Origin of the sequence: Sulfitobacter sp. 1A10359 (assembly GCF_043558145.1) — a bacterium.
GTDB classification, from domain to species: domain Bacteria; phylum Pseudomonadota; class Alphaproteobacteria; order Rhodobacterales; family Rhodobacteraceae; genus Sulfitobacter; species Sulfitobacter faviae.
Window position 1 is genome coordinate 109168 of record NZ_JBIFGB010000002.1, and the last position, 54524, is coordinate 163691.

Sequence of the window (54524 nt, forward strand, 5' to 3'; positions counted from 1 at the left end):
GAAGCGCGCGGCCATGTGGTTGAGGTGATCGACACCACGCGCTGCTATATGGCGATCAACCAACTCGCCCCCGAGGTGCATTACGACGGCAAGCGTCTGCCGCGCTACGACGCGGTGATCCCGCGCATTGGCGCGTCGATCACCCCCTATGGCACCGCCGTGATCCGCCAGTTCGAGACGATCGGCACCTATTGCGTAAACGGCTCTGCCGGGATCACCGCGAGCCGCGACAAGCTGCACGCTCATCAGGTCTTGGCCGCTAAAAAGATCGGTATGCCGACCACGGCCTTTGCCGCATCGCCGAAAGACACCTCCAACCTGATGGCGCTGGTGGGCACCGCGCCGCTGATCGTGAAGCTGCTGGAGTCGACCCAAGGCAAGGGCGTCGTGCTGGCGGAGACCAAGAAGGCCGCCGAGTCGGTGATCGACGCCTTCCGTGGCCTGCGCGCCAACTTCCTCGTGCAGGACTTCGTCAAGGAGGCCGCCGGTGAAGACATCCGCTGCCTCGTGGTGGCGGGCAAGGTCGTGGCGTCCATGAAACGCACGGGCGCCGAGGGGGACTTCCGCTCAAACCTGCACCGGGGCGGCTCGGCCAAGGTCGTGCGCATCTCGAAAGAGGAACGCGATACCGCCGTGCGCGCCGCCCGTGCCTTTGGCCTAGGCATCGCCGGGGTCGATCTGCTGCGGTCGGAAAGCGGGCCAAAGGTGCTTGAGGTCAACTCCTCCCCCGGGTTCGAGGGGATCGAGAATGCCACCAAGAAAGACATCGTCGGCAAGGTCTATGATGAGATCGAGGCCCGCGTAAAGCCACAGCCCGCGCGGCGTCGCAAAGGCGGATAACGGGGGCGGCAGCAGCCCTGCCTGGCTCGGGGCCACTTTACGCCCCTGCCCGCAATCCCTATATAAAACGTCGAGAATGATGCGAGGCAAGAGATGACCGAACAGACCCAACCGCTCGAAGGGACACCGCTGATTGCGCCCTCCTCCACCGATCACCCGCTCTATGAGCAGGTCGTTGAGGCTTGTCGCACGGTCTATGACCCCGAAATCCCAGTGAATATCTATGAACTGGGGCTGATCTACACCATCGACATCAACGACGAGAATGAAGTCGACATCAAGATGTCGTTGACCGCGCCCGGCTGCCCCGTGGCCGGTGAGATGCCCGGCTGGGTTGCCGATGCGGTCGAGCCGATTGCCGGGGTCAAGCAGGTCAATGTGGCACTGGTTTGGGAGCCGCCTTGGGGCATGGACATGATGTCGGACGAAGCCCGTCTCGAACTGGGCTTCATGTAACCGACAGTCTCGCAGCGCGAACAACAGACGCCGCCGATGCAACTCATCGGCGGCGTTTTCTTTTGGCCGCTTCCCGCCGAGCGGGGTCACCGCGGATTGTTCATTTGACTGACATGATCCGGTCGTGAAACCGTTACATCGGGCACCCATAGAAGCCCCAGAACTTCATTCACGAACGGATAACATTATGCGAACACTTGTTTCTCTCGCCGCTCTGGCCCTCGCGCCCGGCATGGCGCTGGCCCAGGCCGATGCTGCCGCGACCCCGGTCGAATACGGCCCCCGTCCGGCCTATCTGGTGGACAGGCTGCCCGAGGGCGCATTGAAGGACAAGCTGGCCTCCTGCATGGGGCAAGACGCCACCAAAACCGATTTCTCCATCGGCCACCGTGGCGCGCCGCTGATGTTTCCTGAGCACACCGTGCAATCCAACGTCGCCGCCGCGCGCATGGGCGCAGGCATTCTGGAATGCGACGTGACCTTTACCGCCGATCATGAGCTGGTCTGCCGCCACGCGCAGAACGACCTGCACACCACGACGAACATCCTCGTCTCCGATCTGGCCGAGAAATGCACCACCAGCTTTACCGCAGCTTCGGGCGACACGCCCGCCAGCGCCGAATGCCGCACCTCCGACATCACCTTGGCCGAGTTCCGCACCCTGACGCCCAAGATGGACAGCGCCGACAAGACCGCCACCACCGCCGAAGACTATCAGGGCGGTGTCGCGAATTGGCGCACCGAGCTTTACAGCGACAAGGCCGATCTGATGACCCATGCGGAATCGATCGAACTGTTCAAATCTCTGGGCGCCAAGTTCACGCCTGAGCTGAAATCCCCCTCCGTCGAGATGCCGCACGAGGGTTTCTCTCAGGAAGACTACGCGCAGAAACTGGTGGATGAATATGTCGCCGCAGGTATCCCCGCCTCCGACGTTTGGCCGCAGTCCTTCAACCTCGAAGACGTGCTTTACTGGGTTGAGAACACACCGGAATTCGGCAAACAGGCTGTCTATCTGGTGCAATGGTCCGACGGTTTCGATGAGCAAAACCCCGAGACTTGGGCCGAGGATTTCGCCGATCTGAAAGCCAAGGGCGTGAACTACCTTGCCCCCTCGCTCAACATGATGCTGACCAATAAGGACGGCGCCATCGCCGCATCCGAATACGCCATGGCCGCGAAAGAAGCAGGGCTGACCCTGATCGCATGGACGCTGGAGCGCTCCGGCCCGCTCGCCTCGGGTGGCGGTTGGTACTTCCAGTCGGTCAATGACATCGTGAAAGACGACAGCGACTATCTGGTGGCGCTGGATGTGCTGGCCCAAGACGTAGGCGTGGCCGGTGTCTTCTCTGACTGGCCCGCGACCGTGACCTATTACGCGAACTGCATGGGCCTCTGATCGGTCCTAGCCGTTAGAACGCCGTAAGGGCCGCCCCCTTTCGGGCGGCCCTTTTCCGTGGCCGGGCTTGCATGGATTTCACCTTCCTGCGACATTGCGGGAAACAAGGGGCAAGCCATGGAAACTTGGGCAATTTTTACCGGCGATATCGTGAAATCCTCCGCGATGAGCCGGGCGGAGTTGGATGCCATTTTCGCGCGCCTTGACGACGCCGCCGAGGCGCTGACTGCTTGGCAAGGCCAGCCCGCCCGGATGACCCGTTTTCGTGGAGATGGCTGGCAGATGGCCGTGGCGTCCGCCTTCACCTTCCGCGCCGCCCTCGTCCTACGCGCCACCGTGCGCCGCTGCGGCAAGACCGCCGACACCCGCTTTGGCATCGGTATCGGCCCCGCGCATTTCGCAGGTAACGACCTATCCCGCGCGGACGGAGCGGCACTGGTCAGCTCCGGCCACGCGCTCGACAACATGCCCCGCGCGCGGCGCATGCACGCGCCCGACGCCCCCCTTGCCCTGCGCGTAGCCCTACCGCTCGCCGACCGGATCGCGGGCGGCTGGACCAAGCGCCAAGCCGAGGTCGCCTACTACATGCTGGCCCCCGAACCACCCCTGCAGGTGGAGCTTGCGCGGGAGTTCGACCTGACGCAGCAGAGCGTACAGGGCCATGTGGACGCGGCGGGGATAGATGAGTTGCGGGAGGTTTGCGAGGTTCTGGAAACGCACAAAACAGCCCTTTAAGCCTGTTTTATCAAATTACACCCAAATTAGGCTGTTAAACACCATAAGAAAACGCTTGCCCCGGCTCGCCATGGCTTTTCAAATGGACGCCATCACCAACTACCGGAATTTCTATGACCGAACAGGCCATCGCCACCGCTCTCGCCTGCCTGATCGCTCACTTGCTGGCCGATTTCGTTTTTCAAACCAATGCGATGGTCGCCGCCAAGCGCAAGCCGCAGATGCTGCTGCTCCACGGCGCTATCGTCTTTGCCCTGACCGCGCTGGCCCTCGGCGGCAGTTTGATGCCCGCCGCCCTCCTCGCGCTTGCCCATACCGCAATTGATGCGCTTAAGACCTACGCCGTGTCGGAGCACAAGCGCGACCGGCTTTGGCCCTACCTTACCGATCAACTCGCCCATCTCATCACCATCGTAGCCCTTGTCCACTATGCCCCCGACGCCTTTGCCCGCGGCATCTGGGCCGACCACAGCAGCATGCTCATCCCGCCCGCCCTGTTTATCGCGGGGCTGATCACCGCGACGCTCGCAGGCGGTCCCGCCGTGGGTGGTTTGATGCTGCCGCACAAGGCGCAGGCCCAACCGGATGGGCTGGAGAATGCGGGCCGGATGATCGGCCTGCTGGAACGCGCGTTGATCTTTCTAATGGTCGTGATCGGCGAGCCTGCGGGCATCGGTTTTCTCATCGCGGCAAAGTCGATTCTGCGCTTTGACACCGTGAAAAAGAACCAGAAGATAAGCGAATACGTGATTATCGGCACGCTGGCCTCTTTCGGCTGGGCGCTCATCGCCGCCTTCGCCACCAAGGCCGCAATGAATTCCTTCTGACGGCTTGAGATCGCCGCGCCGCACCCCTATCTTGGCGGCATAGGAGATTTGTGATGTTTGGCATTCCCGGCAAGCAAGCCGTTACCATGACCCCCAAAGCCGCTGGCCAGATTGCGAAGTTGATGCAATCGGCGGGCCACGCCGGGCTGCGCATTGGCGTCAAGAAAGGCGGCTGTGCTGGCATGGAGTACACCATGGAATACGTCGAAGCGACCGACCCCAATGATGAGGTGGTCGAACAAGACGGCGCGCGGGTGATGATCGCCCCCATGGCGCAGATGTTCCTCTTCGGCACCGAGATTGACTATGAAACCACGCTGCTCGAGTCCGGTTTCAAGTTCCGCAATCCCAATGTGACCGAAGCCTGCGGCTGCGGCGAATCGATTAAATTCGACGAAAGCCTCGGCGCGAAGTAGGCGCGCCGATCGGCCCCGGCCTTGACGAAAGGCCGCGGGCCTGCGAACTGATCTGGCAACATTAACAGATCAGGACGGAACCGATGCGCCCCAAAATCGCCGCCGGCAACTGGAAAATGAACGGCACCGCCGCCGCGCTGACAGAGCTTCACAGCCTTGCTACCGGCCTGCCCGAAAACCCGCCGCAGGTCGTGATCTGCCCGCCCAGCACCCTCCTCTTTCGCGCCACCGACGCCACCCATGGCAGCCCGATCCAGATCGGCGCACAGGATTGCCATGCCGAAGAAGCGGGCGCCTACACGGGCGATATCTCTGCCGCGATGGTTGCCGACAGCGGTGCCAGCCACGTGATCCTCGGCCATTCCGAGCGCCGCGATGCACACCGCGAGACCGATGCCGATGTGCAAGCCAAGGCGCGGGCCGCATGGGGTGCCGGTCTCACTGCCATCGTCTGCATCGGCGAAAGCGAGGCTGAGCGGGAGGCAGGCCAGACCCTCGACATTATCGGCGCGCAGCTCGACGGCTCCCTCCCCGATGCCGTGGAGGCCCAGAACACCGTTATCGCCTATGAGCCGATTTGGGCCATCGGCACCGGCAAGGTCCCCAGCATTGCGCAGATCAAAGAGGTGCATGATTTCATCCGCACCCGCCTGATCGGCCGTTTCGGCGCGGAGATCGGCAATGCGCTCCCCCTGCTCTACGGCGGGTCGGTAAAGGCTGCCAATGCGGTCGAAATCTTCGCCGTCGAAAACGTCGATGGCGCGTTGGTCGGCGGGGCCAGCCTCAAGGCCGAGGATTTCGCGCCCATCGTGACGGCCCTCGCCCAGTCCTAAGCCAATGCGGGGCGGCGAAGACACCCGCCCTCTTACAGCGGCAGCATCGTCGTCGATTTGATCTCTTCCATCGACAAAAGCGCCGTGACGTTATGCACCTTCACCTCTGAAATCAGCGCCTGATAAAAGACGTCATAGGCCCGCGCGTTCTTGACCCGCACCTTTAGGATATAGTCGATATCCCCCGCCAGACGGTGCGCCTCCTGCACCTCGGGCCGGTCTTTCAACGCCTGCAAAAACGCCGCCTGCCAAGCCGCCTCATGCTCTGACGTGCGGATCAGGACAAAGAAACAGGCCTCGAACCCGAGCGCTTCGGAATCCAGCACCACGGTCTGCTGGCCGATGACCCCGGCTTCGCGCAGCTTGCGTATCCGATTCCACACCGGCGTTTTCGAAGACCCCACTTCACGGGCAATATCGTCCAGCGATTGGCTCGCATCCCGTTGCAGCTGCGCCAAAATCTTCCGGTCGGTCTCATCAATTCGGACAGTCATTCTCTTCTCTCTCGTCCCGGCAGGACGTTCACACTCAACCTGCGGCCAAAGCGAACGCATGTTCTTATCTGCGCCAGCATATAGCCAATTATCGGGAATATTTCCTATATAAGAGGTCACGTCAAACAGAATACAGGGCGCATCATGGATCACTTTCCCATCTTCCTCGCCACCCGCGGGCAAAAGATCCTCCTCTCCGGCGGCGGCGAAGCCGCTCTGGCCAAGCTGCGTCTGCTGATGAAAACCGAAGCGGCGCTGCATGTCTTCGCCCCCGACCCGGCGGCAGAGATCGTCGACTGGCAAGCGGCGGGCAAGCTCACCCTGCACCGCCGCCCCCTCACCGCCGCCGATCTCCCCGGCGCGCGGCTGTTCTACGCGGCGGATGAAGATGACGCGCTGGATGCTGAAAACGCCGCGCTGGCCCATGCGGCGGGCGTGCTGGTCAATATCGTCGACAATCTGCACGACAGCGAATTCATCACCCCCGCCATCGTCGACCGCGATCCGGTGACCGTGGCCATCGGCACCGAAGGCGCCGCCCCGGTGCTGGCCCGCGCCATCAAGGCCGATTTGGAAGAGCGTCTGCCCGTCACCCTCGGCCCGCTGGCGCGCATCGGCAAAGGCTTTCGCAAGCTGGCCGATGCCCTGCCCATGGGCCGTGCGCGCCGTGATTTCTGGCGGGAGTATTATTTCGCCACCGGCCCCCGCGCCATGGCTGAGGGCAAGGATACCGTGCGCCCGGCGCTGAAAACCCTGCTGCACACCCACCTCACCCGCAAAGCCCGCGAGGGCCATGTGGCCTTCGTCGGAGGCGGCCCGGGCGACCCGGAACTGCTGACGCTCAAGGCCCGCCGCGCGCTGGATGAGGCCGATGTGGTGATCTACGACCGGCTGATCAGCCCCGAGATCCTCGAACTCGCCCGCCGCGAGGCGCTGATGATCGACGTGGGCAAAGAGGGCTTCGGCCCCTCCACGGCCCAAGAGCACATCAACGCCCTGCTGGTCGAACACGCGCAAAGCGGCGCGCAGGTGGTGCGGTTGAAATCCGGCGATGCCACGGTCTTTGGCCGGCTCGACGAAGAGATCGACGCGGTCGACGCCCATAGCATCGGCTGGCACATCGTGCCCGGCATCACCGCCGCCTCCGCCGCCGTGGCGGGCATCGGGCAGAGCCTGACCAAACGGGGCCGCAATGCCTCGGTCCGCTTCCTCACGGGGCATGACATGAAGGGTTTCGCCGATCACGACTGGGCCGCCCTCGCGCGCCCTAACGAAGTCGCCGCAATCTATATGGGCAAGAAATCCGCCCGTTTCGTCCAAGGCCGCCTGCTGATGCATGGCGCCGACCGCGCCACACCCGTCACCGTGATCGAAAACGCCTCGCGCGCCGATCAGCGGGTGCTGTCGACCACGCTGAACGATCTGCCGCGCGATCTGGCCGATGCCGAAATGACCGGCCCCGCGCTCACCTTCTACGGCCTCGCCCCGCGCGCCGCCGTCCAAGTTGCCACCGAAACCCCGCTAGAGGAGCTGGCCTGACATGCCCAAACCCTTCACCCCCAAGGTCATCACCGCCAATGCGCTGCTCGAAGGCGATGTCGTCTATCAAACCTCCACCGGCTGGACCCGCAAACTGAGTGAAGCCGAAGTCCTCACCGATGAGGCCGACGCCGACCTGCGCCTGATCGACGCACTAAGCCAGCAGGATTTGGTCGTCGGCGTCTACCTCGCGGATGTGGCCCCCGAAGCAGGCGGCCCCCGCCCCACCCATTTCCGCGAAGAGTTCCGCGCCACCGGCCCCTCGAACTACGCCCACGGCAAACAGGAGACCGTCTGATGTACAGCTACACCGAATTCGACGACAAATTCCTCGCCGAGCGCAACGCCCAGTTCCGCGCCCAAGTCGAGCGCCGCATCGACGGCTCGCTCACCGAGGATGAGTTCAAACCCCTGCGCCTGATGAACGGCCTCTACCTGCAACTGCACGCCTATATGCTGCGGGTGGCGATCCCCTATGGCACGCTGAACAGCGCCCAGATGGATCAACTCGCCTATATCGCCGAGCGGTGGGACAAGGGCTACGGCCATTTCACCACCCGCCAGAACATCCAGTACAACTGGCCCGAATTGCGCGATGTGCCCGATATGCTCGACGCGCTGGCCGAGGTGAAGCTGCATGCGATCCAGACCTCCGGCAACACGATCCGCAACGTGACGGCGGACCATTTCGCCGGGGCCGCCGCCGATGAGGTCGCCGATCCCCGCCCCGTGGCCGAGTTGATCCGTCAGTGGTCCACCGACCACCCGGAATTCCAGTTCCTGCCGCGCAAGTTCAAGGTCGCCGTCACCGGCGCCGCCGCCGACCGTGCGGTAATCAAGGCCCATGACATCGGCCTGCGCATCGTCGAACGCGATGGCGAGCAGGGTTTCGAGGTCATCGTCGGCGGCGGTCTTGGCCGCACCCCGATGATCGGCAAGGTGCTCTATGATTTCGTGAAGTATGAGGACCTGCTGCCCACGCTCGAAGCCATCGTCAGCGTCTACAACGTGCTCGGCCGCCGCGACAATAAGTACAAGGCGCGCATCAAGATCACCGTGCACGAGAACGGCATCGAAGACATCCGCGCCCGGGTCGATGCGCAATATGCGCTGATCCGCGACCAGTTCACCGGCATCGACCAGCAAATGCTGTCGCGCATCGAAGCTGACTTTGCAGCGCCTCAATTCAAAACCGCATCCCTCGCGACTTACGAATCTGCCTATACCAACGATCCCGTCTTCCGCGCCTGGGCCGACACCAACCTCGCCCAGCACCGCGCGCCGGGCTATGCCATCGTCTCGATCAGTCTCAAAGCGCATGGTGCCACACCCGGCGACGCGACGGCAGACCAAATGCGCGTGATGGCCGACCTCGCCCGTCGCTTTGGCCATGACGAGCTGCGCATCAGCCACGAGCAGAACGTGATCCTGCCCCATGTGCACCGCAGCGACCTGCCCGAACTGCACGCCGCGCTGAAAGAGGCGAAACTCGCCACCGCCAACATCGGCCTCATTTCGGACATCATCGCCTGCCCCGGGATGGATTACTGCGCGCTGGCCACCGCGCGTTCCATCCCCATCGCGCAGGAGATCGCGACCCGTTTCGACGAGCTGAAGCTCGAGCATGACGTCGGCCCGCTCAAGATCAAAATCTCCGGCTGCATCAACGCCTGCGGCCACCACCACGTGGGCCATATCGGCATCCTCGGCCTCGACCGCGCAGGCGTAGAGAACTACCAGATCACGCTCGGCGGCGATGGCACCGAGGACGCGAGCCTCGGCACCCGCACCGGCCCCGGCTTCTCGGCCGAGGAGATCATCCCCGCCATCGAACGCCTCGTGCGGGGCTATCTCGACCTGCGCAACGATCCCGGCGAGACCTTCCTGCAAGCCTACCGCCGCCTCGGCCTCGCGCCATTCAAAGCCGTGCTCTACCCCGAAGCGGCAGAGAAGGATCGGGCCAATGCCGCTTGATACCCCTGAACTTCATCCTTTCTCAAATACCGATGCGCCGCCCCCCGAGGGGCTGCGCGCGGTCGAGGAAAAGGTGGCACGGCTCAACGCCGAGTTGCGCCACCACGGGGCGACGGATGTGATCCGCCGCGCCGATGCGGAGATCGAAACCCTCACCCTCGTCTCCAGCTTCGGCGCGGAATCGGTGGCGCTGTTGCACCTCGCCTCCATGGTCTCGCGGGACATCCCGGTGCTCTTCATCGACACCGAAATGCTCTTTGCCGAAACCCTCGTCTACCAGCAGGAACTGAGCGAGCGCCTCGGTCTGCGCAATGTCACCACCCTGCGCAGCGCAGAGATCGCAGCACAGGATCCCGATGGCACGCTGCACCAATATGACACCGATGCCTGCTGCGCCCTGCGCAAGACCCGGCCCCTCCAGAGCGCGCTGGAGGGCTATGACGGCTGGATCACCGGGCGTAAACGTTTTCAATCGGGCAGCCGCGCGGCCTTGGAGTTTTTCGAGGCAGAAATCCCCGAAGACGGTGCAGCACCCCGGATCAAGGTGAACCCGCTGGCCTATTGGGCCAATTCCGATGTGGCCGACTACATCACCGAAAACCGCCTGCCCCGGCATCCGCTGGTGGCCAAAGGCTACCCCTCGATCGGCTGCGCGCCCTGCACCTCGCCCGTGGCCCCGGGCGAAGACCCGCGCGCCGGGCGCTGGCGCGATCAGAACAAAGAAGAATGCGGTATCCATTTTGTGAACGGCAAAGTGGTCCGAACAGGAGACAAATCATGAGCGTACTCGTCACCGACACAGGCTTCACCGCCGACGACTGGACCCAAGGCTATTGCGAGGATGGCGCCGCGAACGATTGCCGCGCCGTCGATCTAGCGTCTGACGCCGATGCCCATGCCCTCACGCTGCCCCCGGCGCTTGAGATGATCCGCGTCGATTTCCCCTCTTTCGCGGATGGGCGCGGCTTTACCATCGCCCGCGTTCTGCGTCTGCGCGGCTACCAGGGCCGCCTGCGCGCCCGCGGGCATGTGCTGGCCGATCAATATGCCATGGCCCGCCGCGCCGGGTTCGATGAGGTCGAGATCGACGATGATCTGGCCGCCCGCCAGCCTGAGGACCAATGGCTGGCCCGCGCCGATTGGCAGGCCCATGACTATCAGTCCCGCCTGCGCGGTGCCGCATCCGGACCGGCGACCGCGGCCAAATAGGCCGCTTCATTGCCCTCCCCCCTTCCTTGCCATAAGTAGAGGCCGCAACCCGATTTGCGGAAACCATGATGACCGAGCAGAGCACAGTGAACCAAACCGCCGCCAAGCCCGTCCCGACATTGCCCGACGCCCAGACCGTGACTTCGGTCACCCACTGGACCGATCAGCTTTTCTCGTTCCGGGTAACCCGGCCCGCTTCCCTGCGCTTTCGCTCGGGCGAGTTCGTGATGATCGGCCTGATGGGCGATCCGCATCCCGAAACCGGCAAGCAAAAACCGCTCTTGCGCGCCTATTCCATCGCCTCGCCCGCGTGGGACGATGAGTTGGAGTTCTACTCGATCAAGGTGCAAGACGGCCCGCTGACCTCCAAACTGCAACATATCCAGCCCGGCGATCAGATCATCCTGCGGCCCAAGCCCGTGGGCACGCTGGTGCATGACGCGCTGCTGCCCGGCGACCGGCTGTGGATGTTCGCCACCGGCACCGGCTTTGCCCCCTTCGCAAGCCTGCTGCGCGAGCCTGAGACCTATGAGAAATTCGACGAGGTCATCGTCACCCACACCTGCCGCGATGTGGCAGAGCTTGAGTATGGCCGGCAGTTGATCGAAGGGCTGAAGGCCGACGAGCTGATGCAGGAACTCATCGGCCCGGAAAACCTTGCCAAGATTCGCTATTACCCGACCACCACCCGCGAAGAGAGCCCCAAGATGGGCCGGATCACCAATCTTTTGCAGGATGGCACGGTGTTCGAAGATCTGGGCGTGCCCCAAATCAATGCCGCCCATGACCGTGCCATGGTCTGCGGCAGCCTTGGCTTCAACAAGGATATTATGGAGATTCTCGAAGGCTTTGGCCTAACCGAGGGTGCCAATTCCGACCCCCAGCATTTCGTCGTCGAAAAGGCTTTCGTCGGCTAAGCCGAATTAAGCCTTACGAAAGGTCGCAGCGTTACAACCAAGGTGTCGGCGCAGCTTTGCCGACGCTTTGGCAGAACCCTGCGCATCCCGAAAACGCCCCCTTCCGCTGCACTGCGGCAGGGCTTAGCTGACGCCTTGCGAGCGCGGGGGACTGCCGCGCGAAACGCAACCACAGGCGAAAGGCATATCAATGGCGAGCAATGGGACCCCGACCCCAAAGAAAGTCTCCGATCTGGCAACTCAGAAGGCCGACTTGTCCAGCACGGCGCTGATCGGCATCTTCGGCAGCGACAGCACGCCCGGCGCGCTGATCCGCGAAGGTGGCGGTAAAATCTCGCGCGTCGAAGTGGGCGATCAGGTCGCAGGCGGCGTCGTCTCCGCCATTGGGCAAGGGACGTTGGTGCTCTCCAGCCGCCGCGGCAATCAGGTGCTGCGCCTGCCGCAGGGCTGAAACCTTGGGGGAGGCGCGGCGCGCGCCTCTTGACCTGCCGCGCGGGGCAGTGCACATCCCGCGCATGAGCAAGACAGCATTGATCACCGGCGCATCGCGCGGCCTTGGGGCCGCATTGGCAGAAGCCTTGGCCCCCACCCATCACATCATCGCGGTCGGTCGCACGACCGGCGCGCTTGAAGAGTTGGACGACCGTATCCAAGCCAAGGGCGGCAGCGCCACCTTGGCGCCGATGGACATCACCAACGCCGATGCCATGGCCGTGCTCTGCCGGGGCATCCATGACCGCTGGGGCGGGCTTGACCTTTGGCTGCACTGCGCCGTCCATGCCGCCCCGTTGACGCCCACCGATCACATTGACGCCAAGGATATGGAGAAATCCATCGCCGGAAACGTCACCGCCACCGCGCGGCTGATCACCTTTGTCTCGCCGCTTTTGGGGGCGGATGGCACGGCGGTCTTCTTTGACGATCCGCGTGCGGGCACGAAATTCTTCGGCAGCTACGGGGCCACCAAGGCCGCGCAGATCGCGCTGGCGACCTCTTGGCAGGTCGAGACCGCGCAGATCGGCCCCCGTGTCCATATCCTCACGCCCGAGCCGATGCCCACCGCCACCCGCGCCCGCTTCTTCCCCGGCGAAGACCGCGCGGCGCTGAGCGACACCGCCACGCAGGCCGCTGCGGTATTGGCGCAACTGTCGGAAAACTCCGCCTCCTGAACCGCGCGGCACCGGCGCGCTGCGCTTGCCGCCGGTCCGCCCCTCGCCTATCAAGGCAAAAAGGGGCCATTCATGCGTATTTTGATTACAAACGATGACGGCATCAACGCGCCCGGTCTGGCCGTGCTGCGCACCATTGCCGAGGAACTGGCCGGGCCTGCGGGCGAGGTCTGGACCGTGGCACCGGCGTTCGAGCAATCCGGTGTGGGCCATTGCATCAGCTACACCAAGCCGATGATGATCACGCAATTGGACGAACGCGTCTTCGCTACCGAAGGCTCCCCCGCCGATTGCGTCCTTGCCGCCATCCACGACACGATGACCGCCGCCCCCCCCGATCTGGTGCTCTCCGGCGTGAACCGGGGCAACAATGCCGCTGAAAACGCGCTCTATTCCGGCACGCTTGGCGGCGCGATCGAGGCGGCTTTGCAAGGCTTGCCCGCCATCGCCCTGTCGCAATACTACGGCCCCGCCAACCGCGATCTGGCGGATCCTTTTGAGGCCGCTGCCCAGCACGGCGCCGAGACCTGCCGCCGCATTCTGGACCACAGCCCCAAAGAAGACGCGGCCTATGGGCTTTTCTACAACGTGAACTTCCCGCCAGTGGCGGGCGCTGATGTGCGCGGCATCCGGCTGGCCCCGCAGGGCCGCCGCCCCGGCACCGGGTTTTCGACCGAAGCACATCTGTCGCCCTCAGGCCGCCGCTTTTTGTGGATCAAGGGCGGCGATCAACGCGTGCAAACGGCACCGGGCAGCGATGCCTGCGTCAACCTTGACGGCTATGTCTCGGTCACCCCGATGCGCTGCGACCTGACGGATCACGCGGCCCTCGAAACGCTGGCGGGCATCAACGGATGAATGAGCCCCCCATCTCTGAAGCGGAACGCAAAATGCAGTTCCTCTACGCGCTACGCTCCAAAGGCGTGACCGATGCGCGCGTGCTCACAGCGATGGAAGCGATCGACCGCGGCCCCTTCATCCGCGGCCTCTTTGCCAGCCGCGCCTATGAGGATATGCCCCTGCCCATCGCCTGCGGCCAGACCATCAGCCAACCCTCTGTCGTGGGGCTCATGAGCCAAGCCTTGCAGGTGTCCTCGCGCGATAAGGTGCTCGAAATCGGGACCGGCTCTGGCTATCAGGCCGCGATCCTCAGCAAGCTCGCCCGGCGGGTCTATACGATCGACCGGCACCGCCGTCTGGTGCAAGAGGCGCGCGGTGTGTTCGAGGCGATGGATCTGACCAATATCACCGCAATCACCGCCGATGGCAGCTTTGGCCTTGCCGAACAGGCCCCCTTTGACCGGATCATCGTGACCGCCGCCGCCGAAGACCCGCCCGGCCCCCTGCTCGCGCAGCTAAAAGAGGGGGGCATCATGGTGCTGCCCGTCGGCCAATCCGACACGGTCCAACACCTCATCCGCGTGCGAAAGACCGCTGATGGGCTGGAATACGACGAATTGCGTGCCGTGCGCTTTGTCCCCCTGCTGGAAGGCTTGGGCAAGGACGGCTAATAGGTTACAGAGACACGGACAACGCCCCATACCCTCTGGGGGCGAAGATGAGGACTTGCAGATGCGCCAAACACGCTTGCGCCGCCCCATGCGGCTGACCCTAATGGCCGGGACCAGTGCGATACTGCTGGCAGGTTGCGAAAATCAGCCCTTGGATTACGACATGCGCAGCACCTTTGGCGATGGGTTCTCCACCGCTGAAGCGGCGCGCGGCCCTTTGGCAGACCGGCCCAAGCCCGACGCACGGGGCGTGATCTCTTATCCCAACTATCAAGTCGTCGTCGCCCGCCGGGGCGATACGCTGAAAGACGTGGCCGCGCGTGTGGGCGCCGACAGCGGCGAATTGGCCCGCTACAACGGAATCGATCAGGGCGTCCCGCTCCGCCAGGGTGAGATCATCGCCCTGCCCCGCCGTGTCTCTGAGCCTGCGCCGGGCACCAATGGCGCCGTGGACATTACCACCCTTGCCGGCAGCGCCATCGACCGCGCCCCGGCGACCCCCAGCGTCCAGACCCAAAGCCTGCCGCCCGCAGGCACCACCAGCACGCCTGCGCCGCAGCCCGCAGCACCGCAGGCGAAAGAGCCTGTGCGCCACCGGGTCGAGCGTGGGGAGACCGCCTATACCGTGGCGCGCCTTTACAACGTGCCGGTCAAGGCGCTGGCCGAGTGGAACGGCCTCGGCCCCGATTTCGCGATCCGCGAGGGCCAATTCCTGCTGATCCCGGTCGAGAAACAGGCGCCCCCGCGTCAGGCGACCAACACCGAGTCGAGCGCCGCCGCCTCGCGCCCCGTGCAGCCGGTCACCAGCGCACCCGGCGCAGGCACCCCCACGCCGACGCCGCCCTCTGCCGCGAAACCGCTGCCGCAGGATGAGACCGCACAGCCCCTGCCGCCCAAGGTCGAGCCGAAAGAGCCTGTGGCCGATGTGGGCAAGCCCACCGCCCCGGCAAAGGCCACCAAGATGACACCCCCGGTCCAAGGCTCCATCATCCGCGCCTATTCCAAGGGCAAGAATGAGGGCATCAACATCAAGGGCAGCCCCGGCGGGCCGGTGAAAGCCGCCGAGGCGGGCACCGTCGCCGCGATCACCAAGAGCGCCGAGGGCATCCCGATTGTCGTGGTGCGCCATGCCAACAACCTGCTCACGGTCTATGCGAATGTCGACGGTGTGAATGTGGCCAAGGGCGATAGCGTCAGCCGGGGTCAGCAGATCGCCAAACTGCGCGGCGGATCGGAATCGCATGTGCATTTCGAGGTGCGCAAAGGCTTTGAGAGCGTCGATCCGACGCCCTATATTCAGTAACCAAACGACAAAGGGCCCGCAGAATATGCGGGCCCTTTCGCTCATACCGTCCGGCGCTCAACCGCCCGAAACGGGAACGCCTTTCCGGCCGGCCAAATCCACGAAATACTGCCAAGCCACCCGGCCCGAGCGGGCGCCGCGTGTGGCCTGCCATTCGACAGCCTCGGCGCGCAATGTGTCGTCGTCGATCTCCACGCCGAAGGCATCGCAATAGCCGCGGATCATCGCCAGATATTGGTCCTGATCGCAGGGATGGAACCCCAGCCACAGCCCGAAGCGGTCAGAGAGAGAGACCTTTTCCTCGACCGCTTCCGAAGGGTTGATTGCACTGCCGCGCTCGTTCTCAATCATGTCGCGCGGCATCAGGTGGCGGCGGTTCGATGTGGCATAGAGTACGACATTCTCGGGCCGCCCTTCGATGCCCCCATCCAACACGGCCTTCAGCGATTTGTAATGCGCGTCGTCATGGCCAAAACTCAGGTCGTCGCAAAACAGGATGAACCGCTGCGAGGCCCCACGTAGGAGGGACAGAAGCCGCCCGACCGACGGCAGGTCTTCGCGCTGCAATTCAACGATGCGCAATACTTCATGTGATGCTTGAACATCCGCGTGTATCGCCTTGACAAGGCTGGATTTCCCCATGCCTCGAGCACCCCAAAGAAGCGCGTTGTTCGCAGGCAACCCCGCTGCAAATTGGCGGGTGTTGGCCAAGAGCGTATCCCGCGCCCGATCCACCCCCACCAGAAGCGGCAGGTCGATCCGCGCGACCTGCGGCACGGGCATCAGACGGTCGGGGTCGGTGTGCCAGACGAAGGCAGTGGCCGCATCGAAGTCTGGGGCGGCGAGCGGCGCGGGATACATACGCTCCAGCGCCGCCGCGATACGGTCCATCGGATCATTGATCACAGCAGGTCTTCCTCGTCTTCGTCGTCAAAGTAGCCCTCTTCGCGCAGCTTTTCGTTGCGCTTTGTCTCGACCCGGCGCACGAGGAAGATCGAGATTTCGTAGAGGCCATAGACCACCACGAAAAGGATCACCTGCGTGATCACATCAGGCGGGGTGACCAGCGCGGCCAGCACGAGGATCGCCACCACCGCATATTTGCGCACATTGGCCAGTCCTTCGGAACTGACCAGCCCCGCCTTGCCCATCAGTGTCAGCAGAACCGGGAGCTGGAAACAAAGGCCAAAGGCCACGATGAATTTGATCGTGAGCGACAGATACTCCTGCGCCGACCCTTGGAAGGCGATGGCGGCAATGCCGTTCTCACCATCCGGCCCACCGACCAGCGTGCCGGCCTGCTGGAAGCCAAGGAAGAAGTCGAAGGCCAGCGGCGTGACGACATAGAAGGCGAAAGCCGCGCCAAGGAAGAACATCACCGGCGAAGAGATCAGGAAGGGCAGAAAGGCCCCCTTCTCGTTCTTGTAAAGCCCCGGGGCCACGAAGCGCCACAGCTGGTAGCTGATGAAGGGGAAGCCCAGCACCAGACCGCCCAAGAGAGAGATCGAGATCGCGACGAAGAAACCCTCTTGCAGCTTGATCAGGATCAGCCCGCAATCCTCTTGCCCCCGTTCCGCCATGGCCGAGCAAAGCGGTTCGGTCAGGAAGTTGAAGATCGGGTTCCAGACGGTAAAGCAGATCACCATCCCGATGATGAAAGCGATGACCGAATGGATGAGCCGCGTGCGCAGCTCGGCCAGATGCTCGATCAACGGGGCGGAACTGTCGTCGATCTCGTCATAATCGTCGGTGGCGCTCATTCAACTCACTCTTTCTTGGCGGCAGCTTTGGGTGCCGTTGAGGTCTTGGCGGCGGCATCGTCCGATGCCGCTTGGGCCTGACCTGCGTCTTTTTCGATCACAGGCCGCGCCGGGGCTTCCTTGGCCGGGGCGGTGTCCGAAAGCTTCGCCTCTGCCGCTTCGGCCTCGGCCATGGCTTCCGCCGCTTCGCGTTGCTTGCGTTCGGCGGCGGCCCGCGCGGTGCTGGCTTGGATCTTCTTCACATCCTCGGCCTTTTGCGCCGCCAGTTTGCCAGTCTCGCTCTCAGGGTCGAAATTGGTCAGTGACCGGGTCGCGTCCTTGACCTCATCCATGGCGCTGCCCAGCGGGTTGCTGGCCGTTTTGAGCGATTTGTTCAGCGACGATGACATCTCGCGCATGCCGCTTTCATCGGCGGCATCGTTCATCGCTTGGCTGAATTCACGCGCCATGCCTTTGGCCTTGCCCACGAATTGCCCGACGCGCCGAAACAGCACGGGCAAGTCCTTGGGGCCGACCACGATCAGGGCCACCACGCCGATGACTAAAAGTTCCGTCCAACCCAGATCGAACATCGGGTTACACCCGGTCCTTGTCGGCCTTCAGGTCGGTCTTGGGATGGGTGCCTTGATCGGCATGTTCCGGCAGGTCAGCATGGTGCACGTCTTCGACATGTTTGATCTCGTCGCGCTTGTTCTCTTCTTCGCCTTCGCTGATGCCTTTTTTGAAGCTGGTGATGCCCTTGCCGACTTCGCCCATGAGCGAGGAAATCTTGCCCCGGCCAAAAAGCACCAGCACGACAACCGCGATCAGCAGCAGGCCCGGCAGTCCGATATTGTTCAACATGTCTGTTCTCCCATCATGTTTGGCGCAGTCTGGTCGCGCCAGTCTGCACCGTGATAGCGGGCGGCGCCGGGACCATGAAGGGGCAATGCAGCGGATGGGCGGTGCTGCGGGCGAAGGACTGCCGATTTTCAGGCGTGCAATTCCAGCTGAGACATGTTTTTGTCAGGAGCGTCAGGAGGCAACATGGTATCAGCGAAAACCGAAGATCGGCTTGTCCGGCTGATTGACAGGCTGCGGGATGGGCGGCTGCACCGAGCCGAGGATTTGGCCCGGCAGTTCGGCGTTTCCCCCCGCACGATCTACCGCGATATGGGCAAGCTCAGCGCGGCGGGCCTGTCCATCGCTGGGACGCGGGGCGAAGGCTATCGGATCATCCCTGCGATCACTCTGCCCCCGCTGACCCTGACGGCGGCGGAGTTGGAGGCGCTGAACCTCGGCCTCGCTGTCGCAGCAGAGGTGGGCGACCCCGCCCTGCAAGGCGCGGCGGAGACATTGGCCGCCAAGTTCGACGCGGTGCTGCCGACCGAGACCATTGCCGAGGGTGCCGCATGGGCGCAGGCGCTGAGGTCGCAGGGCAAAGCCACGCGGGTTTTCACCCATCTGCCGGTGCTGCGTGCCGCCGTGCAGGCCCGCCAAAAGCTACGGATCGCGGTGATCGGCGAAGCGCCGCAGGTGGTGCGCCCGCTTGAGGTGCGTAATTGGGGCCGGTTCTGGCTGCTGACGGCCTGGAGCGAGGGGGCGGCGGATTTCGTGACCCTGCCGCTTGATCAGATCGAGAGCGCTGAGCCGCTACCGGAGTTGTTCGTGGACGAGCCGGGCAGAACGCTCGCGGATCATCGCCCCTAACCCCAGATCAACGCCGCCTCAGCCCTTCAATCGCCAGCCGGTTTGCGGGGGCAAAAACGCCTCGACACTGGCCTGCGCGATCACGATGGTATCCTGTCCAGTGGCTACATTCAGCCCGCCCTTCACCGCGCGGACCTGGGCGCGACCGCGGGGGAGTTTGGCCACCAGCGCATCGACATCCACCTTTTCAGGCTCCTGCACCGCCACGGTAACCTGCACGCGCATCTGATCCGGCGTCACCTCTAGCGCGCCGAACAGCGGCAGGGAGGAATGGCGCAAGGCATCCTCGATCGCGCGCGCGGCGGCCTTGGTATAGTCCATCCCATGCAGATCGTTGCCCATGCCCATTTCGATGATGATCCGCTGCTCAGCCATCGGCACGCTCCATCTCGAAGCCGACGGAAAGCGCCACATTGGCCATGACCGTTGGGTTCCCTTCCCCTTCGGGGCGCGGCACGTCGAGCCCGCCGTGATGCAGCTTCACCGTCACCTCGCCATAGGGAAAGACCGCGCGCAGCGCTTCGGCATCCACCAGATCCGGGCGCTGCACGCCCACGTCGAGGGTGATGCGCATGGCCGACTTATCGAAACCGAAAAGCTCGGCCAGATTGATCGAATTGTGCCACAGCGCATCCTGCACCGCACGTTTCGCGGCCTGCGTATAATCACCGCGGCGCAGGGAGGAGCCCATGCCGAATTCCACCAACAGCGGCTTCATGAGGTCACCGGAAAGACAAAGCAACGGTCGCGGCGCACGGTCAGCCACATGACGGCACCGGGTTGCGGCAGAAAGACATTGGGCACCGTGGCCTTGAGCCGCGATCCATCCTCTTCCAGTACGAATTCCACGAGGCTTTCGTTGCCCATGAAGCGCGCGCGTTCCACCACCGCCCGGGCCGGTGTGCCATCGGTCGCCGTCGGGCGCGGCCCCTTGCCTGCCCTGTCAAAGTCGATGCGCAGGTGTTGCGGGCGAAAGACGATATTCACCGGCGTGCCATCGGCCACACCGGGGGCAAGGAATTGGCCAAAGACCGTATCGGCCAACGCCCCGGTCACCGTGGCCTCAAGCACATTGGCATCGCTGAAAAAGGCGACGGAGGCGCGGTCGACGGGCCGCGTATAGACGTTGTAGGGCGCGCCTTGCTGCACGATCTTACCGTCGCGCATCAGGGCGATCTCATCGGCCATGCGCATCGCCTCGTCCGGCTCATGGGTGACCAGCAAAACGGCGGTGTCCTCTTCCTTGAGAATGCTCAGCGTCTCGTCGCGGATGCCATCACGCAGGCGGTTATCGAGACCGGAAAAGGGCTCATCCATCAGCATGATGCGCGGCTGCGGGGCCAGCGCGCGGGCCAGCGCCACGCGCTGCTGCTCCCCGCCCGAAAGCTGGTGCGGGTATCCGTCGATATAGCGCAGCAGGTCCACCCGTTCGAGCAGTTCTTCGATCCGCGCGCGTTTCTCCTCACGCGTGCCTTTCTTGAGGCCAAAGCCCACGTTGTCGGCCACGCTCAGATGCGGGAACAGGGCGAAGTCTTGGAACATCAGGCCGATCTCGCGCCGCTCGGGCGGGACGCGGAACATGGTGTCGCAGATCAGTTTGCCGTCGACATGGATCGTGCCGCTGTCTTGCATTTCCACACCCGCGATCATGCGCAACGTGGTGGATTTGCCGCAGCCCGAAGGGCCAAGCAAGCAAGTCACCTGCCCCGGCAAGATCTGCAAAGATACGTCATCGACCACCTGCCGCCCGCCATAGGCGCGGCGCAGGTTGCGGATTTCCAGACGGGGGGTGGGGTCACTCATGGAGGCTGCGGTATCCGATCAAATCGCTCGGAAACCCAGCTATCAGCCCCGCCGCGCCCCCGCAAGCACCGCCGCGAACCCGGCCAGCAGCACGAAGATGCAGATCACCAGCAATTGCTCGTATTTATGCCCCTCGGGTAGAAGTGCCGCCACCGGCCCCCAGCCCCGCGCGAAATAGGCCGCAGCCCCCAGCATCGCGGCGGCGAAGGCGGCAAGGTAGCTCCAGACCGGAATCGCGCGCCCCGCCACCAGCCCGATGAGCAGCACCGGGGTGAGGAACATCGACGCGGTGCCGCTCACCGCCACGGCATCAAAAAGCGTGGCGTTGCCCCAAAGCGTCAGCAGCGCACCAAGCGCCATGAACCCCGCCATCACCAGCCGCCCGCCCGCCAGGCTGCGCGGCGCAATGCGCCATTCCTCAACCATCAGCCGCGCGGCAGAGGCGAGCGCCGAGTCGAGCGTCGACAGCGCCGAGACCAGCAGCGACAGCATCAGCGCCACGAAAATCCAGCCCGGGAACATTTGCCCCCATGTGCCGATCAACTCACCCTCATAGGCCGCGCCGGTCAGGCTGGCTTGGATGCCGAAAAAGCCAAAACCAATGATGCAAAGGGTCGAAATCCAGAAGGCATGGAGGAAAGACGCCCGGGTGGTCGCCTCATCCGCGAGAAAGCCGCGGTCCATCATCACCGGGTCATGCGCCGGGTAGGAAAAGACCTGCAACAGCGCCACGACCAAGAGCACCCAGCCGTTGTAGGAGCCAGAGGCTCCTGGCGCGCTCAGCACCGCGCCAAGCTCGAACCCCGGGCTCAGCAGCAGCGCCCCGAGCGCAAGGCCGAAGACGATGAGAAAGACCAGCATTTGTACCACATCCGTACGCAGCGCGGCGGAAAGCCCGCCCCACGCCGAATAGCCAAAACCAAGGGCGGCGACGATCAGCACAGCCAGCGTACCCGACCCGGGCCAGACGGCTTCGAAAATCAGCGCGACGACCAAGAGATTGGCAAAAACCTCGGACAGCAGCCGCAGCCCGATCACGAGGTTATAGGCCGCCGTGCCCGCGCTCCCGAAATGCCCCGCCAGCCAGTCCTGCACCGACCGCGCGCCGCCGCGGCGCAGGTGACCCACGATGAAGCCGCCCGTCAGGAAAGACCCATAATAGGCCGCATAGGCCAGTGTGCCCGCGATGCCGTAGAAATAGCCCAAGATCGCCGCGTTCATCAGGCTGCGGGCGAAAATCCACGTGGTGACTTGGCTCAGCACCAGCACCGAAAGCCCCGGCGCGCGGCCTGCCGCATTGGCCCCGCCAAAGAAGCCTTCGACCGTCGCGCGGCGCGGTGCCACCAAGAGGCTGGCAAGGATCACGGCTGCGAAAAGAAGGACAAGAACAGTGGTTTGCATGGGCGGTGGACCTTTTGCGAGAAGCTGATCCACAAGGGTTAGCCGCCGCCTGCAATCCGGGCCAGCACTGAAACCGCTGCTGTCAGGAATGTGATCCGCCGCGACGTGTCATGGCCGGGACGCGCGCCCCGGCCATGGAGGGTTTACATGGTCAGATTGGTGCCGCCGCCATCCAGCAGCAGGTTCTGCCCCACGATGAAGCCCGCGTGCTGCGAACAAAGGAAGGCACAGGTCGCGCCGAACTCGTCACGTGTGCCATAACGCCCCGCGGGGATGCCCGCCTGCCGCTCGGCGCGGGCTTCGTCCAGCGTGATGCCCTTTTGCTTGACCACATTGGCGTCGAGCGAATCCGCCCGGTCGGTCGCATGGATGCCCGGCAGAAGGTTGTTGATCGTGACCCCCTTGCCCGCCACCTGCCGCGCGGTGCCCGCGACATAGCCGGTAAGCCCGGTGCGGGCGGAGTTGCTCAGCCCCAGAACGGGGATCGGCGCGCGCACCGACTGGCTGGTGATGTTCACGACCCGGCCCCAGCCGCGCTCCATCATGGCGGGCACCAGCGCTTTGATCAGCGCGATGGGGGCCAGCATATTGGCGTCGAGCGCTTTGATAAAATCCTCGCGGTCCCAATCCTGCCACATGCCGGGAGGGGGACCGCCCGCGTTGTTGACCAGAATGTCACAGCCCTCTGCCGCCTTGATGACCAGCGCCTGCCCCTCTTCCGTGGCCACATCCGCCGCGATGGTGGTGACTTCGACGCCGTGTTCCTGACGGATGCGCTCCGCCGAGGCCTCAAGCGCCTCTGCGCCGCGGGCGTTCATCACAAGGTTCACCCCTGCCGCCGCCAGCGCCTCGGCGCAGCCAAGGCCGAGCCCCTTGGACGAAGCACAGACCAGCGCCTTCTTCCCTTTGATTCCCAAATCCATTTTGATTCCTCCTATGCATTTGCATATGCCTACCACGCCGCGCCGCCAATGCCAGCAAATCACCCGAGCCTTGACCCATCCGGGCCACAATTCTAGCCTATCTTACTGGCGAAAGCCCCAGAACCAAAGGCCCGTCATGTCCCCCAGCCGCAGCGCCCCCGCACAGAACCTCGCCGTCTACCGCGCCGGGCAATTCCGCGCGAGCGATGGGGCCAATATGGGCGATGCGCTGTCCTTTGCCGCCGAATTGGTCCTCGATGATGTCTATGAGTTGGACCGCGCGGCAGAGCCGCAGCGCCTGTCTCTGTTGACCCTGCCCGGCGATCACTTCCGCCTTACTGAGAATACCGGCGTGGGCCGCCCCGGGGGCGATCTGCATCTCGACAGCCTGCTCACGCTGATGTCGCCCGACGGGCAGACCCAAGAGGCGCTGCTGCTGGTGGAGGTCGATCAACACGGTCACGCGGCAGAGGTTTACCTTTTGCCGCTTGGCCCGCTGACACCGCAGACGGGCTACCGGATCGTGGGGATCGACACCCAGACCGCGCGGCAAAAGTTCGGTCAGCTCGCCTGCGTCTCTTTCACGCGCGGCACCCATATCTCGCTCAGCACCGGAGAGCTACGGCCTATCGAAGACCTGCGCGTTGGGGACCGTATCCTGACCCGCGATGATGGCGTGCAAACCCTGCGCTGGATCGGGCAAAGCACCCTGCGTGCGGTCGGCGAGTTTGCCCCGATCCGCATCCGCGCAGGCACGCTCAACAACGAACACGACCTGATCGTCAGCCCCGACCACCGGCTGTTCATCTATCAACGCAGCGATGAGATGGGTGCGGGCCGGTCCGAATTGCTGGTCAAGGCGCGGCATCTGGTCAACGGCGACAGCGTGACGGTGCAGGACGGCGGATTCGTCGACTACTTCCAACTGCTCTTTGACGGGCATCAGATCATCTATGCCGAGGGGATCGCCGCCGAATCCATGTTGGTCGACAGCCGCACCCGGTCGGTCCTGCCGCCGGAAATGTCCGAAGCCTTGGGCGAGGTGATCCCCGGCCATTCCGATCTGCCCCATGCCGGGCTCGATCTGGCAGAGGCACTGCTTGACCGCCCCGACGCGGCGGCGCTGCTGCGCAAAGCCTCAACCCGTTAAGGCGCCTCGACGGCGTAGTGGAACTCCTCCCGGACGATCTTGCCGTCTTTGACGTGGTAAACGCCGATCTCTTCCATCTGGAACCGCTCACCGCTTTGCTTGTCGGTGGCATCGACCTTGAACATCGCGCTGAACTGGCTGTCGCCAAAGTAGAACGGGCCGATCACCTCGGTGCTATGTTCCTCCATCGCATTTTCCCACCAGTCGTGCTTGCCGTGGATCGCCTTGACCCCATGGGTCTCTCGCCCCTGCCCGCCCATATCAGCGGCCTCGACCGAGACGGCATCGTCGGCATAGAGCCGATCAAGGTTCGCACGCACCGCAGCATTTCCCGCACGGCAGCCCGCGACCAATTCGCGGGCAATCTCTTTCAGTTCCATCGCATCCCCTCCGTGTACCCCTTATGTTCTCACCCTACGCCACCCAGCGATTCGCAGCAATGGCCAGATTGCGCCCGGTCGCGGCGCGGCCTATATGGGTCGGATGTTGGACACGCCGCAAAACCGCCCCGCCCTACCGCCCGAGATCGCGCGCCGTCGCACCTTTGCGATCATCAGCCACCCTGACGCGGGCAAAACCACGCTGACTGAAAAGTTCCTGCTGTTCGGCGGGGCCATTCAGATGGCCGGACAGGTACGCGCCAAGGGCGAGGCGCGGCGCACCCGCTCGGACTTCATGGCGATGGAAAAGGACCGGGGTATCTCGGTCTCGGCCTCGGCCATGTCCTTTGACTTTCATAGCGGTGACACCAACTACCGGTTCAACCTCGTTGACACGCCCGGCCACTCGGACTTTTCCGAAGACACCTACCGCACCCTGACGGCGGTGGACGCCGCCGTGATGGTGATCGACGGCGCGAAAGGCGTGGAAAGCCAGACGCAAAAGCTCTTCGAGGTCTGCCGGATGCGCGACCTGCCGATCCTCACCTTCTGTAACAAGATGGACCGGGAAAGCCGCGATACCTTTGAAATCATTGACGAGATTCAGGAAAACCTCGCCATCGACGTGGCGCCCGCAAGCTGGCCCATCGGCGTGGGCCGCGATTTCGTGGGCTGCTATGACATGCTGCGCGATCGGCTGGAACTGATGGACCGCGCCGACCGGAACCGCGTCGCCGATAGCATCAAGATCGAAGGGTTGGACGACCCAAAGCTGGCCGAACACGTCCCCGCCGCGCTGCTGGAGAAACTGCGCGAAGACCTTGAAATGGCGCGCGAACTGCTGCCACCGCTGGACCTCAAGGCGATGCACGAAGGCACGTTGACCCCGATCTGGTTCGGCTCGGCGATCAACTCCTTCGGGGTGCGCGAATTGATGGAAGGCATCGCCAAATACGGGCCAGAGCCGCAGATCCAAGCCGCCACCCCACGCCAGATCCTGCCCGAAGAGAAAAAGGTCGCGGGCTTTGTCTTTAAGGTGCAGGCGAATATGGACCCCAAGCACCGCGACCGCGTGGCCTTTGTCCGCCTCGCCTCGGGGCATTTTGAGCGTGGCATGAAAATGACCCATGTGCGCACGAAAAAGCCGATGACGGTGTCCAACCCGGTGATGTTCCTCGCCTCTGACCGCGAGTTGGCCGAGGAGGCTTGGGCCGGTGACATCATCGGCATTCCCAACCACGGGCAGTTGCGTATCGGCGACACGCTGACCCAAGGCGAAGCGCTGCGCGTCATCGGCATCCCCTCCTTCGCACCCGAACTGCTGCAAGCGGTCCGTGCGGGCGATCCGCTGAAGGCGAAACACCTTGAAAAAGCGCTGATGCAATTCGCCGAAGAAGGTGCTGCAAAAGTGTTCAAACCCTCGATCGGTTCGGGGTTTGTCGTGGGCGTTGTCGGCCAGTTGCAATTCGAAGTGCTCGCCAGCCGGATCGAGTTGGAATATGGCCTGCCGGTTCGGTTTGAGCCGTCTCAGTTCACCTCGGCCCGTTGGGTGAACGGCACGAAGCAAGCCGTTGATAAGTTTATCGATAGCAACAAACAGCACATCGCGCATGACCATGATGGCGACATCGTTTACCTGACCCGTCTGCAATGGGACATCGACCGCGTCGAACGCGATTACCCGGATGTGAAGCTGACCGCGACCAAGGAAATGATGGTGTAAAACGGCCCGCCTCCGGGGGGCAGAAAACCTTGATTTCGGGGCCGATCATGGCATTCTAACCCCAACTGGGGAGACGCGATGACGACGACGACGAAATGGGGGCTGGTGGCCACGATCCTGGCCCCCGCAGAGGAGATACGACGCTTTGCCGCCTACCATTTGGAGGCGGGCGCGCACCGCCTCTACCTATACCTCGATGCCGAGAACCCAGAGGCTTTCGAAAGCCTGAAGGCCCATCCGAAAATCCGTGTCACCACCTGCGACGAGGCCTATTGGCAAAGGCTTTGCGGCAAACGTCCGCAGAAGCATCAAGTCCGTCAAAGCCAGAACGCGACCCGCGCCTATAACCGAGCAGATGATGTGGATTGGCTAATCCATATGGATGTGGACGAATTCCTCGTCTCTGACCGGCCCGTGGGCGAGGTACTTACCACCCTGCCCCCGGCACAAAAAATCGCCCGCATCCGCCCGATGGAGGCTTTGGCTGGGGATGGGACGGCTTTCAAAGTCTTCATTCCGAACGGCCCCGAGCGCGCCCAGATCGTCTCGGCGCTTTATCCGACCTATGGCGACTACGTCAAAGGTGGCTTTCTGAGCCATCTGGCCGGGAAAGTTTTCGTTCGCATCGGGATGGCAGAGGTACGGCTCCAGATCCACAACGCTTTTCAGAACGATACGATGATCGACGGGCCAGAGCAGCAGCCCGGCATTGATCTGGCGCATCTTCACGCGAAAAGCTGGCCGGAGTGGCTCGCCGCCTATCGCTACCGGCTGGAGAAAGGCTCCTACCGCGCCGATCTGGCCCCCAACCGCCCCCGCGATCGCGGCGGATTGTCGATGCATGAACTCTTTTCCATGATCGAATCCGAAGGAGGTGAGCCGGGATTGCGCGCCTTTTTTGATGAGGTCTGTGCCGATACGCCTGAGCTGCGCGAAACGTTGAAAGACCACGGTCTGCTGCGTCTCGCCGATCTCGACCTTGATGCAAAGGTGTCGCGCCATTTCCCAAGTTAAGCGCCTGAGGGGCAAGTGTTTGACGGCTGGGCCGCAACTTGCTATGCGCTTTCGCAACATGCCGCGGCAAATGCCGCCCCTTGGGCCATTCGGGCCGGCTTGTATTGCTGCCGCGGGCCAAGTCAGTGTCCGCTCAACTCGGACGCACATGACAAAATTTACCGATCTGAACCTGAATGCCAAGGTCCTCAAAGCTATTGATGAGGCTGGCTACGAATCGCCCACACCTATTCAGGCGGGCGCCATTCCCCCCGCTCTTGAAGGTCGTGACGTTCTGGGCATCGCCCAGACCGGCACCGGCAAGACAGCCAGCTTCACGCTGCCAATGCTATCACTTCTCGCCCGTGGCCGGGCGCGCGCCCGGATGCCGCGGAGCCTCGTGCTCTGCCCCACGCGGGAGTTGGCCGCACAGGTGGCCGAGAACTTCGACACCTATTCCAAGCATCTGAAACTGACCAAAGCGCTGCTCATCGGCGGCGTCTCCTTCAAAGAGCAGGACAAGCTGATCGACAAGGGCGTCGACGTGCTGATCGCCACACCGGGCCGCTTGCTTGATCATTTCGAGCGTGGCAAGCTGATCCTGTCGGACGTCAAGGTCATGGTCGTGGACGAAGCTGACCGGATGCTCGACATGGGCTTTATCCCTGACATTGAGCGGATCTTTGGCCTCACGCCCTTCACCCGGCAAACGCTGTTCTTCTCGGCCACCATGGCGCCTGAGATCGAGCGGATCACCAACACCTTCCTCAGCAACCCTGAGCGGATCGAAGTGGCGCGTCAGGCGACCACGAGCGAGAATATCGAACAGGGCGTCGTCATGTTCAAAGGCTCGCGCAAGGACCGCGAGGCGAGCGAGAAGCGCAAACTGCTCCGCCTGCTGATCGATGCCGAAGGCGAGAAATGCACCAATGCGATCATCTTCTGCAACCGCAAGATGGACGTGGATATCGTCGCGAAATCGCTGAAGAAATACGGATATGACGCGGCCCCGATCCACGGCGATCTGGACCAGAGCCAGCGAACCAAAACGCTCGAAGGGTTCCGGGGTGGCGAGCTGCGCTTCCTTGTGGCTTCCGACGTTGCCGCGCGTGGCCTTGATGTGCCAAGCGTGAGCCATGTCTTCAACTTCGACGTGCCCAGCCATGCCGAAGACTACGTTCACCGCATTGGCCGCACCGGCCGCGCGGGCCGCGATGGCAAGGCGATCATGATCTGCCAGCCGCGTGACGAGAAGAACTTCGAGGATGTCGAGCGTCTGGTGCAAAAGGAAATCCCGCGCATCGAAAACCCGCTTGGCAAAGCCAAACCCGCCGAGGAGACCTCCGACGCGCCGGCCAAGTCCGATGACAAGCCCAAGCGGACGCGCTCGCGCAGCCGCAAGGCCGACAAACCTGTCGAGGCACCCGCCGAGGACAAGCTACCGCAGGCCGAGAAGGCTGAGGCCAAGGTCGACGCCAAAACCGACGACAAAGCGCAGTCCGAAAAGGCAGAGGCCGCGCAGGACGAGCGCAAGTCGGGCCGCGGCAACAAGGACGAGAAGAAGTCGCGCGGCGGACGTGGCCGGGGCGACAAACGGGGCGGTAACGACAACCGTGTCGTCGGTCTGGGCGATCACACGCCAGACTTCATCGGTCTAAGCTTCCGCGAACGCATCTAACCCCCGCCACCGCGGGCATGAATTCGCCGCCGATCCCCGCCGGGATTGGCGGCTTTTTCGTCTGTGCTATGTGAGGGGAAACCCCTCAGATAGGACCATCATGCTGCGCCCCGCCCTCTTCGCCCTTGCCTTTACCCTGACCGCCCTCACCGCCGCCCCCGCCAGCGCGGAACGCTGCCGGGCCGAGGTCAATGGCGCCGAAGTTGTGGTGGAAGCCGAGAATTTTGCCAATTTCGCCGAAGAGGTCGGCACCCGCGAGCGTCTGTTGAATTGGCCCGCGCGGAAGTGGAGCAAGCTTTGGGGCACGCCGCCCGCCTGCGACAGCGGGGTGCTGTTCGACTACCTCGCCACCACTGTGCCGCTGGATCAGATCGACGGCTATTGCCTGACCGCCACGCCCGAAGACGGGCATTTCCTGATCCCCGGCGCGCGGAACTATCGCGGCTATTGCAAGAAGACCTTCTGCGAGCGGGTGAACACCACCAAGGAAGAGACCGTCGAGATCAGCAAGAACATCGCGCGCTCCGTCGTGGACAGGCTCAGCCAGCCGGAAAACCTCCGCGCCGTGGCGCATAAATCGGGGGCGTTCATTTTGACGGGAGGGGCCTCTGCCCTCAGCGCCAATTTGGCGACGACAGGCAGCACGCTGGCCACCGCACTGGCGACCCCCGCCGCCCTTGCGGCCACGGGCGTAAGCGTGGTCGCGGTGGGCGGCGCGGTCTATATGTGCAGCGGTGAGGCGGAGGTCAGCTCAGACGGCTGACCACCACGGTGACTTCGGGCTTCTTGCCGATTTCGTCATAGGACGACTGGCGCGCGACCTTTTTCAAACCGTCATTCAGCTTGTCGTCATCCCGCAGGGTGGCGGCTTTCTGACGGTTCAGCCATTGGCTGAGATCTTGCTCCAGCACGTCCACAAGCGGTGCGTTGGAGCGGCCCGTTTCCGGCAGGCCCATCAGATCGACCCAAGGCTCGCCCAAAGGCTCGTCATCGGTATCGAGGATCAACGTCACTGTGGCATGGCCGTTCAGCGCCATGCGGATACGGTCGCGGATCACACCATCCAGCGCGCCGACCTGAACCGAGCCGTCCAGATACATGCGGCCCGTGTCCACATGTTCGACCACCTTGGGCTGGTTGCCCGACAGGTCCACCATCATCCCGTTCACCGCCAGAACGCCGGTGATGCCCTTGGCATCGGCGATCTTGACGTGTTCGCGCAGGTGGCGGTGCTCCCCGTGCATGGGGATCAGAACCTGAGGTTTCACGATGGCATGCAGCGTTTCCAGATCGGGACGGTTGGCATGGCCCGAAACGTGGTAGAGGCCCGAGGAGTCGTCGACAACATCGACGCCCTTTTCCGAGAACTGGTTGATGATGCCGATCACGCCACGCTCATTGCCCGGAATGGTTTTCGACGAAAAGAGGAAGAGATCGCCCTCTTTCAACTCGATCCCCTGATACTTGCCCCGTGCCAGTTGCGCCGAAGCCGCGCGGCGCTCCCCCTGGCTGCCGGTGACCAGCAACATCAGGTTCTCGCGCGGGATGGCGCGGGCGTTCTCGGGCGAGATGACGGGCGGGAAGTCTTTCATCACACCGGTCTGGATCGAGGCTTCGACCATGCGGTTCATCGCACGGCCCAAGAGCACGATAGACCGCCCTGCCCGCGCACCGGCTTCGGCCAGCGTTTTGACCCGCGCCACGTTGGAAGCGAAGGTGGTGGCAACGACCATGCCCTCGGCGCTGCTCACCAGCTTTTCGATCTCCGGGCCCACAGTGGCTTCGGAGCGACCGGGATGGGCAGAGAAAACATTCGTGCTGTCGCAGATCAGCGCCTTCACGCCATCCTTGCAAACCTCGGCCCAAAGCGCGTCGTCAAAGGCTTCGCCGACGCCCGGCGTGCGGTCGATCTTGAAATCGCCCGAATGGATCGTACGCCCCTCGGGGGTGTCGATAACCATGGCGGAGGATTCCGGGATCGAATGCGAGATCGGCAGGAAGCCCACTTTGAACGGGCCTGCGGTGATCTGCTCGGGCCATGCGCTGACGGTGGTGACCGCATCCTCGGGATGGCCGTGTTCGGACATCTTCCGGCGCGCGATATTGGCGGTAAAGGCGCGCGCATAGATCGGCGCCTTCAGCACCTCATAGGAATGCGCGATGGCGCCGATGTGGTCTTCGTGGGCATGGGTGATAAAGATCGCCTCGATCTGGTCGCGGCGTTCCTTCAGCCAAGTGATGTCGGGCAGGATCAGGTCCACGCCCGGCGTGCTGTCCATATCCGGGAAGGCCACACCGATGTCGACGACGATCAGCCGCTCTTTCCCGGGCTTGCCGTAGCCATAGACATAGGCGTTCATGCCAATTTCACCCGCCCCACCGAGGGGCAGATAGATAAATCGTTCGCTGCTCATATTATTCAGCTTTGTCCTTATTATAATCGTGGATCACGGTCAGCCCGTGCATCGTGAGTTCATCTTGATAATCATCGAACAGGTCGACTGCCTGCTGAAACAGCGGTGCCAGACCCCCCGTGGCGATAACGCGCATGGGTCTTGCACGTTCCGCCCTTATCCGCTCACATATCTCACGAACCAGCCCGACATAACCCCAAAAGACACCGGACTGCATGCAGGCCACCGTATTGGTGCCAATGACGGAGGGCGGTTTCGAGATATCGACATGCGGCAGGGCAGCGGCGGCGTTGTGCAGCGCCTCTAGGCTGAGGTTCACCCCCGGCGCGATCACCCCCCCGATATAGGCCCCATCATCGGCCACCACATCAAAGGTTGTGGCGGTGCCAAAGTCGACCACGATCAGGTCACCACCATAGAGGTCATAGCCTGCCACGGTGTTGACCAACCGGTCCGGGCCGACCTGCGTCCCCTCATCCACACGCACGTCGATAGGCAGCGCACAGCCCGGTTTCCCGACAACGAAGGGCCGCGTGTTAAAGTAGCGATCCGCCAGAACGCGCAGGTTGAACACCACCCGCGGCACTGTCGAGCTGATGATCATATCAGTGATGTCGGCGTCGATATTTTGGAGCCGCATCAGAGTGTTGAGCCAAACGTAATATTGGTCCGCGGTGCGTTTCCATTCGGTCGACGTGCGCCATGTGGCGATAAACGCATCCCCGTCCCAGATAGAGAACACGGTGTTGGTATTGCCGCAGTCGATTGCCAGAAGCATGGTGCCTCCCCTCCCCCCGATTTTAGAAAAACACGTCCGCCGCGGTGATGGGCACCGCGCCGTCGCGGGTGCGCAGGATCAGATTGCCTGCGCTGTCTACATCTTCGAAAACGCCGGTCATCTCGTCGCGCATGGTGCGCGCGGTGATGACCTCTCCGAGCCGCGCGGCATGGGCCAGCCATGCGCTGCGGATCGTGCTGAACCCATAGGTCGTGAACTGCTCTTCCAGACCGGCGTATTCCCGCGCAAGCACGTCAAGGAACTCTTCCGCGCTCACGTTCGCCCCCGCTTCGCGCAGGGTCACCGCAGGTAAGGCGCGCGCCTCAAGGCTGCCCGCCGCCGGTCCATGGGCAAGGTTCACGCCGACGCCAATGGCCAAATGCTCGCCCACGCTCTCCAGCAGGATGCCAGCGACCTTGCCCCCGCGCAGCAGAACGTCATTCGGCCACTTGAGTGCAAAAGCGTCCTCCCGCCCCGTCACAGCCACGAATGCACGGTAAAGCGCGAGCGACGCCACGAAAGAGCGTAGCGCGGCGACTCCCGGCGGCTCTTTGCGCGGCATCATCAGGGTGGCTGCGAAATTGCCGCGGGGGGTGGCCCAGCTCCGGCCCCGACGCCCGCGCGCAGCCGTCTGCTCCAGCGCCAAGATCCAAGTCGGCGCGGTCAGCTCTTGCTGTAACCGCGCCGCCTCCGAGAGGGTGGAATCGAGCGTGTCATAGACGCGCCGGCCATAGCCTTCCGGCCAAGGGGTCATGCGCGGGTCTGGCCGATCTCGTGCCGCACCGCTCAGTTCACCAGCGATGCCGCTGCCGATGCGGCCAAGCCTTCGACGCCGAACATATTGGCAATACCGACGATCATGATGACGGCAGAGGCCATCAACACCACGGTCAGCACGCCGCCGTTCTGGTGGTCGAGCGTGTCCGAACGCTCTTCGCCGAAGTACATGTAAAAGACGATGCGCAGGTAGTAATAGGCACCGATCACACTGGCGATCACGCCCGCGATGGCCAGCCATGTCATATTGGCGTCATAGGCCGCGCGCAGCACATAGAACTTGCCGAAGAAACCCAGCATCGGCGGCACGCCCGCAAGGCTGAACAGCAGCACCAGCATCGCCAGCGCCCGGCCCGGGTTGGTTTTGGCATACATGTTGAGCAGGGTGATATCGGTCACCGGCGCGCCGTCTTTCTGCATCAACAGAATAAAGGCGAAGGTGCCGAGGTTCATGGTTACATAGATCGCCATATAGACCAGCATCGCCTGCACGCCAAAGGCGGTGCCCGCGGCCAGACCCATCAGCGCATAGCCAATATGCGCGATGGAGGAGAAGGCCATCAGACGTTTGATATTGGTCTGACCGATCGCGGCGACCGAGCCAAAGAACATCGACAGAACCGACAGCAGCGCGACGATCTGGGTCCAATCGCTGACGATCTGGCCAAAGGCGTCATGCATCACCCGCGCGAAGAGACCCATCGCCGCAACCTTGGGGGCCGTGGCAAAGAAGGCCGCGATCGGCGTGGGCGCGCCTTCGTAAACGTCCGGTGTCCACATGTGGAAGGGCACGGCGGAGACTTTGAAGGCAAGGCCCGAGATCAGGAAAACCAGACCAAAGAGCAGGCCAAGCGATGTGCCGCCCGTTTGCGCCGTGGTGATGATGCCTGCAAACAGCGTGGTCCCGGCGTAGCCATAGACCAGCGATGCGCCATAGAGAAGCAAGCCCGAGCTGAGTGCGCCGAGCACGAAATACTTCAAACCGGCTTCCGTGGACTTAACCGAGTCGCGGCGCAGGGAGGCCACGACGTAAAGCGCCAGCGATTGCAGCTCGAGGCCCATGTAGAGCGCCATCAGGTCGCCTGCGCTGACCATCATCATCATGCCGACGACAGCCAAGGCCACAAGCATCGGATACTCGAACCGCAGCAAGCCGCGCAGTTTCATATAGTTTTCCGACATGACCAAGACGGCAGCGGCCGAAAGCAGGATCGTCACCTTGGCGAAACGGGCGAAAGTGTCGTCGATGAACATGCCGTGGAAGGCGATATTGGTGGTGCCGTCGCCAGACATGGCCACCCAACCGGCCAGCAGCACCATCACCACCGCGGTCACCCAGACGAGCACCCCGGCGGCCTTGTCTTTCGACGTATAGACCGCGCCGAGAAGGCCGAGCAGGGCAAACCCCGCAAGGACGATCTCAGGCAGAATGATGTTCAGATCAGCGGATATCATGCGCCAAGTCCTTCTTAATGCGAGGCATCGGCGGTCTGCACAGCGGTATCAGCCGCCTCCAGCGCCATGTCGTAATTTTCAATCAGGGCCGCCACAGAGGGCCCGATCATGTCCAGCACCAGCGCCGGGTAGACGCCGAGGATCAGGGTCATCGCCACCAGCGGGGCAATGATCCACTTCTCACGCGCGGTCATGTCGGTGATCGCCTTGAGGCTTTCCTTGATCAGGTCACCCATCACCACGCGGCGGTAGAGCCACAGCGCATAGGCCGCGGAGAAGATCACCCCCGTGGTCGCCACAGCCGCCACCCAAGTGTTCACTTGGAAGGTCGCCATCAGCGTCAGGAATTCACCCACGAAGCCCGATGTCCCCGGTAGGCCCACGTTCGCCATGGTGAAGAACATGAAGACCAGCGCATAGGCGGGCATCCGGTTCACCAGACCGCCATAGGCGTCGATCTCACGGGTGTGCATCCGGTCATAGATCACGCCGACGCTGAGGAAGAGTGCGCCGGATATGAAGCCGTGGCTGATCATCTGGAAAATCGCCCCATCGACACCCTGCTGGTTGGCGGCAAAGATGCCCATGGTCACAAAACCCATGTGGGCCACCGAGGAATAGGCGATCAGCTTTTTCATGTCCTGCTGCACCAACGCCACCAGCGAGGTGTAGACGATGGCGATGGCCGACATCCACAGGATCAGCGGCGTCATCACCTCGGCACCCACTGGGAACATCGGCAAAGAGAAGCGCAGGAAGCCGTAACCGCCCATCTTGAGCAGGATTGCCGCCAGCACCACGGAGCCTGCCGTCGGCGCCTGAACGTGGGCATCGGGCAGCCAAGTGTGAACCGGCCACATCGGCATTTTCACCGCGAAGCTGGCGAAGAAGGCGAGGAACATCAGCGTCTGCATGCCGCCGACGATCTGGATGCCCAGAACCTCAAAGCTTTCGGAGCCGAAGTTATGCGTGAGCAGGCTGATTTCGCAGCCACCGATGCAGGTTGTGCCCGCTTCGGTAAACATCGCCACCATGGCCACCAGCATCAACACCGAGCCGAGGAAGGTATAGAGGAAGAATTTGAAGCTCGCGTAGATCCGCTCTTTCCCGCCCCAGATGCCGATGATCAGGAACATCGGGATCAGGCCCGCTTCGAAGAAGAGGTAGAAGAGCACCAGATCCAGCGCCATGAAGACGCCCAGCATCAGGGTCTCCAACAGCAGAAAGGCGATCATGTATTCCTTGACGCGATGCTCGACGTTCCAGCTTGCCGCGATGACCAGCGGCATCATGAAGGTGGTCAGCATCACGAAAAGGATCGAAATCCCGTCAACGCCAAGGCGGTACTTCAGGCCCAAAAGCCAGTCGGCCTCATCCACGAATTGGAAATCGGTGTTCGACGGGTCGAACTCGAACAGTACGAAAAGCGAGATCAGGAAGGTGACCGTCGTGGTGATGAAGGCCAACCATTTCGCATTGCGCCCGGCGGCAGCATCATCGCCCCGCAAGAAGACCGCAAGGATCAGCGCTGCGAATGCCGGAATGAATGTGATGATTGAAAGCAGATGCGTATCCATCAGTTCGCTCCTCCGCTCATCGTCATCCATGTCACCAGAACGGCGATGCCGATCACCATGGCGAAGGCATAGGTGAAGATATAGCCCGTCTGAGCCTTACCCGCGAGGCGGGTGAAGAAGGGGATGATCCCCATGGCGATGCCATTAAGCGTGCCGTCGATCACAGTGCCATCGCCGCGTTTCCACAGGAACCGGCCGATCGTTTTGGCTGGACGCACGAAAATCACGTCGTAAACCTCATCAAAGTACCATTTGTTTTTCAGGAACAGGTAAAGCGGGCGTTGGTTTGCCGCCAGCCGTCCCGGGACGGTCGGGCTCCAGATATAGAACCACAGGGCCATGACCAGACCGGCCAGCATCGCGATGAAGGGCGAGACCTTGACCCATTTCGGCGCGGCATGGGCATCTTCCAGCACATGGTTGTCGGGTGCGAAGTAAAGCGCCCCCTCGCCCGGCGCACCGCCGAAGGCTTCGTGATGGGTGCCTGCGTCTTGGTGGCCTTCGACCAGCGCATCCGCGCCATGGTCGCCATCGACCGGACCAGTTGCGCCGTGGTCATCCTCGGCCCCTTCGACATGATCGTCGCCGTGGCCTGCCATCTCGGCCATCGGGATGCCGTAGAACTTGCCGACCTGATCCGCGTGACCAAAGAAGCTGCCGTACCAGATCATCCCGGCAAAGACCGAGCCGAGTGCCAGAACACCAAGCGGGATCAGCATGACCATCGGGCTTTCATGCGCATGCTCATGCGTGTGCTTGTTGCCGCGCGGCTTGCCAAAGAAGGTCAGGAAGATCAGGCGCCAACTGTAGAAGCTCGTCATCGCCGCGGCGATCACAAGAAGCCAGAAGCCATACATCGACCCACCGCCCCAAGCGCTCTCGATAATCGCGTCCTTCGACAGGAAGCCCGCGAAACCAATATGCGTGAGCGGAATGCCGACGCCGGTGATGGCCAGCGTGCCGATCATCATCGCCCAGAAGGTATAGGGGATCCTTTTGCGCAGACCGCCGTAGTTGGTCATGTCCTGCTCATGGTGCATCGCATGGATGACCGAGCCCGCGCCCAAGAAGAGCATCGCCTTGAAGAAGGCGTGCGTGAAAAGGTGGAACATCGCCGCCGAATACATGCCCACGCCCGCGGCCACGAACATATAGCCAAGCTGCGACATGGTCGAATAGGCGATGACGCGTTTGATATCGGTCTGCACAAGGCCGATGGTCGCGGCAACAAAGGCAGTGGTGGCGCCGATCACGGTGACAAAGGCCATCGCCTCGGGCGCGAATTCCATCACAGGCGACATGCGGCAGACAAGGAAAACACCCGCGGTCACCATGGTCGCGGCGTGGATCAGCGCCGACACAGGCGTCGGGCCTTCCATCGCGTCAGGCAGCCATGTGTGCAGGAAAAGCTGCGCCGATTTACCCATCGCGCCGAGGAACAGGAGGAAGGCGATCAGGTTCGCTGCGTTCCAGTCGTTCCACAGGAAGGTAACGGACTGTTCGGCCAGATCGGGTGCGGCGGCAAAGATATCGTCAAAGCGGATCGAGTCCGTCAGCATGTAAAGGCCAAAGATGCCGAGCAGGAAGGCAAAGTCCCCCACCCGGTTGACGACAAAGGCTTTCATCGCTGCGGCATTGGCCGACGGCTTGCGGAAGTAGAAACCGATCAGCAGGTAGGAGGCCACGCCGACGCCCTCCCAGCCAAAGAACATCTGCACGAGGTTGTCGGCGGTCACCAGCATCAACATCGCGAAGGTGAAGAAAGACAGATAGGCGAAGAACCGAGGGCGATAGCTTTCGTTATCGCGGAAGTTCTCGTCATGGGCCATGTAGCCGAAGGAATAGAGGTGTACGAGGCTCGACACCGTGGTGATGACGATCAACATGATCGCGGTCAAACGGTCGAGCCGGATCGCCCAATCTGTGCTCAGCGTGCCGCTTTCGATAAAGCGCAGGATCTGAATTTGCTCGGCTGGGCCGTCCAGCGTCAGGAAGACCACCCAAGACAGGAAGGCGGCAAGGAACAGCAGCCCGGTGGCGACCCACTGGGCGGCCTTCTCACCGATGATCTTCCAGCCGAAACCGCAGAGGATGGCACCCACCAGCGGTGCGAATAGGATCGTGGTTTCCATTGCCTCAGCCCTTCATCACGTTGACATCTTCCACCGCGATCGAGCCACGGTTGCGGAAGAAACAGACCAAAATGGCGAGGCCGATGGCAGCCTCGGCAGCAGCGACGGTGAGCACGAAAAGCGTGAAGACCTGCCCCGTCAGATCACCAAGGAAGCTGGAAAAGGCGACGAGGTTGATGTTCACCGCGAGCAGCATCAATTCGATGCTCATCAGCAGAATGATCACGTTCTTGCGGTTCAGGAATAGCCCGAAGATGCCGATGACAAACAGCGTCGCCGCCACTGTCAGGTAATGCTCAAGTCCGATCATGTCGTCCCTTACGTTCCCGCCCCTTGATGGGCTTTGGTCGCGCCCCGTTCGATGGGGCTTTTAGTATCACTTTGCCCCGGCTGCCACCGGGATTGCCGAAGCTTTAGCCGATAAAGCTGTAGCCGCCGAAAAACACGACGATCAACACCACGACCAGTACCACGATTGTTGTTCTCGACATTTCGACGTCCCTTCTCTCTCTTGGTTCAGCCGTTCTCTTTCAAAGAGAACGGCCCCGGAATTTTCAAAAAATTCTGTCTGTTACAGGCCCTGCCCTGACTTCACGTCGCGCAGCTCCATCGCCTTGGCCGGGTCGCGCATCATCTGGGCCACCACGTCTTGGCGCTTCACGTCCTTGCGGTGACGCAGCGTCAGTACGATCGCCCCGATCATCGCCACCAGCAGGATCAGACCCGCCAGTTGGAACAGCAGGAAGTAACGATCATACAGCAGCAGGCCGAGGGCTTCGGTGTTGAACCGCGCGGGATCAATCGCATTGGCCCGCAGGCTTTCCGCCGCCGCGCTCTGCTCCCATGCGCCGAAGGCCATGACGAATTGCATCAAGATCACCAGCCCGATCAGCAGCGCCAGCGGCATGTAGCGCGCCATCTCGGCCTTGAGTTCGGCAAAGTCCACGTCAAGCATCATGACGACGAAGAGGAAGAGCACCGCCACTGCGCCCACATAGACGATGACCAGCAGCATCGCCACGAACTCCGCGCCGAGCAGAACAAAGAGCCCCGCCGCCGAGAGGAAGGACAGGATCAGCCAAAGCACCGAATGCACCGGGTTGCGGCTGATCACCGTGAACAGCCCGCCGGTGATGACGCTGATCGCGAAAAGGTAAAATGAAAAGACCGTCATGCGCCGTCTTCCTTCTTGGTATCTTTTTCTTCGTCTAGGACCGATTGCGCCAGTTCCAGGGCCCGGGTCATCGCGGGAAGCCCGGCAAAGACCGACATCTGGCTGATCGTCTCGACGATATGTTGTTTCGTGGCCCCCGCCTCGCGCGCGTGGCGCACGGTTTGGCGAAGGGCCATGTCATTCTGCGCGCCCTGCATGGTCAGCCCGGCAAGGGTCAGAAGCAGCCGTGTCCGCGCGTCCAGCCCGCCTTTGTTGACCGTGTCGCCGAACCAGAAATCCATCATTTCCTTCGGCATGGTGCCCATCATCGCCTCGAACCCTTTTGGCGAAAAAGCATCCATCGCTGGAAAGGCTTTCGCCATTTCCTGCGCTTGCTTCATCATCGCATCAAAAGGGTTCTTGGGGTCGCTCATCTGTAGGGCGCGTCCATTTCGAGGTTGCGGGCAATTTCGGCTTCCCAGCGTTCGCCGTTGTCCAAAAGCTTGGCCTTGTCGTAGTAAAGTTCTTCGCGGGTCTCAGTCGAGAACTCGAAGTTCGGGCCTTCGACAATGGCATCCACCGGGCAAGCCTCTTGGCAGAAACCGCAGTAGATGCATTTGGTCATGTCGATGTCATAGCGCGTGGTGCGGCGGCTGCCGTCTTCGCGCGCTTCGGCGTCGATGGTGATCGCCTGCGCGGGGCAGATCGCTTCGCAAAGCTTACAGGCAATGCAGCGTTCCTCCCCATTGGGATAACGGCGCAGGGCATGCTCCCCGCGGAAGCGGGGCGACAGCGGCCCCTTCTCATGCGGGTAGTTCAGCGTGGTTTTTGGCGCAAAGAAATAGCGCATCCCCAGCATGAACGCCTTGGCGTAATCTGCCAGCAGGAAATATTTCGCGGCGCGGGTGTAGTCAGTCGCAGCCATATCAGCCCCCTACGGTCCAGCGGGCGTAGATGCCCCAGAACCAATCGAATTTTGCAGCGAATGCCACGAAGACCACCCAGAAGAGCGAGAAGGGAAGGAATACTTTCCACCCCAGCCGCATCAGCTGGTCATAGCGGTAGCGCGGCGTGATTGCCTTCACCATGGCGAACATGAAGAAGACCATCAGCATCTTGATGAACATCCAGAAGAAGCCATCGGGCAGGAACGGCACCGGCGACAGCCAGCCACCGAAGAACATCAGCGACACCAGCGCGCACATCAGCACCACCGCCACCAGCTCGCCAATCATGAAGAGCAGGAAGGGCGTCGAGGAATATTCCACCTGATAGCCCGCGACGAGTTCCGATTCCGCTTCCGGCAGGTCGAAGGGCGGGCGGTTGGTTTCCGCCAGCGCCGAGATGAAGAACAGGATCAGCATCGGGAAATGCGGCAGGAAGTACCAGTTCAGCAGACCCCAGTCGCCATCCTGCGCCGCCACGATGGACGAGAAGTTCATCGACCCGGTCGAGAGGATCACGCCGATGATGATCAGACCAATCGACACTTCATAAGAGATCATCTGCGCGGCGGAGCGCAGAGAGCCCAAGAAGGGATATTTCGAGTTCGACGCCCAACCGCCCATGATCACGCCGTAAACCTCGAGCGAGGAGACGGCAAAGACATAGAGGATCGCCACGTTGATGTCCGACAGGATCCAACCGTCGTTAAACGGGATCACCGCCCAGGCGATCATCGCCATGACAAAGGAAATCATCGGCGCAAGGAAGAAGACCCCCTTGTCTGCGCCCGCCGGAACCACCACTTCCTTAACGATATATTTGAGGAAGTCGGCAAAACTCTGTAGCAGGCCGAAGACGCCCACAACGTTGGGGCCGCGGCGCATCATCACGGCGGCCCAGATCTTGCGGTCGGCATACATGAGGAAGGCCAGCGCCAGCAGCAACGGCACCACCAGCAGCAACACCTGCCCAACCGTCAGCAGGGCAATGCCAAGCCCGGTCGTGTAAAAGAAATCAGCCATAAGTCCTCACACCGTCGGAATGCCGCGTTCCGCGCATTGAAACGCGGTCACTTCGGCATCAATTGTCTTCAAGCCTTTGGGCAGGCTCGGCGAGATTGTGTAAACAGCATCTGCCCGCCATATGCCACCCTCTTCGCTCACATTTGTCCGCACATGACGCGCAAAACCGTAGCCCCGGATCAGCGTGTATTGCGCGGCGGCGCATTCGGCGTAGTCCGACACGTCCTGCGCCGAAAGCGCCTTGGTCATCGCCACGTTGAATTGCACCAAATCACCGTCCAAAAGCTGGGTTTCGACCCCCTTGTAATCGGGGATAAAATCCTCGGCCACCGGCACCTGCGGTTCGCAGGCGGCCAGTAGCATCAAGGGGGCCAGCGCCATTGTTCTCACTCCGCCGCCATCGGCTCGGCCCGGCGCGCGGTGGCCAGCGCCGACAGTTCCGCCATCAACTGGCTGGCCCGCGCGATCGGGTTGGAGAGATAGAAGTCACGCACCGCAGGCGCGAAAGACGCATCGCCCAGCTTGCCCGCAGGCAGCGCATTCCATTCGTTTTCCGGCACCTCATCGACATTCGCCAGATGCGGCACGGCCTCGGTCAGTTTGCGGCGCAGCTCAGCGATGGAATCATAGCCCAGTTGCGCGCCCATCTCAGCCGAAAGCGCCCGGAGAATCGCCCAGTTCTCTTTCGCCTGCCCCGGTGCAAAGCCTGCGCGCAGCGCCAGTTGCGGACGGCCCTCGGTGTTGACGAAAAGCCCCGGCTCTTCGGTATAGGCAGCACCCGGCAGAATGATGTCGGCACGGTGCGCGCCGCGGTCGCCGTGGCTGCCTTGGTAGATCACGAAGGGGCCTTCGCCGATCTCGATCTCATCGGCGCCGAGGTTGTAGATCACCTCAGCCGCGTTCACGTCGTCCATGCCGTTCTCGGCCACGGCACCGATGTCCATCGCGCCGACGCGCGATGCGGCGGTGTGCAGAACCATCAGCTTGCTCTTGGTCTTCTCGGCCAGCTCCATCGCTTTCGCCAGAACCGCCGAACCATCGGCTTCGCGCAGCGCGCCTTGGCCGACGACGATCACCGAAGGCTGCTCCAGCACTTCGTCGAAGTCGCTGCCCATCAGCTTGTCGAGCGTGGCGCGGTCGTTGCCAAGATGGTGATGCGGATAGGTCAGGTCAGCCGCTTCGCCGATCAGGCCGATCTCGGCGCCATTGCTCCATGCCTTGCGGATACGCGCGTTCAGCACCGGCGCCTCGACGGCGGGGTTCGTGCCAATGAGCTGGATCATCTTGGCGTTGTCCAGATCCTCGATCCGCGCGTTGCCAACATAGCCGAAACGGTTGCCCGCGGGCAGTTTCGCGCCATCGGTGCGGCATTCGACAACACCGCCCTGCCCTTCGATCAGCTGTTTCAGGGCAAAGGCCGCTTCCACCGGGGCCAGATCGCCAATGAGACCGGCAAGCTTCTTGCCCTTCATCGCGGCGGCGGCGGCATTGAGTACCTCGGGCCAGCTGGCTTTGCGCAGCTTGCCGTTTTCGCGGATATACGGCGTGTCGAGACGCTGGCGGCGCAAGCCGTCCCAGACAAAACGGGTCTTGTCGGAAATCCACTCCTCGTTCACGCCGTCATGGTTGCGCGGCAGGAAGCGCATGACTTCGCGGCCCTTGGTGTCGACGCGGATGTTGGAGCCGAGCGCATCCATCACGTCGATGCTCTCGGTCTTGCTCAGTTCCCACGGACGCGCGGTGAAAGCATAGGGTTTGGACACCAGCGCGCCCACCGGGCAAAGGTCGATGATATTGCCCGACAGGTTGCTGTCGATCAGCGCGCCGAGATAGGTGGTGATCTCCGCATCCTCGCCGCGGCCGGTCTGGCCCATGACGTGTTGGCCCGCGACTTCGGTGGTGAAGCGCACGCAGCGGGTGCAGGAGATGCAGCGGGTCATGTGAGTTTCGACCAGCGGGCCAAGATCGAGATCTTCGGTCGCGCGCTTGGGCTCGCGGTAGCGCGAGAAGTCGACGCCGTAGGCCATCGCCTGGTCCTGCAGGTCGCACTCACCGCCTTGGTCGCAGATCGGGCAATCGAGCGGGTGGTTGATGAGCAGGAATTCCATCACGCCTTCGCGGGCCTTCTTGACCATGGGAGAATTGGTTTTCACGACCGGCGGCTGGCCCTCGGGACCGGGGCGCAGGTCGCGCACCTGCATGGCGCAGGAGGCGGCGGGCTTGGGCGGCCCGCCGACGACTTCCACAAGACACATGCGGCAGTTGCCCGCGATCGACAGACGCTCGTGGTAACAGAAGCGCGGCACTTCGATGCCCACTTGCTCACAGGCCTGAATGAGCGTCATCGCCCCTTCGACTTCGACTTCCTTACCGTCGATGATGATCTTGCGGATATCGCTCATAAGCTCACTTTGCCTTCAGTAACGAACCGATCCGGCTCGATTTTTGAATCTCTTCGCGTCCGAGCGCACAATAGCTTTGCGGGTCCGAAGTATCGACCCCCTTCGCCTTGAAAAACGCGGCGCCCCGCGCTCTCATGCGCGCTTTTTCAGCGTCACTATCAATATAGGCGTCGATCTCGGCGTCGGAGTAGCCCAGATCGGTTGCCTTGCCTTTCAAGTCCCAAGCCATCTTGACCGCGCGCAGCATCCGCGCGCTGATGTCGGGGCAGTTTTTGCGGATGATGTCGGCGACGCCCATGTCCAAGAGCGCATCGTCGATGGCGGCCACCTCGCGCAATGGCGGTTTGGCGGCGACCGGTGTCACGGTGGCGGCGGTCAGGCTTAGGCCCATCACGGCGATCATCAGGGTGCGCATATCAATTCTCCTTCATGCAGCGGGCCGGAACGGCCCGTCTGACAGATGGAGATCGCAGGCCGTGATATTCAATATCACCGCCCCCGAGACCCGCAGGCCTGCGATATGTCGCCGATGCGATCACTGGGGGCAGCGCCCCCGAAAGGTCAGCGCCCCGCCATCGAACCGCAGCGCGCTTGCCGGGGCATCGGGGCCAAAGGTCCAGTCGATTTTCGAGTTGCCGTAGTTGCCGACACAGTATTTCACCGCCTCATAGCGCGCCGCCGCACGGGCGCCGTCGATGGATTTGCCGGCGTCCTTGACCGTCACCTGAAAGACATCCCGCTGGCCGTCAACCTTGCGCAGTTTGGTGTTGAAATACTGCCCGTCAAAGGCAATCCGCTCGCCATCATTGGCGCAGCCCGCCAGCAGGGCGCTGAGCGTCAGAACCGTCAAAGCATATTTCATAGACCTACTCCGCTGCGCCATGGCCCGGCCTTGCCGATCGCCCCGCGCCTGTTGTGGACGGACGCGCCTGACGCGCGCCCGCTATCGCCGCTCCTGCGCCAAGCGTCAAGCCGGTGAGGCCCGCCGCCGCGCAGGGTTTCACTCCGCCGCGACCGCGCTGACGCGGCCCGTGCGCTTGTGTTTGATCCGATCTTCGATCTCATCACGGAAGTGGCGGATCAGACCTTGGATCGGCCAAGCCGCCGCATCGCCAAGCGCGCAGATCGTGTGGCCCTCGACCTGTTTGGTCACGTCGAGCAGCATGTCGATCTCTTCCGGCTCGGCATCGCCCGAGACCAGACGGTCCATCACGCGCATCATCCAACCGGTGCCTTCGCGGCAGGGCGTGCACTGGCCGCAGCTTTCGTGTTTGTAGAACTTCGACAGCCGCCAGATCGCTTTGATCACGTCCGTCGAGTTGTCCATCACGATCACCGCCGCGGTGCCGAGGCCCGAACGCTGCTCACGCAGGTAGTCGAAATCCATAATCGCGTCGCGCATATCCTTGCCGGGGATCAGCGGCACCGACGACCCGCCGGGGATCACCGCCTTGAGGTTGTCCCAGCCGCCGCGGATGCCGCCGCAATGGGTCTCGATCAGCTCTTCAAAGGAGATCGACATCGCCTCTTCAACGACACAGGGGTTGTTGACGTGACCCGAGATCGCAAAGAGCTTGGTGCCCGCGTTATTGGCGCGGCCAAAGCCCGCGAACCACTCAGGGCCACGGCGCAGAATGGTCGGCACCACGGCGATGGATTCGACGTTGTTCACCGTGGTCGGGCAACCGTAGAGGCCCGCGCCCGCCGGGAACGGCGGTTTCATCCGGGGCATGCCTTTCTTGCCTTCGAGGCTTTCCAGCAGCGCGGTTTCTTCGCCACAGATATAGGCCCCTGCCCCGTGGTGCAAGTAAATGTCGAAATCCCAGCCCGATTTGCTGGCGTTCTTGCCCACCAGACCGGCCTCATAGGCTTCATCAATCGCGGCCTGCAGGGCTTCGCGCTCACGGATGTATTCGCCGCGGAGGTAGATATAGCAGGTATGCGCGTTCATCGCGAAAGAGGCGATCAGGCAGCCTTCGATCAGCGTATGCGGATCATGGCGCATGATCTCGCGGTCCTTGCAGGTGCCCGGCTCGGATTCGTCGGCGTTGACCACAAGATAGGCCGGGCGGCCATCGCTTTCCTTCGGCATGAAGGACCACTTGAGACCCGTGGGGAAGCCCGCCCCGCCCCGGCCCCGCAGGCCAGAGGCTTTCATCTGGTCGACGATCCAATCGCGGCCCTTTTGAATGATCCCGGCGGTGCCATCCCAATGGCCGCGCGCCTGCGCGCCTTTCAGGGTGCGGTCATGCATGCCGTAGATGTTGGTAAAAATGCGGTCTTTGTCCTGAAGCATGATGCCTACCTTTGGTTCTCACGGCTGGCCCGGCGGGCCTGCCACATTTGATATATCACGACCATCGCCCAGAAAAGCGCGGCCAGTGCAGCAAAGTCGAAGAGCAGCGCATAACGCCCCGGCAGGCCAAGCGCCGGGCCGGCCCATTGCATGGCCAGCCACAAGCACATGGTCACGGCAATGACCAGCCCTGCGGTGCGGCCCTTGCGGGCAAGCGCTCTGTCTTCGGCTTCGCTCATGTCTCTCTCTTACCCCGATCAGCCCTCGGCCTTGCCGTCACTGGCAAGTGCCTTGGCCTGACCGATCCAATCGTCGCGCCGGATACGGCCCTTGAAACGCAGACGGGAATCGACCCAGTCGATCTCTTCTCCCTCAAGTGCCGCGACCTGATCGAAATGGAAGATGCCCAATTCATTCAGCGTCTGTTCCAGCTTCGGCCCGATGCCGCCAATGCGCTTGAGGTCATCCGCCCCACCCGCACGGGGTGCATCCAGCAGCGCGGGTTTGCCATCGGTCGATGCGCTGCCTGTCGCCCCCTTGGGCGCGGTTTCGACGGTCTCTTCCGGGGTAGTCACCACGGCGGGCGCCTCTTCGGCTTCGACAACCTGTTCCGGGGCGGCTTCTACGGCGGCTGTGTCGGCCACGGGCGGCGTCGGCGTTGTTTCCTCGGAGGTTTCGGCGGGTTCTTCCTCGCCCGCCACATCGACCTCGGCAACATCATCCGGCGCGGCCTCAACGGCAGCCGTATCGGCCACCGGCGCATTCGGCGATGTCTCTGCCACAGGCTCAACCGGCGCGCTGGCCTTTCGCGCGGCCCCGATGCCTGCGTCACCGGCAGGGACCGTGCCCACCGCTGGCGAGACGCTGTCCGATGCTGTCGGCGCCGCCGCAACCGATGCTGCTGCCGCGCTGCGCGTGTTATCTTGCGGTGCGGCGGCTGGCACGTCTTTGCACAGCAGGGTCATCGCCAGATAGCCCACAATCACCGCCACCAGCACACCGGCCAAAATAGACATCAACAGACCCCAGATGCCGAAAGCCAGCAACAGGAATGCCACCAGCAAACCGACACCGGCACCCAGCCACCAGCAGCGCTTGGTGCAGGCTTCTCGTTCCGAAATATCCGTCATGACTGTCCTTCTCTCCCTTGATGCGGGCGATGCGGCTTATGGCTCTGCGGGGTGGTGTGGGTGCCGTCCTTGGCCCGTTGTTAATCTCCGTCTTATTCTTCTGCGAGGCGCGCGGCCTGCTCTACCCAATTGTCGCGGCTGACGCGGCCTTTGAACCCTTCGAGGTTCTGGTCGACCCAAGCGACCTCCTCAGGGCCCCATTGGGCGATCTGATCAAAGTGGTAGAAACCCATGCCGTTAAGCATCTGCTCCAGCTTCGGACCGACGCCTTTGATCTTTTTCAGATCATCCGCCTCGCCCTCACGCGGGCCGTCCAACTGTGCCGGCTTTTGGCCGGGCGTCGCGGGGGTGTCAGTCTCGGCCTCGGCGGCATCGACGGTTTCACCCGCGGGGTCGCGCTTGGAACGCGGCTTGCTTTTCGAGGCGGCCTCGGCCTCCTGCTCGGTGATACCGGTCTTGTCGGCGCTTTCGCCCTCGGCGGGACGCGGCTCTTCGGCTTCGACCTCTTCCACGGTTTCAGGCTGCGGCGCGTCGGGCTTGCGCTGCCATGGGGTCAGCAGCGGCACCTCGGTGCCGTCGATGCGCTTAACCGTATCGCCGATATCGACCGCCGCTTGCGCGCTGGCGTTATACTGCGTGCGCCCGCTTTCGTGATCCGTGAGGCTGGTCAACCCGCCCAGAGGCTCGGAGGCATAGCGCCCGTTCTGAGGGCCGGGCACGGGCACGTGCCCCTCGCTCAACTCATCAAGGATTTCGTTCAGCCGCGCGGTGGTCAGGTCTTCGTAATAGTCCTTGCCGATCTGCGCCATGGGGGCGTTGGAACAGGCGCCGAGGCATTCGACCTCTTCCCAAGAAAAACGTCCGTCCGCCGACAACTCATGCGGCTTGGCGGCGATACGCTCTTTGCAGACGGCGACCAGATCCTCGGCCCCGCAAATCATGCAGGAGGTGGTCCCGCAAACTTGGATATGTGCCACGGAACCAACGGGTTGCAGTTGGAACATGAAGTAGAAGGTCGCTACTTCGAGGCCCCGGATATAGGCCATGCCCAGCATCTCCGAGACATGTTCGATCGCCGGGCGGGTCAACCAGCCCTCTTGCTCCTGCGCGCGCCACAAAAGCGGGATGATCGCGCTGGCCTGACGGCCTTCGGGGTATTTGGTGATCTGCGCTTCGGCCCATTCTTGGTTGGCGGGCGTGAAGGCAAAACTGTCGGGCTGGTCAGGGTGTAGACGGCGGAGCATTAGTTCGAACCTATGGTCAGGCGGAGGCAAATGATGCCCCCGGCGTAAATTTCTTCAAAACGGGGTGACGCCAGCGGCATCACCGGTCAATCTCTCCAAAGACGACGTCCATGGTGCCGATGATCGCGGCCACATCGGCAAGCTGGTGACCGCTGGCCACATGGTCCATCGCTTGCAAGTGCAAGAAGCCCGGCGCGCGGATTTTGGAGCGATAGGGTTTGTTGGAGCCATCGGCCACAAGGTAGACGCCAAACTCGCCCTTGGGCGCTTCGACGGCGCAGTAAACCTCGCCCTTGGGGACGTGGAACCCTTCGGTGTAAAGCTTGAAGTGGTGGATCAGGCTTTCCATGTCGGTCTTCATCGCGGTGCGCGACGGCGGGGTGATCTTGCCCCGGGCCAGCACATCGCCCCGCCCTTCGGGGGCGCGCAGCTTCTCGATCGCTTGCTGGATGATGTAGGTCGACTGGCGCATCTCTTCCATCCGGCAGAGGTAGCGGTCAAAGCAGTCGCCGTTCTTGCCCACGGGGATCTGGAAGTCGAATTCGTCGTAGCATTCATAGGGCTGCGCGCGGCGCAGGTCCCAAGCAAAGCCAGACCCGCGCACCATCACACCGCTGAAGCCGTAGTTGAGAATGTCCTCTTCGGTCACGATGCCGATGTCGACGTTGCGCTGCTTGAAGATGCGGTTCTCGGTCAGCAGCTCATCGATGTCGACCATGAACTTCTTGAGGAACTGTTCGCACCAGGCCTCGATATCGTCCAGCAGCGCGGGCGGCAGGTCTTGGTGGACGCCGCCGGGGCGGAAGTACGCCGCGTGCAGACGCGCGCCGCAGGCCCGCTCGTAAAAAATCATCAGGCTCTCACGCTCTTCAAAGCCCCAGAGCGGCGGCGTCAGCGCGCCCACGTCCAGCGCCTGCGTGGTGATGTTGAGAAGGTGGTTCAGAATGCGCCCGATTTCCGAGAACAGCACCCGGATCAGCGAGGCACGGCGCGGCACCACCGTGTCGGTCAGCTTTTCGATGGCCAGACACCAAGCGTGCTCTTGGTTCATCGGGGCCACGTAATCCAGCCGGTCGAAATACGGCAGGTTTTGCAGGTAAGTGCGGCTTTCCATCAGCTTTTCGGTGCCACGGTGCAGCAGGCCGATATGGGGGTCGCAACGCTCTACCACCTCACCGTCAAGCTCAAGCACCAGACGCAAAACCCCGTGTGCGGCAGGGTGTTGCGGGCCGAAGTTGATGTTGAAGTTGCGAATCTTCTGCTCGCCGGACTCAAAGTCGGTCGACCCGTCGTCAAAGGCTTTTGTGCGAATGTCGCCGTCCATTACCGTTTCTCCAGTTCTTGCAGCTTCATGCCCATCCACCACAGCAAGGCAATCGTGCCCAGCGGGATCAGACAGGCCACCGCCCAGTATTTGTTGATGCCGAAGAACGGCAGCAGTTTGACCATCGGAATGGCGGTCAGCGCCGAAAGGATCAGCCAGCCGAACCCGCCCATTACTTCGCGTCCTTGCTCGCATGACCGTCGGGTGCCGACTTGTCATCGCCGGGCAGGATGTAATCGGCCCCTTCCCACGGCGACATGAAGTCGAACTGGCGGTATTCCTGAACGAGGCTCACGGGCTCATAGACCACGCGCTTGGCGCCTTCGTCATAGCGCACCTCGGTATAGCCCGTGGTCGGAAAATCCTTGCGCAGCGGGTGCCCGCGGAAACCATAGTCCGTCAGAATACGGCGCAGGTCCGGGTGCCCGGAAAAGAGGATGCCGAACATGTCAAAGACTTCACGCTCGAACCAATCGGCACTGGGGTGCACGCCGGTGATGGAGGGCACCATGTCCTTCTCCCGCGCGGCGGCGCGCAGGCGAATGCGCTGGTTCTGGTACATCGACAGGAAGTGGTAAACCACGTCGAAACGCTTGGCCCGGCCCGGATAATCCACCGCCGTAATGTCCACCAAAGTCGAGAAGCGGCAGGTCGGGTCACCTTTGAGGAACTCGACAAGCCCGGCGACATTGGCCAGCGCCACATCCATGTTCAACTCACCCTTGGTGACATCCCATCCGAGCACGCAATCGGGGCGTTTGGCTTCGATATAGGCCCCAAGTTCCTGCAGTTGTTCGCTCATCGCAAATCTTCCTTCCACGCGCCGATCAACGCCATCTCACTGTCCCGCGCCTTTGGCGCTTTGTCCTTCTGCCTGCCCCGCTTGCGGCGCAGGCGGTTGCCTTAGCGCACGATCGTCCCGGTGCGGCGAATTTTGCGCTGCAACTGGAGGATACCATAAAGCAGTGCTTCCGCCGTCGGCGGGCAGCCGGGCACATAGACATCGACCGGCACGATGCGGTCACAGCCGCGCACGACCGAATAGCTGTAGTGATAGTAACCGCCGCCATTGGCGCAGGACCCCATCGAGATCACATAGCGCGGCTCTGGCATCTGGTCATAGACCTTGCGCAGCGCCGGGGCCATCTTGTTGGTCAGCGTGCCCGCGACGATCATCAGGTCCGACTGCCGCGGAGAGGCGCGTGGCGCGGTGCCAAAACGCTCAAGGTCATAGCGCGGCATGGAGCTGTGCATCATCTCAACCGCGCAGCAGGCCAGACCGAAGGTCATCCAGTGCAAGCTGCCCGTGCGCGCCCAGTTGATGATGTCTTCGGTCGAAGTCAGCAGGAAGCCCTTGTCCTGCAACTCGGCATTCAGGCTTTGGGTGGCGAACTCAGGGTCCGGCCCCGCGCCATATTGACCGTAGGCCGCAGGGGCGGAGGCACCGGATTTAACCCGTGGGCTTTGGTGGCCATCGCCCATCACCGGGGTGACGAGTGCGTCATCTTTTACTGCCATTCCAGCGCTCCCTTCTTCCATTCATAGGCGAAGCCCGCCGTCAGCACGCCCAAGAACACCATCATCGACCAGAAGCCCACCATGCTCACCTCTTTAAAGGCCACGGCCCATGGAAAGAGGAAGGCGATTTCGAGGTCGAAGATGATGAAGAGGATCGAGACTAGATAGAAACGCACGTCAAACTTCATCCGCGCATCGTCGAATGCGTTGAACCCGCATTCATAGGCCGAGACCTTCTCCGGGTCAGGATTGCGCACGGCCACGACCACAGCGGCGAGGATCAGCACAAGGCCAAGGCCAATCGCCACGGCCAGAAAAACGAGGATGGGCAGGTATTCCCGCAGCATGTCGTCCAAGGGGATGCTCCTTTCGCGGTGCGCGGCATGAGGCAAAGGCCAAAAGCCCGCGCAGACAAACTTGGAACGGGTTTAACTCTGCCCGTGGGTAGGGTCAACGGGCCAAGCCCGGTTAATGCCGCCCACGGGTCCGCAATAGAGCCATTTCGCCAAAGCCTTGAGCTAGACCACCCAAGCGGCTTTGCGCTTGTCAAAGAAGGCACCGATTCCCTCGGCGGCCTCATCGGTTTCCCAACGCGCCGCGAGGGCATCAATGGACATTTCCACCGCCTCGGGCGTGGCGATTCCACCCAGGTCTTGCGCCAGCTTCTTGGCCGCTGCCACCGCCCCCGGCGCGCAGGAGAGGTAAGGCACGACCTCGGCCTCCACCGCCGCGTCCAACTCCTCGGCCGGTACGGCGCGGGCCAGCAGCCCCAGATCGACCGCCTCCGCCGCATCGAACAGACGCGCAGACATGAAGACCCGCCGCGCGCGCCCCTCGCCCATCCGCGCCAGCACATAAGGTCCGATGGTGGCCGGGATGATGCCCAGACGGGTCTCGGTGAAGCCCATCTTCAGCGTATCGACCCCCACGGCCACGTCACAGACCGAGGCCATGCCGACGCCACCGCCGAAGGCATTGCCCTGCAGCTTGCCGATCACCGGCTTCGGCAGCGCGTTAAGCGCGCCCAGCATTGTCGCCAGTTTGCCCGCCTCGGCCGAGCGGGTCTCGGCGTCCATGTCGCGCTGGTCGCGCATCCAGCCCAGATCGCCGCCTGCACAGAAGGATTTGCCCGCACCGGTCAGTACCACCACGCGCACCGCGTCATCCCCGGCCAGCTTGCCCGCCGCCGCGGTCAGATCGGCCAGCATCTGCGCCGACATGGCGTTGTGTTTCTCCGGCCGGTTGAGGGTGAGCGTCGCCACCCCGCGCGCGTCGGTTTCGATCGTCAAAGTCTCGTACATGTCAGCCTCGCATTGCCCGTGCCATTTCGGCGGCCTCCAGCACCACCGCCTGATCGACGCCGGTGTCGTAGCCAAGCGCCGTCAGATGTTTGTTCACCGCCTCGGTGGCGACATTGCCCGCCGCCCCCGGCGCATAGGGACAGCCGCCCAAGCCGCCCACGGCGGCATCGAAGACCCGCAGGCCCATCGACAATGAGGCGTCGATATTGGCGATCGCCCGGCCATGGGTGTCGTGGTAATGCCCCGCAAGCCGCCCTGCGGGCACCACGTCGCGCACCGACAGCAGCATCCGCGCGATACTGTCGGGCGTGCCCGCGCCGATGGTGTCGCCCAAGGAAATTTCGTAGCAGCCCATGGCAAAGAGCTTGTCGGCCACGCGGGCCACGTCGCCGGGATCGACCTTGCCGTCATAGGGGCATTCCACCACGCAGGAGACATAGCCCCGCACCGGGATGTCCACGTGCCGCGCCTCTTCGAGGATGGGGGCGAAACGCTCGAAAGCCTCGTCGATGCTGGCGTTGATGTTCTTCTGGCTGAATCCTTCGGAAGCGGAGGCGAAGATCGCCACCTCGTCGGCGCGGGCCGCTACCGCATCCTCGTAACCGCGCATGTTCGGTGTCAGCGCGGCGTAGCGCACACCCTCGGCACGGAAGATCTGCCCCAGTACCTCGCCCGAACCGGCCATCTGTGGCACCCATTTGGGGCTGACGAAACTGGCGCATTCGATGCGGGCAAAGCCCGCTTGGCTCAGCTTGTCCACCAGCGCGACCTTCTCGGCCACGGGGATCTCGCGTTTCTCGTTCTGCAGACCGTCCCGTGGGCCGACCTCGAAAATCTCACATGGTCCAAGGCTCATTGGCCGCTTTCCTTCCCTGACTGAGCCATGGTCATTCGACCGGCCATGGCGCGTAGAAATCCTTCTCGTAGAGCTTGGCTCCCTCGGGCAGCGCCTGCGCGAAGCTGTCGCGCTCCGTGATCCGTTCATACCACGCCGCGACCGAGGGGTGGTCATCCAATTTCACGAAATGCCGCGCCATGTAGACCGCCTGCCCGACCGAGATGTCGGCGGCAGAAAAGCCGGAAGTCAGCAGGTAGTCGCGGTTCTCCAGCGGCGTCGAGAGCCGCGCCTCGAGCGCGTCGTAGCATTTGCCGATCCGCGCCGCCTCGAGCTTCATCACGATGGGGCTGCGCATGTGATCCTCGCGCAGGGCGATGTGCTGCTGGGTGAGTGCCGCCGCGTGCTGGCTGATGGTCTCGGCGAAGTGCACCCAGACCAGCCAGGCCATCCGGTCGGGGCTACCCACCGAGCGGCCCATCCGGTCGGGGCTGTAGCGCTCGCAAAGGTACTGGGTGATCGCCCCGGTCTCGAACATGCGCTCACCGTCGATCTCCAGCGCCGGCACCCGGCCCGCGGGCGAGAGCACGAGGTATTCCGGATCGCGCAGGCTGCGGTCGAAGGCATGCATCTTGACCTGAAACTCCACGTCGTCCAGCTCGTGCAGCAGCCAGAGCGTGCGCATCGAGCGGGTCTGCGGACAGTGATGCAGCGTAATCATGCGCCCTCCTCGGCTTCCAGACGCACCAGCGCCGCGCCCGCCTCGACCTGATCACCGGCCTCTGCCAACACCTCGGCCACCACGCCGTCGCGCGCGGCGAGCAGCGAATGTTCCATCTTCATCGCCTCCAGCACCGCCAGACGGTCGCCCTTGGCGACGCTCTGGCCGACCTCGGCGTCGATGGCACGCACCAGCCCCGGCATCGGCGCCTCGACGATATTGCCGTCGCCATGGGCGGCGGCGGCACGCGCCAGCGGGTCGATCACGTCAAAGGCGATGCCATAGGCGTCGAAAACCGTGACCACGTCGCCCGCGACCGAGACCGGGGGCGCTATATGGCCGTCGATCTTCCAGCGGCCCGCGATGCGCTCGGCGCGC

The 54524-nt window shown here is 62.8% G+C and carries 63 protein-coding genes (2 of these 63 only partly in view); 24 read left to right on the forward strand and 39 right to left on the reverse strand.

From position 1 onward, the window contains the following. The 7 genes from rimK to tpiA all read left to right on the forward strand — a co-directional run. A protein-coding gene (rimK, locus tag ACGYK2_RS04850) for a 30S ribosomal protein S6--L-glutamate ligase (RefSeq protein WP_067265023.1) crosses the window boundary here: on the forward strand, positions 1-840 show its 3' portion. The gene continues 543 nt to the left of window position 1, outside the view; only the last 840 of its 1383 coding nucleotides appear in the window; its start codon lies beyond the left edge, outside the window; it ends in the stop codon at positions 838-840. A gap of 93 nt (positions 841-933) precedes the next feature. Continuing rightward, positions 934-1296, forward strand: a complete 363-nt coding sequence (locus ACGYK2_RS04855) for an SUF system Fe-S cluster assembly protein (protein ID WP_209218051.1) — start codon at positions 934-936, stop codon at positions 1294-1296. A 187-nt stretch (positions 1297-1483) separates the two neighbouring features. Next, the gene (locus ACGYK2_RS04860) at positions 1484-2695 is read left to right on the forward strand and encodes a glycerophosphodiester phosphodiesterase family protein (protein ID WP_271687595.1); all 1212 of its coding nucleotides are present in this window, start codon (positions 1484-1486) and stop codon (positions 2693-2695) included. Between the two features lie 117 nt (positions 2696-2812). Next, complete coding sequence (locus ACGYK2_RS04865) at positions 2813-3430, forward strand: hypothetical protein (protein ID WP_271687596.1); 618 nt, start codon at positions 2813-2815, stop codon at positions 3428-3430. A 113-nt stretch (positions 3431-3543) separates the two neighbouring features. Continuing rightward, on the forward strand, positions 3544-4257 hold the full coding sequence (locus ACGYK2_RS04870) for a DUF3307 domain-containing protein (RefSeq protein ID WP_271687597.1): 714 nt from the start codon (positions 3544-3546) through the stop codon (positions 4255-4257). A gap of 53 nt (positions 4258-4310) precedes the next feature. Further along, a complete protein-coding gene (locus tag ACGYK2_RS04875; RefSeq protein ID WP_067265014.1) occupies positions 4311-4673 on the forward strand; it encodes an iron-sulfur cluster assembly accessory protein in 363 nt (120 codons plus the stop codon). An 83-nt stretch (positions 4674-4756) separates the two neighbouring features. After that, a complete protein-coding gene (gene tpiA / locus ACGYK2_RS04880) occupies positions 4757-5506 on the forward strand; it encodes a triose-phosphate isomerase (RefSeq protein ID WP_271687598.1) in 750 nt (249 codons plus the stop codon). A 32-nt stretch (positions 5507-5538) separates the two neighbouring features. On the opposite strand, the gene ACGYK2_RS04885 is transcribed toward tpiA, so the two are convergent. After that, entirely contained in the window at positions 5539-6000 is a 462-nt protein-coding gene (locus ACGYK2_RS04885; RefSeq protein ID WP_067265010.1) for an Lrp/AsnC family transcriptional regulator, read from the reverse strand. 144 nt (positions 6001-6144) lie between these two features. Here ACGYK2_RS04885 and cysG point away from each other — a divergent pair, with 144 nt between their 5' ends. The 11 genes from cysG (at position 6145) to ACGYK2_RS04940 (ending at position 15622) form a co-directional block, all read left to right on the forward strand. After that, positions 6145-7539 (forward strand): siroheme synthase CysG, encoded by a 1395-nt coding sequence (cysG, locus tag ACGYK2_RS04890; protein ID WP_271687600.1) that lies wholly within the window; start codon positions 6145-6147, stop codon positions 7537-7539. Between the two features lies 1 nt (position 7540). Continuing rightward, positions 7541-7837: a DUF2849 domain-containing protein gene (locus tag ACGYK2_RS04895; RefSeq protein WP_271687601.1), complete on the forward strand. Its 297-nt coding sequence runs from the start codon at positions 7541-7543 to the stop codon at positions 7835-7837. Further along, the gene (locus ACGYK2_RS04900) at positions 7837-9513 is read left to right on the forward strand and encodes a nitrite/sulfite reductase (RefSeq protein WP_271687602.1); all 1677 of its coding nucleotides are present in this window, start codon (positions 7837-7839) and stop codon (positions 9511-9513) included. Before ACGYK2_RS04895 ends, ACGYK2_RS04900 begins: the two co-directional genes overlap by 1 nt. Continuing rightward, positions 9503-10294, forward strand: coding sequence for a phosphoadenylyl-sulfate reductase (locus ACGYK2_RS04905; protein WP_271687603.1), 792 nt, complete (start codon positions 9503-9505; stop codon positions 10292-10294). Before ACGYK2_RS04900 ends, ACGYK2_RS04905 begins: the two co-directional genes overlap by 11 nt. Next, positions 10291-10722 (forward strand): DUF934 domain-containing protein, encoded by a 432-nt coding sequence (locus tag ACGYK2_RS04910; RefSeq protein ID WP_271687605.1) that lies wholly within the window; start codon positions 10291-10293, stop codon positions 10720-10722. Before ACGYK2_RS04905 ends, ACGYK2_RS04910 begins: the two co-directional genes overlap by 4 nt. 68 nt (positions 10723-10790) lie before the next feature. After that, complete coding sequence (locus ACGYK2_RS04915) at positions 10791-11639, forward strand: ferredoxin--NADP reductase (RefSeq protein WP_067267937.1); 849 nt, start codon at positions 10791-10793, stop codon at positions 11637-11639. A 190-nt stretch (positions 11640-11829) separates the two neighbouring features. Continuing rightward, positions 11830-12090 carry a pilus assembly protein PilZ gene (locus ACGYK2_RS04920; protein WP_067267925.1) on the forward strand — a complete coding sequence of 87 codons (261 nt, stop codon included), beginning with the start codon at positions 11830-11832 and terminating at the stop codon, positions 12088-12090. Between the two features lie 64 nt (positions 12091-12154). Continuing rightward, positions 12155-12808, forward strand: a complete 654-nt coding sequence (locus ACGYK2_RS04925; RefSeq protein WP_271687608.1) for an SDR family oxidoreductase — start codon at positions 12155-12157, stop codon at positions 12806-12808. A gap of 72 nt (positions 12809-12880) precedes the next feature. Beyond that, positions 12881-13666 carry a 5'/3'-nucleotidase SurE gene (gene surE, locus ACGYK2_RS04930; RefSeq protein WP_271687609.1) on the forward strand — a complete coding sequence of 262 codons (786 nt, stop codon included), beginning with the start codon at positions 12881-12883 and terminating at the stop codon, positions 13664-13666. Next, complete coding sequence (locus ACGYK2_RS04935; protein ID WP_067267929.1) at positions 13663-14319, forward strand: protein-L-isoaspartate(D-aspartate) O-methyltransferase; 657 nt, start codon at positions 13663-13665, stop codon at positions 14317-14319. Before surE ends, ACGYK2_RS04935 begins: the two co-directional genes overlap by 4 nt. Before the next feature lie 61 nt (positions 14320-14380). Next, entirely contained in the window at positions 14381-15622 is a 1242-nt protein-coding gene (locus ACGYK2_RS04940) for a M23 family metallopeptidase (protein WP_271687613.1), read from the forward strand. Positions 15623-15679: 57 nt separating this feature from the next. Here ACGYK2_RS04940 and ACGYK2_RS04945 read toward each other — a convergent pair whose 3' ends face one another. Genes ACGYK2_RS04945 through ACGYK2_RS04960 form a run of 4 tightly spaced genes read right to left on the reverse strand, consistent with a single transcriptional unit; the run spans position 15680 to position 18225 of the window. Next, positions 15680-16528, reverse strand: a complete 849-nt coding sequence (locus ACGYK2_RS04945; RefSeq protein WP_394374257.1) for an ATP-binding protein — start codon at positions 16526-16528, stop codon at positions 15680-15682. After that, positions 16525-17382, reverse strand: a complete 858-nt coding sequence (gene tatC, locus ACGYK2_RS04950) for a twin-arginine translocase subunit TatC (RefSeq protein WP_067267932.1) — start codon at positions 17380-17382, stop codon at positions 16525-16527. Before tatC ends, ACGYK2_RS04945 begins: the two co-directional genes overlap by 4 nt. 5 nt (positions 17383-17387) lie before the next feature. Then, positions 17388-17954 (reverse strand): Sec-independent protein translocase protein TatB, encoded by a 567-nt coding sequence (gene tatB, locus ACGYK2_RS04955; RefSeq protein WP_271687617.1) that lies wholly within the window; start codon positions 17952-17954, stop codon positions 17388-17390. Positions 17955-17958: 4 nt separating this feature from the next. Continuing rightward, positions 17959-18225, reverse strand: a complete 267-nt coding sequence (locus ACGYK2_RS04960; RefSeq protein ID WP_067268177.1) for a twin-arginine translocase TatA/TatE family subunit — start codon at positions 18223-18225, stop codon at positions 17959-17961. A 183-nt stretch (positions 18226-18408) separates the two neighbouring features. Here ACGYK2_RS04960 and ACGYK2_RS04965 point away from each other — a divergent pair, with 183 nt between their 5' ends. After that, complete coding sequence (locus tag ACGYK2_RS04965) at positions 18409-19071, forward strand: YafY family protein (RefSeq protein WP_271687618.1); 663 nt, start codon at positions 18409-18411, stop codon at positions 19069-19071. 18 nt (positions 19072-19089) lie between these two features. Here the strand turns inward: ACGYK2_RS04965 and ACGYK2_RS04970 are convergent, their stop codons facing one another. The 5 genes from ACGYK2_RS04970 to ACGYK2_RS04990 form a co-directional block, all read right to left on the reverse strand. Next, on the reverse strand, positions 19090-19446 hold the full coding sequence (locus tag ACGYK2_RS04970; protein WP_271687621.1) for a Lin0512 family protein: 357 nt from the start codon (positions 19444-19446) through the stop codon (positions 19090-19092). Then, the gene (locus ACGYK2_RS04975) at positions 19439-19789 is read right to left on the reverse strand and encodes a Lin0512 family protein (RefSeq protein ID WP_271687623.1); all 351 of its coding nucleotides are present in this window, start codon (positions 19787-19789) and stop codon (positions 19439-19441) included. Before ACGYK2_RS04975 ends, ACGYK2_RS04970 begins: the two co-directional genes overlap by 8 nt. Then, positions 19786-20874: an ABC transporter ATP-binding protein gene (locus ACGYK2_RS04980; RefSeq protein WP_067268171.1), complete on the reverse strand. Its 1089-nt coding sequence runs from the start codon at positions 20872-20874 to the stop codon at positions 19786-19788. The genes ACGYK2_RS04975 and ACGYK2_RS04980 overlap by 4 nt, the downstream gene beginning before the upstream one ends. 42 nt (positions 20875-20916) lie before the next feature. Beyond that, the gene (locus tag ACGYK2_RS04985; protein WP_271687624.1) at positions 20917-22275 is read right to left on the reverse strand and encodes a sodium:proline symporter; all 1359 of its coding nucleotides are present in this window, start codon (positions 22273-22275) and stop codon (positions 20917-20919) included. 143 nt (positions 22276-22418) lie between these two features. Further along, positions 22419-23198, reverse strand: coding sequence for an SDR family oxidoreductase (locus ACGYK2_RS04990; RefSeq protein ID WP_271687625.1), 780 nt, complete (start codon positions 23196-23198; stop codon positions 22419-22421). A gap of 136 nt (positions 23199-23334) precedes the next feature. On the opposite strand from ACGYK2_RS04990, the gene ACGYK2_RS04995 reads away from it, so the two are divergent. Further along, a complete protein-coding gene (locus tag ACGYK2_RS04995; protein WP_271687627.1) occupies positions 23335-24348 on the forward strand; it encodes a Hint domain-containing protein in 1014 nt (337 codons plus the stop codon). Here ACGYK2_RS04995 and ACGYK2_RS05000 read toward each other — a convergent pair. Continuing rightward, complete coding sequence (locus tag ACGYK2_RS05000; protein ID WP_271687628.1) at positions 24345-24728, reverse strand: nuclear transport factor 2 family protein; 384 nt, start codon at positions 24726-24728, stop codon at positions 24345-24347. The two genes, ACGYK2_RS04995 and ACGYK2_RS05000, sit on opposite strands and share 4 nt — an antisense overlap. Positions 24729-24831: 103 nt before the next feature. Here ACGYK2_RS05000 and ACGYK2_RS05005 point away from each other — a divergent pair, with 103 nt between their 5' ends. From ACGYK2_RS05005 to ACGYK2_RS05020, 4 genes are all read left to right on the forward strand, one after another. Next, positions 24832-26451, forward strand: a complete 1620-nt coding sequence (locus ACGYK2_RS05005; protein ID WP_271689980.1) for a peptide chain release factor 3 — start codon at positions 24832-24834, stop codon at positions 26449-26451. Between the two features lie 78 nt (positions 26452-26529). Further along, complete coding sequence (locus ACGYK2_RS05010; RefSeq protein WP_271687629.1) at positions 26530-27465, forward strand: glycosyltransferase family 2 protein; 936 nt, start codon at positions 26530-26532, stop codon at positions 27463-27465. Positions 27466-27613: 148 nt separating this feature from the next. Continuing rightward, positions 27614-29122 carry a DEAD/DEAH box helicase gene (locus tag ACGYK2_RS05015; protein ID WP_271687630.1) on the forward strand — a complete coding sequence of 503 codons (1509 nt, stop codon included), beginning with the start codon at positions 27614-27616 and terminating at the stop codon, positions 29120-29122. A 100-nt stretch (positions 29123-29222) separates the two neighbouring features. After that, positions 29223-29885: a hypothetical protein gene (locus tag ACGYK2_RS05020; protein WP_271687631.1), complete on the forward strand. Its 663-nt coding sequence runs from the start codon at positions 29223-29225 to the stop codon at positions 29883-29885. Here ACGYK2_RS05020 and ACGYK2_RS05025 read toward each other — a convergent pair. The 28 genes from ACGYK2_RS05025 to ACGYK2_RS05160 form a co-directional block, all read right to left on the reverse strand. Then, positions 29869-31536 (reverse strand): ribonuclease J, encoded by a 1668-nt coding sequence (locus ACGYK2_RS05025; RefSeq protein ID WP_067268157.1) that lies wholly within the window; start codon positions 31534-31536, stop codon positions 29869-29871. The two genes, ACGYK2_RS05020 and ACGYK2_RS05025, sit on opposite strands and share 17 nt — an antisense overlap. A 1-nt stretch (position 31537) precedes the next feature. Continuing rightward, entirely contained in the window at positions 31538-32314 is a 777-nt protein-coding gene (locus ACGYK2_RS05030; RefSeq protein ID WP_209218020.1) for a type III pantothenate kinase, read from the reverse strand. A gap of 22 nt (positions 32315-32336) precedes the next feature. Beyond that, positions 32337-33068, reverse strand: a complete 732-nt coding sequence (locus ACGYK2_RS05035; protein WP_271687633.1) for a biotin--[acetyl-CoA-carboxylase] ligase — start codon at positions 33066-33068, stop codon at positions 32337-32339. Positions 33069-33100: 32 nt separating this feature from the next. After that, positions 33101-34546: an NADH-quinone oxidoreductase subunit NuoN gene (gene nuoN, locus ACGYK2_RS05040; RefSeq protein WP_067268151.1), complete on the reverse strand. Its 1446-nt coding sequence runs from the start codon at positions 34544-34546 to the stop codon at positions 33101-33103. Between the two features lie 14 nt (positions 34547-34560). Continuing rightward, entirely contained in the window at positions 34561-36123 is a 1563-nt protein-coding gene (locus tag ACGYK2_RS05045) for an NADH-quinone oxidoreductase subunit M (protein ID WP_271687634.1), read from the reverse strand. Next, the gene (gene nuoL / locus ACGYK2_RS05050) at positions 36123-38255 is read right to left on the reverse strand and encodes an NADH-quinone oxidoreductase subunit L (RefSeq protein ID WP_271687635.1); all 2133 of its coding nucleotides are present in this window, start codon (positions 38253-38255) and stop codon (positions 36123-36125) included. The genes ACGYK2_RS05045 and nuoL overlap by 1 nt, the downstream gene beginning before the upstream one ends. 4 nt (positions 38256-38259) lie before the next feature. Further along, positions 38260-38565, reverse strand: coding sequence for an NADH-quinone oxidoreductase subunit NuoK (gene nuoK, locus ACGYK2_RS05055; protein WP_007119508.1), 306 nt, complete (start codon positions 38563-38565; stop codon positions 38260-38262). Between the two features lie 261 nt (positions 38566-38826). Beyond that, positions 38827-39429 (reverse strand): NADH-quinone oxidoreductase subunit J, encoded by a 603-nt coding sequence (locus ACGYK2_RS05060; RefSeq protein ID WP_067268146.1) that lies wholly within the window; start codon positions 39427-39429, stop codon positions 38827-38829. Continuing rightward, entirely contained in the window at positions 39426-39842 is a 417-nt protein-coding gene (locus ACGYK2_RS05065; protein ID WP_093926559.1) for a carboxymuconolactone decarboxylase family protein, read from the reverse strand. The genes ACGYK2_RS05060 and ACGYK2_RS05065 overlap by 4 nt, the downstream gene beginning before the upstream one ends. After that, a complete protein-coding gene (gene nuoI, locus ACGYK2_RS05070; RefSeq protein ID WP_067263454.1) occupies positions 39839-40333 on the reverse strand; it encodes an NADH-quinone oxidoreductase subunit NuoI in 495 nt (164 codons plus the stop codon). Before nuoI ends, ACGYK2_RS05065 begins: the two co-directional genes overlap by 4 nt. 1 nt (position 40334) lies before the next feature. After that, positions 40335-41375, reverse strand: a complete 1041-nt coding sequence (gene nuoH, locus ACGYK2_RS05075; RefSeq protein ID WP_067263452.1) for an NADH-quinone oxidoreductase subunit NuoH — start codon at positions 41373-41375, stop codon at positions 40335-40337. 6 nt (positions 41376-41381) lie between these two features. Then, complete coding sequence (locus ACGYK2_RS05080) at positions 41382-41756, reverse strand: hypothetical protein (RefSeq protein WP_067263450.1); 375 nt, start codon at positions 41754-41756, stop codon at positions 41382-41384. Between the two features lie 5 nt (positions 41757-41761). Then, the gene (gene nuoG, locus ACGYK2_RS05085; RefSeq protein ID WP_394374258.1) at positions 41762-43777 is read right to left on the reverse strand and encodes an NADH-quinone oxidoreductase subunit NuoG; all 2016 of its coding nucleotides are present in this window, start codon (positions 43775-43777) and stop codon (positions 41762-41764) included. A gap of 4 nt (positions 43778-43781) precedes the next feature. Beyond that, positions 43782-44192, reverse strand: a complete 411-nt coding sequence (locus ACGYK2_RS05090; protein ID WP_067263433.1) for a DUF5333 domain-containing protein — start codon at positions 44190-44192, stop codon at positions 43782-43784. Positions 44193-44312: 120 nt separating this feature from the next. Then, positions 44313-44639, reverse strand: a complete 327-nt coding sequence (locus ACGYK2_RS05095; protein WP_271687638.1) for a hypothetical protein — start codon at positions 44637-44639, stop codon at positions 44313-44315. 138 nt (positions 44640-44777) lie between these two features. Further along, entirely contained in the window at positions 44778-46073 is a 1296-nt protein-coding gene (gene nuoF, locus ACGYK2_RS05100) for an NADH-quinone oxidoreductase subunit NuoF (protein ID WP_209218008.1), read from the reverse strand. 5 nt (positions 46074-46078) lie between these two features. After that, positions 46079-46312, reverse strand: a complete 234-nt coding sequence (locus ACGYK2_RS05105; protein ID WP_067263425.1) for a DUF5337 domain-containing protein — start codon at positions 46310-46312, stop codon at positions 46079-46081. A gap of 18 nt (positions 46313-46330) precedes the next feature. After that, positions 46331-47203: a hypothetical protein gene (locus ACGYK2_RS05110; RefSeq protein WP_271687641.1), complete on the reverse strand. Its 873-nt coding sequence runs from the start codon at positions 47201-47203 to the stop codon at positions 46331-46333. Positions 47204-47295: 92 nt separating this feature from the next. Then, positions 47296-48447: an NADH-quinone oxidoreductase subunit E gene (locus tag ACGYK2_RS05115; protein ID WP_271687642.1), complete on the reverse strand. Its 1152-nt coding sequence runs from the start codon at positions 48445-48447 to the stop codon at positions 47296-47298. A 79-nt stretch (positions 48448-48526) separates the two neighbouring features. Next, entirely contained in the window at positions 48527-49771 is a 1245-nt protein-coding gene (locus tag ACGYK2_RS05120) for an NADH-quinone oxidoreductase subunit D (RefSeq protein ID WP_271687644.1), read from the reverse strand. Next, positions 49771-49944, reverse strand: a complete 174-nt coding sequence (locus tag ACGYK2_RS05125) for a hypothetical protein (protein WP_271687645.1) — start codon at positions 49942-49944, stop codon at positions 49771-49773. Before ACGYK2_RS05125 ends, ACGYK2_RS05120 begins: the two co-directional genes overlap by 1 nt. Next, complete coding sequence (locus tag ACGYK2_RS05130; RefSeq protein ID WP_271687646.1) at positions 49944-50573, reverse strand: NADH-quinone oxidoreductase subunit C; 630 nt, start codon at positions 50571-50573, stop codon at positions 49944-49946. Before ACGYK2_RS05130 ends, ACGYK2_RS05125 begins: the two co-directional genes overlap by 1 nt. Positions 50574-50674: 101 nt before the next feature. Then, positions 50675-51289 (reverse strand): NADH-quinone oxidoreductase subunit B family protein, encoded by a 615-nt coding sequence (locus tag ACGYK2_RS05135; protein ID WP_231886322.1) that lies wholly within the window; start codon positions 51287-51289, stop codon positions 50675-50677. Further along, entirely contained in the window at positions 51280-51645 is a 366-nt protein-coding gene (locus ACGYK2_RS05140) for an NADH-quinone oxidoreductase subunit A (protein WP_067263411.1), read from the reverse strand. Before ACGYK2_RS05140 ends, ACGYK2_RS05135 begins: the two co-directional genes overlap by 10 nt. A gap of 162 nt (positions 51646-51807) precedes the next feature. Further along, positions 51808-52590 (reverse strand): crotonase/enoyl-CoA hydratase family protein, encoded by a 783-nt coding sequence (locus tag ACGYK2_RS05145; protein ID WP_271687649.1) that lies wholly within the window; start codon positions 52588-52590, stop codon positions 51808-51810. A gap of 1 nt (position 52591) precedes the next feature. Next, positions 52592-53446 carry a hydroxymethylglutaryl-CoA lyase gene (locus ACGYK2_RS05150; RefSeq protein ID WP_271687651.1) on the reverse strand — a complete coding sequence of 285 codons (855 nt, stop codon included), beginning with the start codon at positions 53444-53446 and terminating at the stop codon, positions 52592-52594. Between the two features lie 31 nt (positions 53447-53477). Further along, entirely contained in the window at positions 53478-54146 is a 669-nt protein-coding gene (locus ACGYK2_RS05155) for a glutathione S-transferase family protein (RefSeq protein ID WP_271687652.1), read from the reverse strand. Beyond that, a protein-coding gene (locus tag ACGYK2_RS05160) for an acetyl/propionyl/methylcrotonyl-CoA carboxylase subunit alpha (protein ID WP_271687654.1) crosses the window boundary here: on the reverse strand, positions 54143-54524 show its 3' end. 1559 nt of this gene lie beyond the right edge of the window; only the last 382 of its 1941 coding nucleotides appear in the window; its start codon lies beyond the right edge, outside the window — the gene reads right to left on this strand; the stop codon is at positions 54143-54145. The genes ACGYK2_RS05155 and ACGYK2_RS05160 overlap by 4 nt, the downstream gene beginning before the upstream one ends.

Excerpts from the sequence above, each read along its gene's own strand:
- ACGYK2_RS04855 (WP_209218051.1), top strand. The coding sequence starts at position 934 with ATGACCGAACAGACCCAACCGCTCGAAGGGACACCGCTGATTGCGCCC.
- ACGYK2_RS04860 (WP_271687595.1), top strand. The coding sequence starts at position 1,484 with ATGCGAACACTTGTTTCTCTCGCCGCTCTGGCCCTCGCGCCCGGCATG.
- ACGYK2_RS04865 (WP_271687596.1), top strand. The coding sequence starts at position 2,813 with ATGGAAACTTGGGCAATTTTTACCGGCGATATCGTGAAATCCTCCGCG.
- ACGYK2_RS04870 (WP_271687597.1), top strand. The coding sequence starts at position 3,544 with ATGACCGAACAGGCCATCGCCACCGCTCTCGCCTGCCTGATCGCTCAC.
- ACGYK2_RS04875 (WP_067265014.1), top strand. The coding sequence starts at position 4,311 with ATGTTTGGCATTCCCGGCAAGCAAGCCGTTACCATGACCCCCAAAGCC.
- tpiA (WP_271687598.1), top strand. The coding sequence starts at position 4,757 with ATGCGCCCCAAAATCGCCGCCGGCAACTGGAAAATGAACGGCACCGCC.
- ACGYK2_RS04885 (WP_067265010.1), bottom strand. The coding sequence starts at position 6,000 with ATGACTGTCCGAATTGATGAGACCGACCGGAAGATTTTGGCGCAGCTG.
- cysG (WP_271687600.1), top strand. The coding sequence starts at position 6,145 with ATGGATCACTTTCCCATCTTCCTCGCCACCCGCGGGCAAAAGATCCTC.
- ACGYK2_RS04895 (WP_271687601.1), top strand. The coding sequence starts at position 7,541 with ATGCCCAAACCCTTCACCCCCAAGGTCATCACCGCCAATGCGCTGCTC.
- ACGYK2_RS04900 (WP_271687602.1), top strand. The coding sequence starts at position 7,837 with ATGTACAGCTACACCGAATTCGACGACAAATTCCTCGCCGAGCGCAAC.
- ACGYK2_RS04905 (WP_271687603.1), top strand. The coding sequence starts at position 9,503 with ATGCCGCTTGATACCCCTGAACTTCATCCTTTCTCAAATACCGATGCG.
- ACGYK2_RS04910 (WP_271687605.1), top strand. The coding sequence starts at position 10,291 with ATGAGCGTACTCGTCACCGACACAGGCTTCACCGCCGACGACTGGACC.
- ACGYK2_RS04915 (WP_067267937.1), top strand. The coding sequence starts at position 10,791 with ATGACCGAGCAGAGCACAGTGAACCAAACCGCCGCCAAGCCCGTCCCG.
- ACGYK2_RS04920 (WP_067267925.1), top strand. The coding sequence starts at position 11,830 with ATGGCGAGCAATGGGACCCCGACCCCAAAGAAAGTCTCCGATCTGGCA.
- ACGYK2_RS04925 (WP_271687608.1), top strand. The coding sequence starts at position 12,155 with ATGAGCAAGACAGCATTGATCACCGGCGCATCGCGCGGCCTTGGGGCC.
- surE (WP_271687609.1), top strand. The coding sequence starts at position 12,881 with ATGCGTATTTTGATTACAAACGATGACGGCATCAACGCGCCCGGTCTG.
- ACGYK2_RS04935 (WP_067267929.1), top strand. The coding sequence starts at position 13,663 with ATGAATGAGCCCCCCATCTCTGAAGCGGAACGCAAAATGCAGTTCCTC.
- ACGYK2_RS04940 (WP_271687613.1), top strand. The coding sequence starts at position 14,381 with ATGCGCCAAACACGCTTGCGCCGCCCCATGCGGCTGACCCTAATGGCC.
- tatC (WP_067267932.1), bottom strand. The coding sequence starts at position 17,382 with ATGAGCGCCACCGACGATTATGACGAGATCGACGACAGTTCCGCCCCG.
- tatB (WP_271687617.1), bottom strand. The coding sequence starts at position 17,954 with ATGTTCGATCTGGGTTGGACGGAACTTTTAGTCATCGGCGTGGTGGCC.
- ACGYK2_RS04960 (WP_067268177.1), bottom strand. The coding sequence starts at position 18,225 with ATGTTGAACAATATCGGACTGCCGGGCCTGCTGCTGATCGCGGTTGTC.
- ACGYK2_RS04965 (WP_271687618.1), top strand. The coding sequence starts at position 18,409 with ATGGTATCAGCGAAAACCGAAGATCGGCTTGTCCGGCTGATTGACAGG.
- ACGYK2_RS04970 (WP_271687621.1), bottom strand. The coding sequence starts at position 19,446 with ATGGCTGAGCAGCGGATCATCATCGAAATGGGCATGGGCAACGATCTG.
- ACGYK2_RS04975 (WP_271687623.1), bottom strand. The coding sequence starts at position 19,789 with ATGAAGCCGCTGTTGGTGGAATTCGGCATGGGCTCCTCCCTGCGCCGC.
- ACGYK2_RS04980 (WP_067268171.1), bottom strand. The coding sequence starts at position 20,874 with ATGAGTGACCCCACCCCCCGTCTGGAAATCCGCAACCTGCGCCGCGCC.
- ACGYK2_RS04985 (WP_271687624.1), bottom strand. The coding sequence starts at position 22,275 with ATGCAAACCACTGTTCTTGTCCTTCTTTTCGCAGCCGTGATCCTTGCC.
- ACGYK2_RS04990 (WP_271687625.1), bottom strand. The coding sequence starts at position 23,198 with ATGGATTTGGGAATCAAAGGGAAGAAGGCGCTGGTCTGTGCTTCGTCC.
- ACGYK2_RS04995 (WP_271687627.1), top strand. The coding sequence starts at position 23,335 with ATGTCCCCCAGCCGCAGCGCCCCCGCACAGAACCTCGCCGTCTACCGC.
- ACGYK2_RS05000 (WP_271687628.1), bottom strand. The coding sequence starts at position 24,728 with ATGGAACTGAAAGAGATTGCCCGCGAATTGGTCGCGGGCTGCCGTGCG.
- ACGYK2_RS05005 (WP_271689980.1), top strand. The coding sequence starts at position 24,832 with ATGTTGGACACGCCGCAAAACCGCCCCGCCCTACCGCCCGAGATCGCG.
- ACGYK2_RS05010 (WP_271687629.1), top strand. The coding sequence starts at position 26,530 with ATGACGACGACGACGAAATGGGGGCTGGTGGCCACGATCCTGGCCCCC.
- ACGYK2_RS05015 (WP_271687630.1), top strand. The coding sequence starts at position 27,614 with ATGACAAAATTTACCGATCTGAACCTGAATGCCAAGGTCCTCAAAGCT.
- ACGYK2_RS05020 (WP_271687631.1), top strand. The coding sequence starts at position 29,223 with ATGCTGCGCCCCGCCCTCTTCGCCCTTGCCTTTACCCTGACCGCCCTC.
- ACGYK2_RS05025 (WP_067268157.1), bottom strand. The coding sequence starts at position 31,536 with ATGAGCAGCGAACGATTTATCTATCTGCCCCTCGGTGGGGCGGGTGAA.
- ACGYK2_RS05030 (WP_209218020.1), bottom strand. The coding sequence starts at position 32,314 with ATGCTTCTGGCAATCGACTGCGGCAATACCAACACCGTGTTCTCTATC.
- ACGYK2_RS05035 (WP_271687633.1), bottom strand. The coding sequence starts at position 33,068 with ATGACCCCTTGGCCGGAAGGCTATGGCCGGCGCGTCTATGACACGCTC.
- nuoN (WP_067268151.1), bottom strand. The coding sequence starts at position 34,546 with ATGATATCCGCTGATCTGAACATCATTCTGCCTGAGATCGTCCTTGCG.
- ACGYK2_RS05045 (WP_271687634.1), bottom strand. The coding sequence starts at position 36,123 with ATGGATACGCATCTGCTTTCAATCATCACATTCATTCCGGCATTCGCA.
- nuoL (WP_271687635.1), bottom strand. The coding sequence starts at position 38,255 with ATGGAAACCACGATCCTATTCGCACCGCTGGTGGGTGCCATCCTCTGC.
- nuoK (WP_007119508.1), bottom strand. The coding sequence starts at position 38,565 with ATGATCGGACTTGAGCATTACCTGACAGTGGCGGCGACGCTGTTTGTC.
- ACGYK2_RS05060 (WP_067268146.1), bottom strand. The coding sequence starts at position 39,429 with ATGACGGTCTTTTCATTTTACCTTTTCGCGATCAGCGTCATCACCGGC.
- ACGYK2_RS05065 (WP_093926559.1), bottom strand. The coding sequence starts at position 39,842 with ATGAGCGACCCCAAGAACCCTTTTGATGCGATGATGAAGCAAGCGCAG.
- nuoI (WP_067263454.1), bottom strand. The coding sequence starts at position 40,333 with ATGGCTGCGACTGACTACACCCGCGCCGCGAAATATTTCCTGCTGGCA.
- nuoH (WP_067263452.1), bottom strand. The coding sequence starts at position 41,375 with ATGGCTGATTTCTTTTACACGACCGGGCTTGGCATTGCCCTGCTGACG.
- ACGYK2_RS05080 (WP_067263450.1), bottom strand. The coding sequence starts at position 41,756 with ATGGCGCTGGCCCCCTTGATGCTACTGGCCGCCTGCGAACCGCAGGTG.
- nuoG (WP_394374258.1), bottom strand. The coding sequence starts at position 43,777 with ATGAGCGATATCCGCAAGATCATCATCGACGGTAAGGAAGTCGAAGTC.
- ACGYK2_RS05090 (WP_067263433.1), bottom strand. The coding sequence starts at position 44,192 with ATGCGCACCCTGATGATCGCCGTGATGGGCCTAAGCCTGACCGCCGCC.
- ACGYK2_RS05095 (WP_271687638.1), bottom strand. The coding sequence starts at position 44,639 with ATGAAATATGCTTTGACGGTTCTGACGCTCAGCGCCCTGCTGGCGGGC.
- nuoF (WP_209218008.1), bottom strand. The coding sequence starts at position 46,073 with ATGCTTCAGGACAAAGACCGCATTTTTACCAACATCTACGGCATGCAT.
- ACGYK2_RS05105 (WP_067263425.1), bottom strand. The coding sequence starts at position 46,312 with ATGAGCGAAGCCGAAGACAGAGCGCTTGCCCGCAAGGGCCGCACCGCA.
- ACGYK2_RS05110 (WP_271687641.1), bottom strand. The coding sequence starts at position 47,203 with ATGACGGATATTTCGGAACGAGAAGCCTGCACCAAGCGCTGCTGGTGG.
- ACGYK2_RS05115 (WP_271687642.1), bottom strand. The coding sequence starts at position 48,447 with ATGCTCCGCCGTCTACACCCTGACCAGCCCGACAGTTTTGCCTTCACG.
- ACGYK2_RS05120 (WP_271687644.1), bottom strand. The coding sequence starts at position 49,771 with ATGGACGGCGACATTCGCACAAAAGCCTTTGACGACGGGTCGACCGAC.
- ACGYK2_RS05125 (WP_271687645.1), bottom strand. The coding sequence starts at position 49,944 with ATGGGCGGGTTCGGCTGGCTGATCCTTTCGGCGCTGACCGCCATTCCG.
- ACGYK2_RS05130 (WP_271687646.1), bottom strand. The coding sequence starts at position 50,573 with ATGAGCGAACAACTGCAGGAACTTGGGGCCTATATCGAAGCCAAACGC.
- ACGYK2_RS05135 (WP_231886322.1), bottom strand. The coding sequence starts at position 51,289 with ATGGCAGTAAAAGATGACGCACTCGTCACCCCGGTGATGGGCGATGGC.
- ACGYK2_RS05145 (WP_271687649.1), bottom strand. The coding sequence starts at position 52,590 with ATGTACGAGACTTTGACGATCGAAACCGACGCGCGCGGGGTGGCGACG.
- ACGYK2_RS05150 (WP_271687651.1), bottom strand. The coding sequence starts at position 53,446 with ATGAGCCTTGGACCATGTGAGATTTTCGAGGTCGGCCCACGGGACGGT.
- ACGYK2_RS05155 (WP_271687652.1), bottom strand. The coding sequence starts at position 54,146 with ATGATTACGCTGCATCACTGTCCGCAGACCCGCTCGATGCGCACGCTC.